The following is a 56,233-nucleotide window of genomic DNA, read 5'->3' on the forward strand; positions in this document are numbered from 1 at the left end:
CTCTACGAGGACAACGAGGAGGAACTGGAGGACGACGCAGAGGACGACGCCGGGTCCGGGGCCGGGTTCGGCGCGGAGGCGGACGGGGGACCCGCCGGTTCCTCCGTCGGGGACGGCGGGGACGGCGCGCGCAGGTCAGCGCTGGGACTCGTGGAGGTCGACGAAAACTGATCGGGCCCCGCGGTGAAGTAGTCTCTCACGTGTGAATTGGTTCGAAGCCGCTTTCCTGGGCCTGATACAGGGTCTGACCGAGTTCCTCCCGATCTCCTCCAGCGCGCACCTGCGCATCGTGGGAGAGATGCTGCCCAACGCGGCCGATCCCGGCGCGGCCTTCACCGCCATCACGCAGCTGGGGACGGAAACCGCGGTGATGGTGTTCTTTTGGCGCGACATCGTGCGCATCGTCCAGCGCTGGTTTGGGTCGCTGAGTGGCAAGGTGGACCGCAAGGACCCCGACGCGCGGATGGGCTGGTACATCATCCTCGGCTCGCTGCCGATCGTGGTGCTGGGACTGCTGTTCCAGGAGCAGATCGAGGGCGTGTTCCGCAGCCTGTGGCTGGTGGCCACCACACTGATCGCCTTTGGCCTGGTGCTGGCCGTTGCCGACGTGTACGGGCGCCAGCAGCGGGACCTGGCCGGCCTGGACGCCAAGCGCGGCATCATCTTCGGCTTTGCCCAGGCACTGGCGCTGATCCCTGGCGTGTCCCGCTCCGGCGGCACCATCACAGCGGGCCTGTTTATGGGGTTCACCCGCGAGGCCGCGGCCCGCTACTCCTTCCTGCTGGCGATCCCGGCTGTCTTCGGGTCCGGGCTGTACCAGCTGGCGAAGAGCTTCAACGAACCCGGCCCCTACAGCCTGGCCGAGACGGCGCTGGCCACGGTGATCGCGTTCGTGGTGGGGTACGTGATCGTGGGCTGGTTCCTCAAGTATGTCTCCAATAACGGCTACCGCCTGTTCGTGTGGTACCGGGTCCTGCTGGGCCTGGCCCTGTACCTGCTCCTCGGCTTCGGAGTCATCCAGCCCTAGCGCCGGCGTCCCCGCGCCGCCCGCAGCACCCTTCCCTTCCGGCACTCGCCCCCGTAACGAAAGGACCCCCATGCACGCCTGGTCCGCCCCCCGCGTCCCGACCCTTGACGGAACCCCTCCCGCGCTGCGGATCCACGATTCCGCCCGGCGCGGCCCCGCAGTGCCCGCCGCGGAAGGACCGGTGGGGCTCTACGTCTGCGGGATCACCCCCTACGACGCCACGCACATGGGGCACGCGGCGACCTACGTGGCGTTCGACCTGCTGCACCGGCAGTGGCTGGATGCCGGACGCGAGGTCACCTACGTGCAGAACGTCACCGACATCGACGACCCTCTCCTGGAGCGGGCCCGTGCCACCGGCGTGGACTGGCGGGCCCTGGCCACGGAGCAGACGGACCTGTTCCGCGCCGACATGGCCGCCCTGAACGTCCTCCCCCCGACCTTCTACGTCGGCGCCGTCGAATCGATCGAGTGGATCGTGCCGATCGTGGAGGACCTGCTGGCCCGCAACCTCGCCTACCGCGTCCCGGGCCGGCCCGGCGCTCCGGGTGAGGCGGCGGAACCGGATGGGGACGTCTACTTCGACGCGGCCGCGGCCGCCTCCGCGGCCTGGACCTTAGGGGACGTGAGCGGCTACGGCCGCGAGGCCATGCTCGAGTTCTTCGCCGAGCGCGGAGGGGACCCCGAGCGCCCGGGCAAGCGCGACGCGCTGGATCCGCTGCTGTGGCGGGTCGCCCGGGACGGCGAGCCCAATTGGGAAGGCGATTCCCTCGGTCCCGGCCGGCCCGGCTGGCACATCGAATGCTCCGTGATCGCGCGCCGCTTCCTGCCCGCCCCCTTCACCGTCCAGGGCGGGGGATCGGACCTGGTGTTCCCGCACCACGAGTTCTCCGCCGGCCACGCCGCCGCCTGCGACGGGCACCGCCTCGCCGAGCACTTCATGCACACCGGCATGGTGGGCCTGGACGGGGAAAAGATGAGCAAGTCCCGCGGCAACCTGGTGCTGGTCTCCCGGCTGCGCCATGCCGGGGAGGATCCCATGGCGGTGCGCACGGTCCTGCTGGGCCAGCACTACCGCACCGACTGGTTCTGGACGGCCGAGCTGCTGGACCAGGCACGACGCCGGCTGGCCTCCTGGCGGGCCCGCCTCGCCACCGCGACCCTGTCCGAAGGCGCGGGCCTGGTCGCTTCCCTGCGCGAACGCCTCGCGGACGACCTCGATGCCCCCGGAGCCCTCGCGGCGCTGGATGACTGGGCGGCCGGCGCGCCGGACCGGGACGGGGATGCGCCCGGGTCCGGGGCGCAGCTGGTCACCGCGGCGGCCGACGCCCTGCTGGGCCTGCGCCTGGCCTGAACCCCGGACCGGGCGGGCAGTCCAAACTGCGCGGGTAGACCAAACTGAGCGGGCAGCCCGGACTGCGCAGGCAACCGGGACTGCGCAGGCAACCGGGACTGCGCGGGGCCGGCCTAGGGCTCCCCGGGGCCCCGCTCGTGCCGGTTGCGGCGCTTGAGGTAGCGTTCGAATTCGCGGGCAATCGATTCCCCGCTGGCCTCCGGGAGCTCGGCCGCATCCTGGGCCTCCTCCAGCTGGTGCACGTAGGAGGCGACCTCGGGGTCCTCGGCGGCCAGTTCATTGACGCCGCGCTCCCACGCGTCGGCGTCCTCGGTGAGCTCGTGCACGTCCAGGTGCATGTTCAGCACTTCTTCGAGGCGCCTGACGATCGCGAGCATCGCCTTGGGCGAGGGCGGCTGGGCCACGTAGTGGGGAACCGCGCCCCAGATGGACGCCGTGGGCAGGCCCGCGGTCGTGGCGGCATCGGCCAGCACCCCCAGGATCCCGGTGGGCCCCTCATAGGTGGACGCCTCGGCGCCCAGCTCCCTGCGCAGCCGCTCGTTGTCGCTGGTCAGGGAGGCCGGCAGCGGCCGGGTGTGGGGGACATCCACCAGCAGCGCCCCCACCAGCAGCACCGCCACCACGTTTTCCCCGGCGGCGCGCGCGAGCAGTTCGGCCGTGAACGCCTTCCAGCGGTAGGTCGGTTCCACCCCGCGCACCAGCAGCACGTCGATGCCGGTGCCGGGGATCTCGGCCCGGGACAGGCGCGCCGAGGGCCAGCTGATGGAGCTGCGGCCCGTGGGGGTGCGCCGTACCGTCGGCCGGGAGAACTGGTAGTCGTAGTAGTCGTCCTCGCTCAGCCGGCCCACCTTGCGCGCACCCCAGGCTTTGGCCAGCATCCGCACAGCGCCGCTGGCGGCCTCGCCGGCGTCGTTCCAGCCCTCGAAGGCAGCCACCATGATGGCCGGGCGGACCCCCTCGGCGTCCGCGGCCTGCCCGGAGACGATCCCGGTCAGCGAATTGCGTTCCTTGTTTTCCTCTGCCACGTTGCCACCCTAGCGCCATCGCGGGCGGTTGGCTGGTCCGGGCCCCCGTAGAATTGCCACATGCCTTCCTCCCTGCCGCCCGCGAACGCCTTCGATGCCGTGGAGGGGCTGCAGGCTGTCCTCTGGGACATGGACGGCACCCTGGTGGACACCGAACCGTACTGGATCGCCGCCGAACGGGCCCTGGTCGAAGAGCACGGCGGACGCTGGACCGAGGCGGACGGCCTCCGCCTCGTCGGACAGGCCCTGCCCGCCAGCGCCCGCCTGCTGCAGGAAGCCGGCGTCCGGCTGGGGATACGGGAGATCATTGACACGCTCATCGCCGAGGTGCTGCGCGGGGTCGAACGCCACGTGCCGTGGCGCCCCGGGGCCCGGGAGCTGCTGGTTGATTTGGACCGCCACGGCGTCCCCTGCGCCATGGTGACCATGTCCGAGGGCCCGCTGGCCGGGCTCGTTGCGGCCGGGCTGCCTGCGGGCACCTTCCGCTTCTTGGTTACCGGGGACATGGTAAACGCCGGCAAGCCCGACCCCGAACCCTATCTGCTGGCGCTGTCCACCCTGCAGGACAGCATCGAATCGCTCTCCCCGCACCGCGTCGTCGCCCTCGAGGACTCCCTGCCCGGGGCCACCTCCGCCGCCGCGAGCGGCGCCGCGACCATCGCCGTCCCGCACCGCGGCCACGTCCCGCCGGCGGCGGGCTGGGAACTGTGGGACACCCTGGACGGCGTGGGCGCCCCCCACCTGGACGCCTTCGTCCGCCACCGCTCACCGGTGGCCGGAGGGTTGCGGTGAGCGCCGGACGCGGGCGCGCGGAAACCCGCGGGGAGGAACGCCGCGAGGGCATCCCGCTGGGCAGCGTCTTCGGCGTCCCCGTCTCGCTGGCCTGGTCCTGGTTCGTCGTCGCGGCGTTCATCGTCGCCGTCTTCTCCCCGGACGTCGCCGCCGCCCTGCCCGGCATCGGCATCCTGGGCGCCTGCCTGGTGGCGCTGGCCTACGCCGTCCTGCTGGCCCTTTCCGTCCTGGTCCACGAGCTCGCCCACGCGCTCAGCGCCAAGGCCTTCGGCTGGCCCGGAGCCCGGATCGTGCTGACCCTGTGGGGCGGGCACACCCAGTTCGGCAGCTTCAACGCCACCCCGGGCCGATCGCTGCTGGTGGCCATGGCCGGTCCGGCGGCGAACTTCATCCTGGCCGGAATCGGCTTCGCCGCGGACCTCATCTGGGCGCCCTCCGGCGTTGCCGGGCTGCTGCTGGGCATCCTGGTCTGGGCAAACTTCCTGGTTGCGCTGTTCAACGTGCTCCCGGGCCTTCCGCTGGACGGCGGCCGCCTGGTCGAATCCGCGGTGTGGCGCGGCACCGGATCCCAGGAGCGCGGCACCCTCGCCGCCGGCTGGGCCGGGCGGGCCATCGCGGTCGGCATCGCCGGCTACTTCCTGCTGCTGCCGGCCCTGCGCGGCCAGGAGCCGGACCTGCAGCTGATCGTCGTGGCGGTGCTGATCGCGGGGTTCCTGTGGTCCGGCGCCAGCGCCTCGATCGCCAATGCCCGCCTGCGCCTGCGCGTGCCCCACGTGGCCGTGCGGGACCTGATGCAGCCCGCCTCCGCCCTGCCCTCCGATGTGCACGTGGCGGACATCGACCGGCACCTGATGCGCCGCCCGCCCGGCCATGTGGTGCTGGTCTCCGCTGAGGGCGTGCCCGAGGCCGTGGTCGATGCCGGATCGCTGGGCGCAGTGCCGGCGCACCTGCGCGGCACCACCCCGGCCAGCACCGTCGCCCGGGCCCTGGCCCCGGGTGCCGTGGTGTCCGTGGACGAGGTCGGCAAGGAACTGATCGACCGCCTCGCGGGCATCGCCGGCAGCGAATACGCGGTCCTGGACGGCGGAACCGTCGTCGGACTGCTTTTCCAGGGGACGGTCGTCGACGCCGTCACCAAGCGCCGCTGACGCCCCCCGCACCGCCCCCACTTCCACCTTTCGCAGAACCACCGACCGGAATGAGCCCCAGCATGACACAGAGCCCGAACCCCTCCACCGCCCCGCACGGAGCCGACGTCCGCCGCGGTCCGTTCCGCGCCGGCGACCGGGTCCAGCTCACCGACCAGAAGCGCCGCATCAACACGATTACCCTCACCCCCGGCGGGTCCTTCCACACGCACAAGGGCGTACTGGCGCACGATTCCCTGATCGGGCAGCCCGAGGGCGTGGTGGTGGAGAACACCACGGGACACCGCTACCAGGCGCTGCGCCCGCTGCTGAAGGACTTTGTGCTCTCCATGCCCCGCGGTGCCGCCGTCGTCTATCCCAAGGACGCCGCGCAGATCGTCACCATGGGCGACATCTACCCCGGGGCCCGCGTGGTCGAGGCCGGCGTCGGCTCCGGGGCCCTCTCCATCTCCCTGCTGCGCGCCGTGGGCGAGCACGGCTACCTGCACAGCTACGAGCGCCGCGAGGAGTTCGCGGACATCGCCCGCGGCAACGTCGAAACCATCTTCGGCGGCCCGCACCCGGCCTGGCAGATCAGCATCGGCGACTTCCAGGACGAGGTCCTCAAGAAGGAGGAGCCCGGCTCCGTGGACCGGGTGGTGCTGGACATGCTGGCCCCGTGGGAGTGCGTGGACGCCGTGGCGACGGTGCTGGCCCCCGGCGGCGTGTGGGTCAACTACGTCGCCACCGTCACCCAACTCTCCCGCACCGCCGAAGCCATCCGTGCCGACGGCCGCTTTACCGAGCCCGAGGCCTGGGAGTCCATGGTGCGCGGCTGGCACCTGGATGGCCTGGCCGTGCGCCCGGACCACCGGATGGTCGCCCACACCGGGTTCCTGATGACCTGCCGCCGCCTGGCCGACGGGGCCGTGGGGATCCCCGGGCAGAAGCGGGTGAAGAACACCGAGTTCGCGCAGGAGGACCTCGACGCCTGGACGCAGGGACATGACGAGGAGGCGTGGCACGCCGCCGGACTGGGCGAGCGCGGGGTCTCCGACCGCAAGCTGCGCCGCGCCGCCAAAGACGCCGCCTCCACCGCCCAGCGCGGGGCCTTCCGTTCCGCCGATGCCGGCCAGTCCGTCACCGGGCAGGCGGCGGAGGCCGGGGAAGCGGAGGCCGGGCAGGAGCAGTAGTCCCGGCCCTGCTTTTCCGCAGGGCGCACGCGGGCCGGGCCTGGATTCGCCGGTCCCTGCCGTTCCGTCCCGCCCGTTACCCGCCGCCCGCCGCCCGCCGCGCGGCAGCGGGGCAGCGGGGCAGAACGGGTCGGGAGGATGAGGTGCGGGCCCCGAGTGCAGGACGGGTGGTGACAGGTTCCGTCCCCCGGAACGGCCCCTGCCGCAGCCGCCGGCGGGGGAGAACCCGCCGCCCCTAGGGGTTGGTCCCGGCGCGCCGCTGACTAGGATGGAATGAAGACCGTCCGGTCGGGGCGGTGAGCGACGAAGGGACAGGGACATGCCGACGGAGCACGGAGCGGGCGGCCCAGGCGTTCCGGAAGGAACCCCCAGGCCGACCGAACGCGAGTCACAACTGGAAAGCCGGCTTGGCGCCGCCGAACGCCAGGTCGCCGTGCTGCGGGACAAGGCGCGGAACCTGGACCGGCAGCTGGCCACGGCCGCGCAGAACAACAGCCGGCTGGTGGGGGTCCTCGAGCGCACCCGCGAGGAGATCCTCGCGCTCAAGGCCGCCTTGGAGAAGGACGGGGAAACCCCGTTCAGCTTCGGCACCGTCGTGGCGCCCAACCCGCGCGGCCAGGCCGAGGCCGGCCGCTCGATCGCCGCCGCGGCCGTGCAGAGCGCGGACATTGTCCAGGGCGGGCGCAAGCTGCGCGTGGCGGTCAGCCCGCTGCTGGACTTCGACGCGCTGGAGCCGGGCCAGGAGGTGCTGCTGAACGAGTCCCTCACGATCGTGGCGATCCTTGGCTTCGAGCGTGCCGGCGAACTGGTGGCCGTCAAGGAGGTCCTCGACGACGGGCGGGTGCTGGCCGTGGGCCGCGCCGATGACCAGAAGGTCATCAAGCTGGGCGGGGCACTGCTGCGCGAGACGGTGCGCGTCGGGGATTCCCTGGCCGTGGAGCCGAAGTCGGGGCTGGCAATCGAGCGCGTGCACCTGAGCGACATGCAGTCGCTGGTCCTGGAGGAGATCCCGGACATTGCCTACACGGACATCGGGGGCCTGGGACCGCAGATCGAACAGATCCGCGACGCCGTGGAGCTGCCGTTCCTGCACGCGGACCTCTACCGCGAACACGGCCTCAAGGCACCCAAGGGCATCCTGCTCTACGGCCCCCCGGGTTGCGGCAAGACGCTTATCGCCAAGGCGGTGGCCCACTCGCTGGCCGAACGCACCGCGGAGCTGCGCGGGACGCCCACCGCGCGCAGCTACTTCCTGAACATCAAGGGCCCGGAGCTGCTGGACAAGTACGTGGGCGAAACCGAGCGCCACATCCGGCTGATCTTCGCCCGCGCCCGCGAAAAAGCCACCGGAGGCAACCCGGTGGTGGTGTTCTTCGACGAGATGGACTCGCTCTTCCGCACCCGCGGCACCGGCGTCTCCTCCGATGTCGAGACCACGATCGTGCCCCAGCTGCTCTCCGAGATCGACGGCGTGGAGCAGCTGGACAACGTGATCGTGATTGGCGCGTCCAACCGCGAGGACATGATCGACCCGGCGATCCTGCGCCCGGGCCGCCTGGACGTGAAGATCAAGGTCAGGCGTCCCGACGCCGAGGGCGCGGCGGAGATCTTCGCCAAGTACCTGACCACCGACCTGCCGCTGCACGCGGCCGACCTGGCCGAGCACGGAGGCGATGCCGCCGCCACCGTGGAGGACATGATCCGGCGCACCGTCGAATCCATGTACGCCACCGGCAAGGAAAACGAGTTCCTGGAAGTCACCTACGCCAACGGCGAGACCGAGGTGCTCTACTTCAAGGACTTCAACTCCGGGGCCGTGATCCGCAACGTCGTGGACCGGGCCAAGAAATCGGCGATTAAGGCGTTCCTGCGCTCCGGCGAGCGCGGCCTGCGCATGGAGCACCTGCTGGAGGCGGTGGCCGAGGAGTTCCGCGAGCACGAGGACATGCCCAACACCACGAATCCGGACGACTGGGCGCGCATCTCCGGCAAGAAGGGGGAGCGGATCACCTACATCCGCACGATCGTGCAGGACAAGGACGGCACCGACGCCGGACGCAGCCTGGAGGCCGAGAACCCCCGCCCCTACTCGACGGGACAGTACCTGTGAGCGTGCACCGGGTGATGGGGCTGGAGACGGAGTACGGCGTCCTGGCCCCGTCCCAGCCGGGTGCGAACTCGACCCTGCTCTCGGCCCAGGTGGTCAACGCCTACGCCGCCACCGTCCGGGCCGGCTACGGCCACCTGGCCGGGACCCGGTGGGACTATGCCGACGAGCATCCGCTCGACGACGCCCGCGGCTGGACGGTACCGCGCTCGGCTGCCGACCCCAGCCAGCTCACCGACGAGCCGGCGGAACTCACCGCGGAGGAGATCGCCCTGGCCGGCGGGGACGCGCGGGCCGGGTCGACCCTGTATTCGGAGCGGGAGGCCGGCGGGCACGTGCTCATGAACATGGTGCTGGGCAATGGGGCGCGCCTGTACGTGGACCACGCCCACCCCGAGTACTCCTCCCCGGAGACGACCAACCCCCTCGATGTGGTCCGCTGGGACCAGGCCGGGGACCTGGTGGTGCTGGCCGCGGCCCGGCGCATCGCCCAGACCCCCGGGTTCGCGGAGGTGCTGCTGTACAAGAACAACACCGACAACAAGGGCGTCAGCTATGGCGCCCACGAGAACTACCTCATGCCGCGCAAGACCAGCTTCGATGCGATTGTTGCCGGGCTGCTGCCGTTCTTTGCCACCCGGCAGGTCATCTGCGGGTCCGGGCGCGTGGGCCTGGGTTCGGCCGGGCACGGGCCCGGCTTCCAGGTCAGCCAGCGAGCCGACTTCTTCGAGACGGAGGTGGGCCTGGAGACCACGATCCGCCGGCCGATGGTGAACACCCGCGACGAGCCGCACGCGGTGTGGGACAAGTACCGGCGCCTGCACGTCATCATCGGGGACGCCAACCTTGGCCAGGTCTCGACGTATCTGCGGGTCGGGACCACCGCGCTGGTGCTGTCCCTGATCGAGGCGGGCGAGGCGCCGGCGCTGCGGCTGCGCCACCCGGTGGCTGCCCTGCGGCAGGTCAGCCACGACCCGACGCTGCGCACCGCCGTCGAACTGGCCGACGGAAGGCGGATGACCGCGCTGGACATCCAGGAGGCCTACCTGGTGGCGGCCCGCGCCCACTGCGAACGCTCGGGAGCCGGGGACGCCCAGACCCGCGACGTGCTGGAGCGCTGGCAGCGCACGATCGATACGCTGCGCACCGACGTCCTTGCGGCCGCCTCCACGGTGGACTGGGTGGCCAAGTACCGGTTGATGGAGCAGTACCGCGACCGGCACGGGCTGGGCTGGGACGATCCGCGCATCGCCCTGATGGACCTGCAGTGGGCGGACATCCGTCCGGAGAAGGGCCTCTACCACCGGCTGGCCGCGCGCGGGCTGGTGGAGACCCTGCTGCCGGCGGAGTCGGTCGCGGCGGCGGTGGCGGCCCCTCCGGAGGACACGCGCGCCTACTTCCGCGGGCGGTGCCTGACCGATTTCCCGGAGGACGTCGTGGGCGCCAGCTGGGACGCGGTGATTTTCAGCGTTCCGGGCCGGGCCGGGCTGGAACGCGTGCAGACGCTGGAGCCCCTGCGCGGGACCCGTGCGCTGGTGGGCCCGCTGTTCGAGGCGGGCCTGGGGATTGCCGAGTTCGTGGATCAGGTCAGGTCCTGACATTTCATGCCTGACAAGGGGCACCGCAGCGCCAAGACAGTGACAAGATAGAGGCGGGAGGGCCGCACGGCCCGCCCGAAGAGAGCAGGAGGACGCCATGGCCCAGGAACAGTTCAAAGCCCAGCCCGCCCAGGGCGCGCAGGAGGAGGAGACCGAAGCTGCCGTTTCCGCCGGTCCCTCCGCCGCGGCCCAGGAACAGGTCCAGGCAGTGGACGACCTGCTGGACGAGATCGACGGGGTGCTGGAGCGCAACGCCGAGGAGTTCGTTCGCGGCTTCGTCCAGAAGGGTGGCCAGTAACGGTGGTGGAGTTGCCCGCGGGGCCGTCCTTCCTCGAATACCTGGTGCGCGAGCGTCCGGACCTGCTGCCGTCCGGGGCCCTTCCCGAAGGGGTCCCCGCCGGGGTCCCGCACGCGACCACGATCGTGTCCCTGGCCTTCGAGGGCGGGGTGGTGGTGGCGGGTGACCGCCGCGCCACCATCGGCAACGTGATTGCCAGCCGCCACATCGAGAAGGTCTTCCCGACCGACCGCTACTCGGTGGTGGGGATCGCCGGTTCCGCAGGCATCGCCATGGACATCGCCCGCCTCTTCCAGGTGGAGCTTGAGCACTACGAGAAGATCGAGGGCACGCTGCTGAGCCTGGACGGCAAGGCCAACCGGCTGGCGTCCATGGTGCGGGGCAACCTGGGCATGGCCATGCAGGGCATGGCCGCGGTGCCGCTGTTCGCCGGCTACGACGAACTGCGCGGGACCGGGCGCCTGTTCTCCTTCGACGTCACCGGCGGGCGCTACGAGGAACGGGAGCACCACAGCATCGGCTCCGGCTCCATGTTCGCGCGCGGGGCGCTCAAGAAGCTCTGGAAACCGGGGCTGGCCCGCGAAGACGGCGTGAGGGTGGCCGTGGAGGCGCTCTTCGACGCGGCCGACGACGACTCCGCCACCGGCGGGCCCGACCCGCTGCGCCAGTTGTGGCCGGTCGTGTACGCGGTCGACGCCGGCGGGGCCACGCGGGTGGATGACGGCGTGCTGGCGGAGATCTCCGCCGCGATCATCCGCCAGCGCTCCATCGCGGGACGGGAGGCCTAGATGTCCGCACAGTTCTACGTTTCGCCCGAGCAGCTGATGAAGGACCGGGCGGACTTCGCCCGCAAGGGCATCAGCCGGGGCCGGTCCGTGGTGGTGCTCAGCTGCCGCGACGGCATTGCCCTGGTCGCCGAGAACCCGTCCGGTTCGCTGCGCAAGATAGGGGAGCTGTACGACCGGATCGCGTTCGCGGCGGTCGGCAAATACAACGAGTTCGAATCGCTGCGCCAGGCCGGGGTGCGCTACGCCGACACCCGAGGCTACTCCTACGCCCGCGAGGACGTCACCGGGCGCGGCCTGGCCAGCGTCTACGCCCAGAGCCTCGGCGGGGTCTTCACGGCCGAGAGCAAGCCCTTCGAGGTGGAACTGGCGGTCGTGGAGGTCGGCGAGAGCCGGGTCTCGGACCACCTGTTCCGCCTCACCTTTGACGGATCCATCGCCGACGAGCCCGGCATGATCATCATGGGCGGCGACGCCGAGACCATCTCCGCCAGCCTGGCCGAGGCCTGGGGCGGGGCCGCAGGGGTGGAGCAGGGCTTCGGCGAGGCCATCCGGGCCGCGGCCGCGGCGCTGCCGGGCGTTCCCGAGGGGCCCGAGGGCGCGGCGATGCTGGAGGTGGCGGTCCTGGACCGCGACCCGCAGGCGCTGCGCGGGCAGCGGCGGTGCTTCCGCCGGCTGGACAAGAGCGAACTCGCCGTCATCCTGGCGGCCTGACCAAGGGGGTAGGACGTGGACCGCAGGATCTTCGGCATTGAGACCGAGTACGGCGTCACCTACTCGGCTCCGGGCGGGCGCCCTGTTTCGCCCGAGGACGTGGCCCGGTACCTGTTCCGCAGGGTGGTCGCCTGGGGGCGCAGCTCCAACGTGTTCCTGACCAACGGATCGCGGCTGTACCTCGATGTCGGTTCCCACCCGGAGTACGCGACCGCCGAGTGCGACGACGTCGCCCAGCTGATCGCGCACGACCGGGCCGGCGAACTGATCCTGAACGACCTGGTGACCAACGCCGAGGCCCGCATGCGCGAGGACGGGTACAGCGGGTCCATCTACCTGTTCAAGAACAACACGGACTCGGCGGGCAACTCCTACGGCTGCCACGAGAACTACCTGATCCCGCGCCGGCTCGAGTTCTCCCGGCTGGCCGAGATCCTGATCCCCTTCCTGGTCAGCCGCCAGCTCTTCAGCGGCGCCGGCAAGGTGGTCCCGGTGGACGGCGAGCACCGCTTTTCGTTCTCCCAGCGCGCGGACCACGTCTGGGAGGGGGTATCCTCGGCCACCACCCGGTCCCGGCCGATCATCAACACCCGCGACGAGCCGCACGCCGACGCCGAGCACTACCGGCGCCTGCATGTGATCGTGGGGGATTCGAACATGTCGGAGACCACCCAGCTGGTCAAGGTCGGCTCCACCGACCTGATGCTGCGCATGATCGAGGCCGGCACGATCATGGACGACTTCCGCCTGGAGAACCCGATCCGCAGCATCCGCGAAATCTCCCACGACCTCACCGGCCGGGCCCCGGTGCGCCTGGCCAGCGGGCGGGAGACGAGCGCGCTGGAGCTGCAGCGGCACTTCCTGGACAAGGCCACCGCTTTCGTGGACCGCGAGGGGGCCCACACCCCGCACGTGCCGCGGGTCCTGGACCTGTGGGGCCGGGCCCTGGACGCGGTGGGCTCGGGGGACCACTCCGGGATCGACACCGAGATTGACTGGGCCATCAAGCACAAGCTGATCGAGGGCTACCGGCAGCGCAGCGGGATGCGCCTGGATGCCCCGCGCATCGCCCAGCTGGACCTGACCTACCATGACATCTCGCCCACCCGGGGCCTGTTCAACGTGCTCCGCGCCCGCGGGCTGGCCGCTACCGTGGTCGGGGACGCCGACGTCGAGGCGGCGCGCACCGTACCGCCGCAGACCACCCGGGCCAAGCTGCGGGGGGACTTCGTGCGCGCGGCCAAGGACGCCGGGCGGGACTTCACCGTCGATTGGGTCCACCTCAAGCTCAACGACCACGCCGGGCACACCATCCTGTGCAAGGACCCGTTCGCGAATACGGACCCGCGCGTGGAGGAACTGATCTCCCTGATCTGACGCCTTTTTTCCGCAAGGCTTGGCGATCTCACAGTCAGACCCCCTAGGCTGGGTGTGGTCCGGCGCCAGCGTGCCCGGACCACACCCGGCCGTCCGACGAAAGTGAACACGTGCGCAAGCTCTTGGCCCTACTCCTCGCCTCCGCGATGCTTCTGCTCGCCGGCTGCAGCGCCTCCGGCGGCAAATCGGTCGGGGACGCGGCCCCGCTGGCCTCTGTGAAGATCACCCCCGCCGACAACGACACCACCGCCCCCGCGGTCACCTTCGACACCCCCCTGACGGCAACGGCCCCCGGAGCGAAGGTGGTCATCGAGGGCGACGGCGCCGAGATCGCCGCCGGACAGAACGTCACCTACAAGCTCGCCGGCTACAAGGCCAGCGACGGCACCGTCCTGGGCGACACCTTCGGCGCCGGCGACCAGACGCTCTCGCTCGTGGACGAGCTGAAGGAAGCGGACCCGGAGATCTACGGGATCCTGGTCGGCTCCACCGTGGGCTCCTGGATCGCCTACGTGCGTCCCTCCACCGAGGGGGCCGCCACCGAAAGCGAAGCCCCCGAAGGCGGCTCCGCCGAAAGCGAATCCGCCGCTCCGGCTACCGCGAGCGAGATCCTGATCCTGAAAGTCACCGGCGCCCAGGACGCCCCCCGCCTGCTGGGCCAGGACGAGGTCAAGCAGCTCGACGAGGCCGGAGCCCTGCCCGCCGTCAAGTTCGGCAAGGACGGCACCCCCACCATCTCCATCCCGGAGGGCAAGGAGCCGCCGAACGGGCTGGCCGTGAAGGTCCTGAAGGAGGGCGACGGCAAGGTCCTCGCCGCCGACTCGACCGTGACCGTCGACTACGTCGGGGTGCAGTGGGCCGACGGCCCCAACCACAAGGCCGGGGAGGCCTTCGACTCCAGCTACGAGACCGGCCAGCCGGCCACGTTCGGGCTGGGCCAGGTCATCGCCGGCTGGACGAAGGGCCTCACCGGCCAGAAGGTCGGCTCCACCGTCCTGCTGACCATCCCCGCCTCCATGGCCTACGGCGATGACGGCTCCAGCGGCGGCCCCACCGGCACGCTAGTGTTTGTGGTCGACATCAAGTCGGCCGAATAACCACAGGAAAGGACCCCATGTCTTTCGGTAAGCGCGAATACGACCGCACCAAGCCCGAGATCGAGTTCCCCGGCGATACCCCGCCGAGCGAGCTCGTCGTCGAGGACCTGATTGTCGGCGACGGCGCCGAGGCCGTCCCCGGCAGCACCGTTTCCACCCACTACGTCGGCGTCGCCTGGTCCACCGGCGAGGAGTTCGACTCCTCGTGGGGCCGCGGCGCGCCGCTGGACTTCCGGGTGGGCGTCGGACAGGTCATCCAGGGCTGGGACCAGGGCCTGCTGGGCATGAAGGTCGGCGGCCGCCGCCGCCTCGAGATTCCCTCCCACCTGGCCTACGGCGACCGCGGGGCCGGCGCCCTGATCGGCCCGGGCGAGACCCTGATCTTCGTCGTGGACCTGGTCGGCGTCCGCTAGGACACCGGACAGGAAACCCGCCGGCCGGAGCACCTTGCGGCACGGCCAAGGCCCGGGCGGGCCGGATGCGCCAGCGCGCGTCCGGCCCGCCCGGCGCATGAAGCCTTTCCCCGCCGGCGGACCCGGCGCGTAGTAACGTTGCCCCCGTGCCAGCCAAACGAATCGACGACGCCCCGTCACGGACCGAAAAGCTCGTCAGCCTGACGTACGCCCTGCTGTACCGCAAGCGCGGCTACTCGCGGGCGGAGCTGCGCGAGATCGTCGACGACTACCGCGGGCTGGGCGACGAGGCCTTCGAGCGCAAGTTCGAGCGCGACAAGGAGGACCTGCGCCAGCTGGGGATCCCCGTGGAAACCCTCACCGAGGAAGGCTTCTTCGACGGGGACCGGCAGCTGACCCGCTACCGCATCCTGCCCGAGAAGTACCGCCTGCCCCCCGTCTCCTTCGACCCCGCCGAGGCCGCGGCACTGGCCCTGGCCTCCAAGGTCTGGAAGGACCCGGTCCTGGGCACGGCCGCTTCCCGCGCCGCCAGCCGGATGCTGCTGGCGGGCCTGCTCGACGCCGGCGCCGCCTTCCAGGGCCATGCGGCGCGGCTGCACGCCGGCGACGCGGTCTTCACCGATGTCCTGCGCGCCGCCTGGGAGGAGGCGCCGATCCGCTTCACCTACCGGGCCGTCGACGGCACCGAATCCCACCGCCGCGTTGAGCCCTGGGGTGTTGGCAGCCGGTTCGGCAACTGGTACCTGGTCGGACTGGACCGGGACCGCGGGGAGGAACGCATGTTCCGCCTTTCCCGCATCACCAGCGGCATCGCCCGCCTCGGCGGCACCATGAAGCGGCCCGAGGGGTTCCGCATCGCCGCGCACCTGGACCGGCTGGACCCGGCCTCCGCCATGACGCCCGCGGCCGTGGAGCTGCTCCCGGGCCGGGGCCTGGCCCTGCGCATCGCCGCCGCCGACGACGCCGGCCCTGACGGCAGCGGCCGGGAAGGCGGCGCCGGGTCCGGCACGGTCACCCCCGACGGCCGCGACCGCGTCGCCTTCCGCTACCACGACGCGGAGGCGGCCGCCGCCGAACTGGCCGAACTCGGCCCCGCGGCCCGGGTCGCCGGCCCGCCGGAGCTGCGCGACGCCGTCGTGCAGCGGCTGCGCGCGGCGCTGGCTGCCCAACGCGCGCCCCGGCCGTCCTACCAGCTCAAGCCCTCCCGCCCGAGCGGCCGCCCGGCCGCGACCAAGGTGGTGGCCCGGGCCCTGGACATCGTGGCCTACGTGGTCCGCCACGGCGCGCCCACGGTGGAGGAGACCGCCGCGCATTTTGGCCTGAGCAAGGCCGCGCTCCTGGAGGACCTGGCCATGATTCGCATGTGCGGGGTTCCCAACGGGCTGCCGGACGAGCTGATCGAGGTCGAATGGGAGACCGGGGTGGTCACCGTGGGCAACGCCGAGGGCCTGGCCGACCCGGTCCGGCTGAATCTGCTGGAGGCGTTCTCGCTGACCGTGGGCCTGCAGGCGATCCTGGATTTGCCGCACGCGGGCGAGCGCGCCGCCGTCGCCTCTGCGCTGGCCAAGCTCACCGAGGCGGCGGGGGAGTTCGGGCAGCTGGGCCGGATCGTCTCCACGCGCCTGGCCTCGGCCGAGGACGCGGACCGGACCGCGGTGCTGGCCCAGGCCGTCCACGCCCGCAGCGTGCTGCGCCTGGAGTACCACAATCGGGTGCGCGAGGAGATCACCGTGCGCGAGGTGGAGCCGGTGCGACTGCTTGAGGACGGCGGGCGCACCTACCTGCAGGCCTGGTGCCGCCACGCCGGCGCCCCGCGCAACTTCCGCGCCGACCGGATCCTGGACGCCACGCCCTCGGGAGAGACCTTCGAACCCGGCGCGCGCCACGCCGGCGTCGGGGAGGAGCTGTACACGGCGGCCGACACGGACGCGGTGGTTGTGCTGGGCTTCTCCGCACGCCTGGGCCGGCTCGTGGAGGACTACGCGCCCACCCGCACGGCCGCCCTGGCGGGGGGCGGGACGGCCGCCGAGGTGCGCATCGCGGCCCCCGGCCACCTGCCCGGGCTGGTGGCCCGCCACGGCGGCGAGGTCGCCGTGCTGGAGCCTGCCGGGCAGGCGGCCGCCGTGGCCGAATGGCTGGAATCGGCGCTGTCGCTTTACGGAAAGGAGGGCCTGTGATGCCCTGGTGGTCCTGGACCCTGCTGTGGATGTTCCTGGCCGTGGCCGCGGCCCTGTTCGTGGTGCTGTGCGGCATCCGGCTCTTCCGCGGCTTCATGCGGCTGCTCGACGACGCCGGGGAGGCGATGGACCGGCTGCGGCCCGGCGCCCCGCGGGAATCCGCCCGGGGCGACGCCGGCCGCGCACCCGCCGGCGTCCCCGTGGGGGTGGAGGCGCTCTTCCAGGATCCGGGCGAGGCGCGCCGGCACTACCGGGACGGCAGGCGGGACCGGCGCGAGGCCAGGCGGGAGCGCCGGATCGCGCGCAAGCGCAGTGCCGGACAGCCGCAGCGCTGGCGGGACCTTTACCCACTCTGACGTAGACTTGAATGGACGAAAGGAAGTTCCCATGTTTGCTGGCCTCCAGGGATGGCATCTGGTCATCATCATCGTGCTCGCCCTCCTGCTTTTTGGGGCCCCGAAGCTTCCGGGCCTTGCCCGCTCCATCGGCCAGTCGCTGCGCATCTTCAAGTCCGAGGTGCGCCAGATGAAGGACGAGGATCCAAAGGCCGGCGCCCCCGGCGAAACCGTCGAGGGCAAGGTCGTCGAACCCGACCAGCGTGACCGCAACGCCTAGCAGAACGTGACGACGAAGGCAGCGGGGCGCAAGTCCAACCCCGAAGGGCGGATGGCGCTCAAAGAGCATCTGATCGAGCTCCGCAACCGGCTTCTTGTGGCGCTCGTGGCGCTTTTCCTTGCCACCATCGGCGGGTTCTTCCTGTACTACCCCGCCCTTGAGCTGCTGATGCAGCCGCTGGTGGCCATCGGCGGCACGCCCAACTTCGGAACCGCCGTTTCGCCCTTCGACATGATGATCAAGGTCTCGGTGTTCCTGGGCCTGATCATCGCCAGCCCGGTGATCCTCTACGAACTGTGGGCGTTCATCGTCCCGGGCCTGAAAAAGAAGGAAAAGCGCACCGCGCTGGCCTTCATCGCCGCCGCCGTGCCGCTGTTCCTGGGCGGCATCTGGCTGGGCTACTGGGTCCTGCCGCACGCGCTGGGCTTCTTCATCTCGCTGACCCCGGCCAACGCCGAAAACTTCATCCTGGCCAACGAATACCTGGCCTTCGTCCTGCGCCTGCTGCTCGCCTTCGGCATCGCCATGCTCATCCCGGTGCTGATGGTGGGCCTGAACCTGGTCGGCATCCTCCCCGGGAAGCTGATTGTCAAAAACTGGCGCATCACCGTCTTCCTGATCGCCCTGGTCTCCGCCATGGCGGCTCCGGGCGGCGACGCGATGACCATGTTCGTGCTGGCCGGTCCGCTGCTGGTGCTGTTCGCCGCCGCGACGGTCGTGTGCCTGTCCAACGACAGGCGCCGCGCCAGGCGCCTGGCGGCGCTGGAGGCGGAGAACGCCGCGGCCGCCGGCGGAGCCACCGGCCCGCTCGGCGGGGCGGGCGGAATCGACGCCCCGAAGGACCTCGAAAACATCTAGGGCCGCCCGGGGATCGCCTCCCGGAGGCGCCGTCCCGGGGCCGGCCCACCGACCCCCGAAAGGCAGGCACCATGAGCTCCCCGGCCGAACGCTACGCGGCATCGCGCGAGAGGGCCGCCGAGGCCAAGACCCGGCTGTACGCCTTCCGGCAGACCCTTGACTTCGAACTGGACCCGTTCCAGGTGGACGCCTGCCGGGCGGTGGAGTCCGGCAAGGGCGTCCTGGTGGCGGCCCCGACCGGGGCCGGCAAGACCGTGGTGGGGGAGTTCGCCGTCTACATGGCCCTGCAGCGGGGGCTGAAGGCGTTCTACACCACCCCCATCAAGGCCCTGAGCAACCAGAAGTATGCCGACCTCGCCGACCGTTACGGGGCCGAGCGGGTGGGGCTGCTCACCGGGGACACCACTATCAACGGCGACGCCGACGTGGTGGTGATGACCACCGAGGTGCTGCGCAACATGCTCTACGCCGACTCGGACACCCTCTCCGGCCTGGCCTACGTGGTGATGGACGAGGTCCACTACCTCGCCGATAAGTTCCGGGGCGCCGTGTGGGAGGAAGTGATCATCCACCTTCCCGCCGAGGTGCAGGTGGTCTCCCTCAGCGCCACGGTCTCCAACGCCGAGGAGTTCGGCGGCTGGCTGGACACGGTGCGCGGGGATACCGAGATCGTGGTCACCGAACACCGCCCGATCCCGCTGTGGCAGCACGTCATGGTCGGCGGGCGGCTGGTGGACCTGTTTGCCGGGGAGGTCTCCTTCGACGAGGCGGCGGCGGAAGGAACCACCGGCGCCGAACAGCGCATCGCGGTGAACCCCGAACTGACCAAGCTCGCCCAGCGCGACATGCGCAGCGGCTTCCGCTCCGGCGGGGCCCGGGGCCGCGGCCCCGGGCGCGGACGGGGGCCTGCCCGGCCCCAGCAGGCCCCGGTGGACCGGTACAAGATCACCCGCCCGGAGATGGTCCTGTCCCTGGACCGGGCCGGACTGCTGCCGGCGATCGTGTTCATTTTCTCCCGCAAGGGCTGCGACGCGGCGGTCGCCCAGTGCGTGCGCTCGGGGCTGGCCCTGACCACGGAGGCCGAGGCGCAGCGGATTGAGCAGGCCATTGACCTGGCCGCCTACGAACTGCCCCCGGATGACCTGGAGGTGCTCGGCTTCTGGGCCTGGCGCGAGGGCCTGCTGCGCGGCTTCGCCGCCCACCACGCCGGCCTGCTCCCGATCTTCAAGGAGGTCGTGGAGAAGCTCTTTGCCCAAGGGCTGGTCAAGGCCGTCTTCGCCACCGAGACCCTGGCCCTGGGCGTGAACATGCCCGCCCGGTCCGTGATCCTGGAGAAGCTGGAGAAATTCAACGGGGAGCAGCACGTCTCCATCACCGCCGGCGAGTACACCCAGCTCACCGGCCGGGCCGGCCGCCGCGGCATCGACGTGGAGGGGCACGCGGCCGTGCTCTGGCAGCCGGGCACCGATCCGGCGGCCGTGGCCGGCCTCGCCTCCCGGCGCACCTACCCGCTGAACTCCAGCTTCCGGCCCACCTACAACATGAGCCTGAACCTGACCGCCCAGTTTGGGCGGGAGCGGGCCCGCAGGATCCTGGAGTCCTCCTTTGCCCAGTTCCAGGCGGACCGCTCCGTGGTGGGGTTGGCGCGCCAGGTGCGCAGCCGGGAGGATTCGCTGGCCGGCTATGCCCGGGCGATGACGTGCCATCTGGGCGACTTTTCCGAGTACGCCAAGCTGCGCCAGGAGCTGGAGGCTGCCGAGCAGGACGCCTCCCGCACGGCCCACCGGGCCCGCCGCAGCGCGGCCGCCGAGTCACTGGAACAGCTGGTGCCCGGGGACGTCATCGACATTCCAGGCCCCCGCCACCTGGGCCGGGCCGTGGTGATTGCGCTGTCCGATTCGCTGCGCGACCCGCGCCCCACCGTGCTCACCGAGGACCGGCAGATCCGGCGCATCGGCCCGCATGATTTGAACGGACCGCTGGAGGTGATTTCGCGTATCCGCATCCCCAAGGCGTTCACCGGCAAGTCGCCGAAGGAGCGCCGGGACCTGGCCGCCGCGATGCGCAACGCCCTGCACGAACACCGTCCCCCGCGCCGCGGGTCCGCCGGGTTCGATTTCGCCGGCAGCGACCGGCAGGAGGCGCGCATTGCCGACCTGCGCCGCCGGCTCAAGCGCCACCCCTGCCACGGCTGCTCCGAGCTGGAGGACCACCTGCGCTGGGCGGACCGGTGGGTGAAGCTTCGCCAGGAGACGGACCGCCTTGCCGCGCAGATCAGCGGCCGCACCAACACCATCGCCAAGACCTTTGACCGTGTCTGCGCGGTGCTGGCCCACTACGGCTACCTCCCGGCCGGGTCCGATCGGCAGGAGGACGGGGATGCCCCGGCTCCGGCGTTCCCGCCGGCCGGGAACCGGTTGCGCCGGATCTACGGGGAACGGGACCTGCTGACCTCGCTGGTGCTCGAATCCGGCGTGCTGGAGGGGATGAACGCCGCCGAACTGGCCGGATTCGTCAGCACGCTGGTCTACCAGGCCAAGCGCGAGGAGGGCGGCGTGGGCCCGAAGATGCCCACCGCGGCCATCGAAAAGGCGTGGGAAACGGCCGTGCGGGCGTGGTCGGAGCTGACCGACCTGGAGGAGGCCAACCGGCTGCCGCAGACCGCCGAACCCGAATCCGGGCTGGTCTGGCCCATGTACCTTTGGGCCCGCGGCAAGGACCTGAAGCAGTGCCTGCTCAGCACCGACCTGGCCGCCGGGGACTTCGTGCGCTGGGCCAAGCAGGTGATCGACACCCTGGACCAGCTGGCCAAGGTCCCGGACCTGCCGCGGCCGCTGGCCCGGCAGTGTGTTGCGGCAGTCGAGTCCATCCGCCGCGGCGTCGTCGCCTACTCGAGCGTCGCCGAATAGCCTCCGGGCGTTGCCCGGCACCCCCTTGGAAAGGAACACCCCCATGTCTTCGCTGGTCCTGTACCGCAACGGTTCCATCTACACCGCGGCGGACCCCTTCGCCACCGCCATGCTGGTGGAGGGCGGGACCGTCGCGTGGGTCGGGTCCGAATCCGCGGCATCGGCGCTGCTGGATTCGCGCATGGAGGTCGTGGACCTCGAGGGCGCCCTGGTGGCCCCGGCATTCTTCGACTCGCACGTGCACTTGACCGAAACCGGGCTGGCACTGACCGCCCTGGACCTGCGCGGGGCCGGTTCGCTGGCGCAGGCCCTCGATGCCGTCGCCGGACACGCCGCCGCCGGGCCCGGCCCGGTGCTCGGTTCCGGATGGGACGAGACCGCGTGGCCGGAAGGCCGCGGCCCTTCGGCCGAGGAGCTGGAGCGCGCCGCCGGCGGCCGCGACGTCTACCTGGCCCGGGTGGACCTGCACTCGGCGGCCGTCAGCACCGGCCTGGCCGTGCGCGCCGGGCTCGCCGCGCACGAGGGCTGGGACGGCGCGGGGGGAGTGCGCGGGCCGGCCCACGCGGCCATCCGTGCCGCCGTCCTGGACCTGGACGGCACCACCCGCGCCGGGCTCCAGCGCCGCGGGCTGGAACACCTTGCGTCCAACGGCTACGCCGCGGCCGCCGAAATGGCCGCCCCGCACATCGCCGGGCGCGCCGATTTGGAGGCCCTGTTCCACCTGCTGGACGCCGAGGGCGAGGCCCTGCCCCGCATCTACGCGTACTGGGGCGAAGCCGTGGGGACCGCGGAGCAGGCCCGTTCCCTGGCCGGATCCTTCGGCGGACCCCTGGCGGGGCTGGGCGGGGACCTGTGCGTGGACGGGTCGATCGGCTCGCGCACGGCCCGGCTGCGCGCCCCCTACACAGATGCCCCTGAAACCCGCGGCACCCTCCACCTCGACGCCGCCGCCATCGCGTCCCATGTCGCGGCCTGCTCGGCCGCCGGCATCCAGGCCGGCTTCCATGCGATCGGCGACGCCGCGATTGACGAAACCGTCGCCGGGCTCGGCCTGGCCGCCGAACGCGTGGGCCTGGCGGCGGTGCAGGCCGGGCGCCACCGGATCGAGCACGCGGAAATGGCGGACGACGCCGCGATCGAAGCGCTGCTCGGGTTCGGCGTGACGGCCTCTCTCCAGCCGCTGTTCGACGCCGCCTGGGGCGGGGCCGAGGGGCTCTATGCCAGGCGCCTGGGCGCCGGGCGGGCCGCAGGCATGAACGAGGTCGGCCGGTTCCTGGCCGCCGGAGTCCCGGTGGCCCTGGGCTCGGACAGCCCGGTGGTTCCGGCCAGCCCCTGGCTGGCGGTAAAGGCCTGCCTGGAACTGACCTCCGAGCGGGCCAGAATCTCGGCCCGTGCGGCATTCCTGGCCCACACCCGTGCCGGGTACCGGGCCGTGGGGGAGCCGTCACCGCTGGCCGGACAGCTGGGCCCGGGCACGGAGGCCACCTTCGCCGTGTGGCAGGCCTCCGAACTGGCCGTGCAGACCCCGGACCTTAGGGTGTCCTCCTGGAGCACCGATGCCCGCGCCGGCACTCCCATGCTGCCGGTACTGGACGAAGGGGCTCCGCGGTGCCTGCGCACGGTGCGCAACGGGCGCGTGATTTTCGACGCCACAAAGTAACCGGCACCCCCGTACGCCGGGGCTCCTACCCGCCGCTGACGTGGGGTGACGTTGGTCGTCACTGGTCAGGAATCGGTTGACAGGGGGCACCTTCCGGATACGCTGGAGCTGCAACGGCGAACCCCTCCCACGCGGCTTAGGTCCCACGCGGCTTAGGTCCCACGTGGCTTGGGCGGGTTCGGCGCGCCGGGAATCCGGCGGCGGCACAGGGCAAGGCCCCGGGAACAGTAGAAAACAGGCATCCCTGCCACAGTCGTCTTTTCGGGGGATCCTGGTCCGAAGTTCCCGGGGTCTTTTCGCGCCCTTCCCGCCCGCCCTTCCCGCCCGGCTTTCCCGCCCGGACTGCCCGCCGGCAGGGCGCCGGAACCACTGCGGGGGCGGGGATATACTGGCACTTTGGTTTCCCGGCGTGCGCCGCATGGAGCGTCCATGCGTGCGGCCGGGAAAGGGGCCCGCGGTGCCGCGGGCCGGTTCGTCGGGCCCGCGGGCCCGTCCACGTGTGCAGAAGGGTACAAACCGCGTGCGGGTAGTCACCATCATTCCCACCTACAACGAGCTCGAGTCGCTGCCGCTGACCGTCGGACGGCTGCGGGCAGCCGTCCCGGACTCCGACGTGCTGGTTGTCGATGACAACAGCCCCGACGGGACCGGGCGCCTGGCCGACGAGATGGCGGCGGCGGATTCCAGCATCCATGTGCTCCACCGGACGGGCAAGGGCGGCCTCGGCGCCGCTTACATTGCCGGGTTCCGCTGGGCGCTGGAGCGCGGCTACGACGTGCTCGTCGAACTCGACGCCGACGGCTCCCACCAGCCCGAGCAGCTGCCCAGCCTGCTGGCGGAGATCCCGCGCGGGGCGGACCTGGTCATCGGCTCGCGCTGGGTCAAGGGCGGAAGCGTCGTCAACTGGCCGCTGCGCCGCAAGCTGCTTTCCCGTGCCGGCAGCCTGTACTCACGTATCATGCTCGGCATCGGCGTGCGGGACATCACCGCGGGCTTCCGGGCCTTCCGCCGCGAAACCCTTGAGGCCCTGGACCTCTCCGCGGTCGAATCGGTGGGATACGGATTCCAGGTGGACATGACCTTCCGGGTGGCCAAGCTGGGCAAGCGCATCGTCGAGGTGCCCATCACCTTCGTCGAGCGCGAGCTGGGCGTTTCCAAGATGAGCGGAAATATCGTGGTCGAGGCCATGCTCAACGTGACCAAGTGGGGACTGGCAGCCCGCTGGCGCAAGCTCGCCGGCCGGCAGGCCTAGCAGGGCACGGCCCGGGAACCGTCCCGGTATATGGAAGGGGTCCACACCGTTCAACGGTGCGGACCCCTTCCATATACCGGCCCGGGACGGCGGATGGCCTGCCTTAGGCGTCGACCTTTTCGCCGCGGGCGGCGCGGAGCTTGTCCAGGCGGTCCTTGAGGATCTGCTCGAGCTCTTCGACGGAACGGCGCTCCAGCAGCATGTCCCAGTGGGTGCGGACGGGCTTCTCGTTGCTGTCCACCGGCTTTTCGCCGTTGACCAACGTCGCTTCCTTGCCGGTCTTGGAGATCCAGGTCGGCGGGATTTCGGCCTCGGAGGAGAAGGTCACGAAGACCTGCTCGCCATCCTCGCAGCGGTACTCGACCCGCTGGCGCGGGGCCGGCTCGACGCCCGCCTCGGTTTCCATGCTCTGTGCGCCCAAGCGCATGCCGCGCAAACTGCGATCGCTCATGATTACTCCCTACTGCGTTCGAGAAGACGAAGGCTACTTGGATTCAACGTCTCCGGCGGGAATCACATTCCCGCCGGGACGGAAGACTCGAAGAAACCAGTATATCGTGCGGACAAGGCCCCTTCCGCGCCCCGGTCCATGCCTTCCCGGGCTACGGCGCCGGGGGCCGGGGGGCTTCCCTGTCCTCCGGCACCAGGTTTCCCAGGGCGCCGCCGATGCCCTTGAGCGCCTCCCCAACCTCGCTGGGGATGATCCAGAGCTTGTTGGAGGAGCCCTCGGCCAGCTTGGGAAGGGTCTGCAGGTACTGGTAGGCGAGCAGCTTCTGGTCCGGATTGCCGGCGTGGATGGCGTCGAAGACCTTCTGGATGGCCTGGGCCTCGCCGTCGGCGCGCAGGATGGCGGCCTTCGCGTCGCCCTCTGCCTTGAGGATCGCCGCCTGGCGGTGCCCCTCGGCCGTGAGGATGTCCGCCTGCTTGGTGCCCTCGGCGGTGAGGATCGCGGCGCGGCGGTCGCGTTCGGCGCGCATCTGCTTCTCCATGGAGTCCTGGATGGACAGTGGCGGGTCGATCGCCTTGAGTTCGACCCGTGACACGCGGATGCCCCACTTGCCGGTCGCCTCGTCCAGGACCCCGCGCAGTTGGCCGTTGATCTGGTCGCGGCTGGTCAGCGCCTCCTCCAGGTTCAGCCCACCCACCACGTTGCGCAGGGTGGTGGTGGTCAACTGCTCGACGGCCTGGATGTAGTTGGCAATCTCGTAGGTTGCCGCGCGCGGCTCGGTGATCTGGTAGTAGACCACGGTGTCGATGGAGACCACCAGGTTGTCCTCGGTGATCACCGGCTGCGGCGGGAAGCTCACCACCTGTTCACGCAGGTCCAGCAGCGGCAGCAGCCGGTCCACGAAGGGAATGAGCAGCGTCAGGCCCGGGTTGAGGGTCCGGTTGTACTTGCCCAGCCGCTCCACGATGCCCGCCCGGGCCTGCGGGATGATCCGCACCGCCCGGACCACGACGATGATGACGAAGACCGCCAGCACCGCCAGGACGATTGCGACGCCTGTGCCTGGAGAATCGAACATGCTACCCCCTTGTGTGGTGCACCGTGCGGCGCACCGTGTCGTGTACCCCTGCATGCGCCCGGCCGAAGGTCCGGGCCTGAAAATCTGCCGTGGCGGACGCCGCACGCGGTCCGGCACGCAACGGCTCAGCTGCCGGCGGCCCCGGCGGTGGAGGTCCGCCCCCGAACGGTGATGTAGGCGGTGGCCCCCTCGATACGGATCACGGTTCCGTAGGTGCCCGGCTCCAGCGGGGCCTCGTCCTCGCTGCGGGCGCTCCAGGTCTCGCCGCCGATCTTGGCGCTGCCGGCGATGCGGCTGGTTGGCTCCAGCACCAGCGCGTCCTCGCCGATCAGGCGGTCCACGTTGGTGCGCAGTCCGGGCGGACCCTTATGCAGGTGCCTGAGGGCGAGCGGGCGCAGGAACAGGACCATGGCCAGGGCCAGGACGCAGAACACCAGCGCCTGGAGCCAGAACGGCCCGCCGGCGAGCGCGACGAACACGGCTCCCAGGGCGCCGCCGGCGAGCATGATGAAGTACAGGTCCAGGGACATCATTTCCACGATGGCCAGGATCAGGAACAGCGCCAGCCAGAAGACCCAGCCGTTGGTCACGATCCATTCGAGCATGTTGTCCTCGCCGACCTTCCCGGGAGGGCCCGGCAGGCCCTCGCTTCCCTCCATCTTGCCCGATGCCCGGGCCCTCCCTCATCAGCCTTCAGGCGTATCTGGGCCCGTCCGCCCCGCGGGCGGATCGGCCAACAAGCCAATCAGCTAGCGGCGGGTGAACGCCTGGACGCGGAACGCCGCGGTGATCACCGGGGGCACGCCCCCGCGCTGCAGGCGCGCACGCAGCGCGGCGGCGTCCAGGTGGTGTCCGGCCGGGCCCATGACGGCCAGCCGCACGGCGTCGTCCACGTCCAGGCGCAGTTCGGTGCGGACTTCGCGCACGGGCCCGGCCGCGAAGCCGGGCCCCAGCGCGGCAGCCACCGTGGCCTCCTTGTCCGGGGCGATGGAGAGCAGGCCCAGGGATTCGGCGGCCTCGCCCAGGTGCCCGGGCAGGGGAGTGGCCACCACGGCGGCGCCCCCGGGGACGAGCACCCGGGCGAATTCGTCACCGTTGCGCGGGGCAAACACGTTCAGCACCACGTCCACCGCGGCGTCCCCCAGCGGCAGCGGGCGCCACAGGTCCCACACCACGGCGGTGGTTGCGGGCACCTTGGCGGCCCGGCGCATCGCGTACCGGGAGATGTCCAGTGCGACGGCGGAGGCGGGGCCGCCGGTGGCGGCGCGGAAGCTGTCCATCACCGCACCAAGGTAGTACCCGGTGCCGGCGCCGGCGTCGAGCACGCGAAGGTCCGCCGCCGCACCCGGAAGCGAGTCCAGCACGGCGGCCGCGACGGCCTCGGCCAGCGGAGCGTAGTGGCCGGCCCCCAGGAACTCGGCACGGGCGGCGACCATGGCCGCGGTGTCCTCGCGGAACGGGGTCCCCCGGCCGGTGAGCAGGTTGAAATACCCCTGCCTGGCGGCGTCGAAGCGGTGCCCCGCGGCGCAGAGCAGGGTGCGGGGCAGCCGTTCGAGTTCCTCCCCGCACACGGGGCACAACAGGGTGACGGGGCGGGTGGGAAGCGGCACGGCTCTGGTTCCTTCAACATCTATTTCAGGTATGTGCCCGCTGCGGCGGCGGAGCCGCGGGGGTTTCGGACCACTGTATCCGCGCCCGGGGCCGCGGCGCCTCCCCGGGACCGGGCGCGGGACTAGAAGCCCAGTCCGGCGCGGGCGCCCTCGATGCCGGGGGACGCCCAGCGTTGCAGGTAGTTGGCGTTGGTGGTGAGGCTGCGGGTCAGGGCCCGGTCGATGTACACGATCCCGTCGAGGTGGTCGGTCTCGTGCTGGAAGATGCGCGCCTGCCACCCGGAGAAGGCCTCCTGCCTGACAGCTCCACCGGGCTCCTCCCAGCGTGCGTCGATGTCCGCGGGGCGGTCGACGACGCCCTGGAACCCCGCGAAGGACAGGCAGCCCTCGTAGAAGGCGGCCCGGCGCGTCCCGCGGGGCGCATATGTGGGGTTCAGCGCGGCGAAGAAGTCCAGCGGACGGCGTTCGCGCACGTCGGCGGTTTCCGGGGAGACCTGGAACTGGTCCTCCAGCACGGCCATCCGCAGGGGGACGCCCAGCTGCGGGGCGGCCAGTCCGACGCCGGGCGCGGCGTGCATTACGGCGCGCATCAGGCGCAGGAAGCCATCCAGCAGCCCGTCGTCGAGCTGTCCGTCCACCTCCGCCGCGCGCATCCGCAGCGCCGGATGCCCCAGCTGCACGATGGGCGGCAGTTCGCCGGTGGTGCCGTGGCGTTCCACCATGGACCCGACGGTTTCGCGCAGCCACGCCGCGGAGGCCATGGTGGCGGGGGACGGATCGCTGGGGGAGCCCGTGGGGTGGCGGTCAGGCATTGCGTGGTTCCTTCGGGACAGGCGGGGTGGGCAGCGGGCATGGCTCCGGGCGGCCCCGGCCGAACCTCGACGCCCCGTGCCGAACAGAGCATAGTGGACCCATGGCCGACGATGCTGAGGTGACGCTGTCCGCCGTGGTCCTCGGAACCCCCGAGCCTGGCGCGCTGGCGCGGTTCTATGCGGCCCTGCTGGGTTGGGAACTGCTGCTTGAGGAGCGCGGCTGGGTCTCGATCGGCCCACCGGACGGCGGCGTGGGGCTGTCCTTCCAGGAGGAGGCGGAGCATGTTCCCCCCACGTGGCCGGCGGCCGCGGGGGAGCCGCAGATGCAACTGCATCTCGATTTCAGGGTGCGGGACCTGGAGGCCGCCAGCGCGAGGGCGGCCCGCCTGGGCGCCAGGCCGTCGGGCCACCAGCCCGAGCCGGGCGTCAGGGTCTTCGTGGATCCGGCCGGGCACCCGTTTTGCCTGTTCGAGGGCTAGGTCCCTTCAGGGCCAGGTTCCCTCAGGGCCAGGTTCCCTCAAGCCAGGGCCAGGGCCGCGGCCTGTTTCGGCGCAGGATCAATTCCGGTGCAGCGTCGGTTCCGGTGCAGGATCAGTTCCGGTGCAGGATCAGTTCCGCCGAAGGGCTGCGAGCCGGCTGGCCAGCCGTGAGGCGTCCACCGGGTGGCCAAGGGCCCTGGCCGGTTCGATGTCCCCGGCCCCGATGAGGTCAAGCCGCACGTCCTGGTCGTAGAGGACGTCGACCAGGTTGGCAAACCGCCTCCAGCCGCTGGGAGAAGCGTCCTTTAGGGCGGGGATGGAGCCGAGGACCCAGTGCCGGTGGGCCGCGGCAAGGGCCAGGTAGTCGGAGGTCGCCGAGGGGGCCTCACACAGGTCGGCGAACCGGAACCAAAGCTGCCCGCCGGTGGCCCGCCGGGCGGTGAAGGCGTGTGTTGTGGGCTTGACGAGGGCCTCCTCAGAGGGCGCGGGTTCCTCCAGGCCCGCGGAGGCCAGCTGCCCGGCAGTGCCGGGGACCAACAGGTGGCCGGCGGCGTAACCGGCCACCGGGTTGGACGGCCGCAGCGTGCGGTAGTCCACGGGGCCGGCGAGTTCCAGGACGGACATGCGCTCGGTGATCAAGCCGATCGCCGGCTCGAAGAGGTGGTGGAACATCGGGTCCGGAAGCAGGTCCTGCGGGGCGTAGTTGGAGGTGACCACCAACAGGATCCCGCGGGCAAAGATCTCGCGCAGCGCACGGGTCACCAGCATACCGTCGCCGGGATCGTGCACGTGGAACTCGTCGAAGAAGAGGATGCGTGCTCCTCCCAGCATTCCGTCAAGGGCCTCGGCGATGGCTGCGCCCTGGGCGCCGGCCGCAGAACCCGACGCCGACGCCGGCGTCTGGGCCGCCGGCCCGGCCTGCCGCTGCGTTCTGGCGGACTCCGGCGCTCCGACGGCAGGTGGCACTCCGGTGGCGTGGGCAGCGGTGGCGTGCCGCCGGGCTGCGATGCGGTCCTGCGAGGCCCGATGGGTGCGTGCATGGAGTTCGCGGAAGAAGCCGTGGAAGTGCACCCTGCGCACGGGCGCCCCGGCCAGGGAGTTGCACACGGAGTCCATGAGCCAGCTCTTGCCCCGCCCCGGCGGGCCCCAGACGTAGAGGTGCTCGCCCGGTGCCGCCGCTGGGGTGCGCCGGGCCAGCGCCCGCGCGGCGGAACCGGCCAGCGCGCCGGCGACGTGCAGCTGGCCGGCGTCGAGCACCAGGCCCTGGGCTGCCGCGGCCTCCTGCACCGCCTCCAGCAGCCGGGCCGGACGGTTCCTGCCCCTGCCGGTCCTCAGGGGGCCGATCCCGGCAGGGCCCTGCCGGGGGGCGGAAGCGAATGCGGGGGGCGGAGCGGAACTCATGGCTACGAGTGTGGCCCAGCGCACCGGTGCCAGGCAAAACGCGGCAGGCGGCTGCACGGGCCGTCGTTGGACGCTTGCACAACGGCGGGGCAGGGGGCGCATAGTTATGTCAACCAAGCGTTATCGGTCAACGAGCCGTGCGCTGGGGGCGCGGGGACCGGCCGCATTGGCCCGAGGCTCAGAGTGCACTCCGGCGATTTTGGAGTTTTTGGAGTTGGCGTCCACGCCGCGCGGGACGGAACCGGCGTGGACGGGTGCCGCCGACGCGGGATTCGGGCGGGCCGACTGAAGGGAAACGAGCGAAATTCAGGCCAAATTGGGGGATGTGGATCCAGGGGGAGAAAGGTCCGGATTTACGCCCGAACCCCTTCCGGAGACCCCCCAACAAAACGCCGATAATCTACATTATGTCAACTTATGCGCAGGAGGGCACCAGGGCGGCACCGGGAAGGCTCCCCCAACCGATTGTTGTCGGTCAAAAGGGCAGCCCGCCCCCATACTGCACCCCTTGGGCGTTGCGTCACCCGGTCCCGGCGGCCATCTCGCCATCCGAAGGTATCGCGGCGCCTTGGGCGGGACATTTTCGCATTGCATGACGCCGCGCTTGTGATCCCGGGGCCGAACACGTGCACCCATGTTGCGCGGGTAGCGCCCCTGGCCCGATACGGCGCCTCCCGGCCGGGGCGGAAGCCTGTCCAAAAGTGCCGGTCAGGCCCATGGCAGGAATGCCGCCCATGCGGAAGGGTGGAAACATGAAAGAAATCACCATGCGCGCCGTTCGCCAGGATGAGCTGGGCGGACCCGAGGTCCTGAAGATCGTTGATGTCCCCCGCCCCCAGGTTCGCGCCAATGAAATCCTTGTACGCGTCCACGCCGCTGGCCTTAACCCCACGGACTGGAAGCACCGCGCCACCGGCGGCTTCCTCGGGGAGCCACCCTTCACCCTGGGCTGGGACCTGTCCGGCGTGGTGGAGGAGACGGGAGTCGGGGTCGCCCGCTTCCGGGTCGGCGACGAGGTCATGGGCATGCTCTCGTACCCTTTCGGCCACGGTTCCCACGCGGAGTACGTCACCGCACCGGCCCGCTGGTTCGTGCGCAAGCCCCACAGCATCGACCACGTGGAGGCCGCGGCCCTGCCGCTTGTGTCGCTGACCGCCTGGCAGGCCCTCGTCGAGAATGCCGGCCTTCAGGCCGGCCAGCGCGTCCTCATCCATGCCGCCGCCGGCGGCGTGGGCCACGTCGCCGCGCAGATCGCCAAGGCCCGGGGAGCCCATGTCACCGGCACGGCGAGCAAGGGTAAACACGAATTCCTGCGCAGCATCGGTGTCGATGAAGCAATCGACTACCGCACCACCGACTTCGCCGAAGCTGTGGCGAACGCGGATGTCGTACTCGACACCCTTGGCGGGGATCACTCGATCCGGTCCTTGCATGTGGTCCGTCCCGGCGGGGCCGTGGTGTCCATCGTGCCTGTCGGGACGGAGGAGTTCTACGAGGAAGGGAAACGGCTGGGAGTTCGCGCGATCCGGATGCTGGTCGACTCTTCCCATGCCCACCTGGACGCGATCACCGAACTTGTCGAGGCTGGGCAGCTGCGCGCCACGATCGCCGCGGCCTTCCCGCTCGCTGAGGCCGCCGAAGCCCACCGGCTGGGCGAGACCAACCGAACGAGCGGCAAGATCGTCCTCACGATGCCCTAGCCGAAACGTCCCCCACGCACTGGCGGGCTGCCCTCGGTGCGGGGGCCTGCCCGCGGCCAACCCCGCACCGCGGGCAGGCCCGCGCACAAGCCATTCACACTTGGCCGTGCTCCGCGGCCGGACGGCGTGTCCCAGTGCGGCGGACCCATGTTTCGACCTGCAGATCACCACTACGCCTGTCACGCATCCCCGGAGCAGTCGGAGGGAACACTCACGGCGGGATGCGCCCGGGCGGCCGGGGGAAATCCGGGCACCCGGGCCATGCCCTTGAAGGGGTGGTAAACATCAACTTGATGACAAGGGCCCACTCCCCCGCGCTCCGCTGCCATGTATCCCGTCCTTCCCGGTCCGGCGGTCATTTCGCCCCTCAGAGGTGAGTATTTACCGAAGTCCCCGGGCGGATTCGGGGTCGGGACGCTGCGGCTATCGGGCTTCACGGCGTGGTGTGGATGGATGTCACCGCCATGCACTAAAGGCACATCATTCCCTGTACCCTCCGGGACCGCGACGCCATCCGTGCGAGTTGATGAGTGCTTCCCGGCACGGTCTTGCAACGGGAAGGATGTAAGACGAGTCGGCCAGGCAGGATGCCAGTCCCTGGGAAGGGCCATCCAGGGCGGCTGCCGATCTCTTGGCGGACGCCGATTTGAGCGATCCCTCGGTGGAGTGTGGACTGGACGGTGCCAGGTCCCGATCGAGGCAGGCGGGGGTGCGCCGGCGCCCATGGGGCCGTGGGTGGTGGTGATTTGGCTGGTGGCGACACGCTGCCGGAGGTCCGGCGTTTGGCCGTGCCGGAGGGATTAGGGTTCAGTGGCGGAGGCGAGGATTGCCTGGGGCGCAGCCCCTAGTCAGGTGCCGGGTTTCTTGGCCGTGTCACGTTTCGGTCCCCTGCGGTGTCCTATGTTCAAACGTTCGTCCAGCGATAGGAGTCTGCAGTGTCAGCACGTTGTCGGGTGGTTATCATCGGTGCCGGATATGCCGGGGTCATGGCCGCGAACAGGCTTGCCGGAAGCCGGCAGTTGTCTGATTCCATCAGCATTACTGTCCTCAACCCGGTTGCCGAGTTCGTGGAAAGAATCCGTCTTCACGAGGTCGCGGCCGGAAGCCGGGAATCAGCCTCAGTACCGATGAGCTCTCTTCTGCATGAGGGTGCGAAGGTGGTCGAAGGCACCGCTTCGCGTATCGATCCTGAACGCCGCAAAGTGTACTTATCAGACGCCAGTGCCCCGCTCGACTACGATGTCCTGCTGTACGCCGTGGGGAGCACCCAGGCATCGAGCAGGATCCCGGCCGGAGCGTACGGGCTGAAGGATGCCGGGGACGCACGCCGTGTGCAGGCGAGGCTGTCCCAGTTGGATCCGGGCGCGACCGTCAGCATCATCGGAGCCGGCCTGACCGGCATCGAGGTTACTGCCGAAATTGCGGAAAAATATCCGCAGCTGCAGGTGCGTCTCATTTCCCGCGGAGCCATCGCGGAGAACCTCTCCGGATCCGGCCGGCAGGCGATCATGACACGGCTTTCAGCCATTGGTGTCGACTTGGTGGAGAACACCGAAGTGCAACGCTGCGATGATTTTTCGGTCATGACTTCCGGCGGTGACACCCTGCAATCTGACTGCACGATCTGGACCGCCGGATTCACCGCACCGGACCTGGCACGGGACAGCGGGCTGCCAACGGACTCCTTGGGGCGCCTGATGGTCAACGAATCGCTTTCGTGTCCGCAATACCCCGACATTTTCGGTGCAGGCGATGCCATACGCGCCCCCCAGACGGTCGGCGGTCACCTGCGCATGAGCTGCGCGACGGCCCTGCCACTTGGTGCCCACGCGGCCGACAGCATCATCGCCCGCCTCGAAAAACGAACTCCAACCCCGCTTTCGGCCGGATACATGCTCAGGTGTATCAGCCTGGGCCGCCGCTCGGGGCTTGTTCAAACCGTGCGTGCCGACGACCGGCCGCGCCGTTTCGTTCTTCGGGGCCGCCTCGCTGGATTGGCGAAAGCGCAGATGTGCCAAATGACGCTTTCATGGATCAGGGGCGAGCGTCGCCGGAGTGGTTCGTACACCTGGCCCAAGGGCCCCCGGCCGGTGGAAGCCAGGTAAGGCTGTGGAAAGCGCCGGAGTGTTCGAGGAACACCGTTCCCTGCTTTTCACCATTGCCTACGAAATCACCGGGACCGCGACCGATGCCGAGGACGTCGTTCAGGACAGCTTTCTGAGATGGTCCCAGGTTGATGCGAAAACTGTCCAAAATCCGCGCGCCTATCTCGCCAAAACGGTCACGCGTCAAGCGCTGAATTCCCTCAGGGCAGCCCAACGACGCCGGGAAGACTACATCGGTCCGTGGCTCCCGGAGCCTGTGGTCACGGCCCCGGACGTCGCTGAGCATGCCGTACTGAGTGAAGCGCTGTCTTTTGCGATGCTCGTGGTGCTTGAGACACTCTCCCCCGATGAGCGCGCCGTTTTCGTCCTTCGCGAGGTTTTCGATTTTCCCTACGCGGAGATCGCCGAAGCCACGGACAAGTCGCTCGCGGCCGTCCGTCAGATGGCAAGCCGGGCAAAGGCGCACGTCCGCGCACGGCAACCGCGCTTCGAGGTGGATGCACAGCGGCAACGGGCGGTTGCCGACCGGTTCCTCGAGGCTCTGCTGGGAGGCGACATGCAGTCCCTGATGGATACCCTCGCCCCGGGCGCCGTCCTGCTCTCCGATGGCGGAGGAAAAGTCACAGCGGCCCGCAAACCCGTTATCGGCGCAGACAACATCACCCGCTTCCTTGCCGGAATCGCTAAAACCCCGGTGCCCCAGATGCGGGTGGAACTGTCATCCCTCAATGGAATGCCGGCCCTCGTCGTATACAGCGGAGACAGGGTCGACGTTGTGGCACTTGTTGAATCAAACAACGAGTACGTTACCGGCATCTACCTCGTACGGAATCCGGACAAACTCGGCGCGACCACCGAGGCCCGCGCCTTCCACTACGTCATCACCGCCGGAAAGTGAGTTTTGCAACGGCCCTTTGAAATCGCCGGAGGGATGCACGACGGTTGTGTCGAGACATAAGGTCCCCGGATTCAGGTTTCAGCCCCGGCCGGCCTTCCTCCCTATTCGGAGCCTTGCGCGGCAGGGGCTCCCCGTAACGATGTGCGGGGAGCCCCACCACGCCCGAGCCGGCGCGGTGCAGCAGGTCAGCGTCCGCCGATCACGCCCTTTTCGACCGCCTTGGTGACCGCGTCGGCCTCCTGCTGCGTCAGGGTTCCGTCCCCGACCGCCGTATCCAGCCTGGACTTGAGCTTGGCCGCACGCTCGCTCTGCCGCGCCTCACGAATCTCTTCCAGGGCCGCAGTGACCTTGTTTTCCTCAACGTCGAGCGATTCGGCCAGAGATACTGCCAGCGCCGAGTCCCTGGCCGAACGGTCCGGCTTGGTGGCGCCGCCGGCGTTCTCGACGGTCCGGTTCGCTTCCCTGAACGCTTCCAAGGCCTCGGCCACTTTGGCTTCCTCGACGCCGAGCCTGGTGGCCAGGTCCGCCGCCAGTTCTCCCCGGTCACCGTGGTGCCCGCCCCTGCCCTGCATGGAGTTGCTCTCCTCCCCGGCCGCGCTGGAGGTGGTCTCCGACGTGGAGGCCGGCAGCTCGGATGCCGACGCGGCCCCCGCAAGGCCCAGCCCTGCGGCCAGCGCCAGCGCAGCGGCGGAAGTTCCCAGCGTGATGGTTTTTCTCGTTGCCATATTCGTTTCCCTCCATGGGCCGCCACAGGCGGTGCCGTCGGTTGGCCGGCGGGGTTTCACCGGCCACCCTCCACCCTCCTCAAGCCGGTTGAAACGGACCTGTCATGGGGCTATCAACGGGCTGTGCGCTTCCGGCCCGCATGCCTGCCGAAGGGAAGCTGAAGGCCGATTGCTTTGCCCGGTGCACTCCGCTTGCCACGCAGCCCGCGGTCAACGCGCGTCACTTTCCAGCGGCGGACAGCCTGCCGCCTTATGCTCTGAATATGCCTACCATGCGCCTCATCCCCAAACTCCACGCCCAGCCTTCCGCCGGCAAACGGTTCAGGGGCAACCTGTGAGCGGCGGTCTCGTCGCGCTGCTGGACGACATCGCCGCCCTGGCCCGCATAGCGGCCGCTTCGGTGGACGACGTCGCTGCCGGGGCCACCAAGGCGGGGGCCAAGGCCGCCGGCGTGGTGATTGACGACGCCGCCGTCACCCCGCAGTACGTATCCGGGGCGGATCCGTCCCGCGAACTGCCGATGATCAAGCGCATCTTCTGGGGCTCGCTCCGGAACAAACTGCTGATCATCCTGCCGGCCCTGCTGCTCATCAGCGCCTTCATCCCGGGGGTCGTTCCCTTCATCCTCATGCTGGGTGGCACCTACCTCTGCTACGAGGGCGCCGAGAAGGTCTGGCATAAGCTGCGCGGCCACCACGCGGGGGAAACGGCGCCGGCGGTCCAACAGGGCCCGGAGGCGGAGGCCAAGGTCACAAAGGGGGCCATCACCACCGATTTCATCCTGTCCTGCGAGATCATGGTCATCTCAATGAACGAGGTGGCCGATGAGCCCCTGTGGGTCCGGGCGGTCATCCTGGTCGTCGTGGCGCTCGCGATCACCGTGATTGTGTACGGCGCCGTCGCACTCATCGTCAAGATGGACGACATGGGCCTGCACCTGGCCGGCAGGAAATCTCCGGGCTCCCGGCGCCTCGGTGAACTGCTTGTCAAGGGAATGCCCGCCGTACTGGCCGCGATCACCTTTATCGGGACGATCGCCATGCTCTGGGTTGGCGGTCACATCATGCTCCAGGGTGCCTATGACCTCGGCTGGCACGGGCCGTATGACCTGGTCCACGCCCTTGAGGGCCCTGTCGCCGGAATCCCGGTGGCCGGCAGCGCCCTGGCCTGGCTCGTGAACACCCTGTGCTCGGCCGTCCTGGGACTGGCCTGGGGCCTCGCCGTCATGGCCATCGTGCACCCGCTGCTCAAAGTGCTCCCGTTCGGCAGGAAGGGCGGGCACGAAGAGGGAGACCTCCGTGCCGCCGCCGCCGGCTACCGCCCGGGCGAACGCGACGCCACTCCCTAGCCCTGGCGCTTGGTTTAGCCGTGGCGCTTGGCGTAGTCGGCGTAGCCCTGCCAGTCCAGGACCACGCACGGCTCATTGCCGATGACCCATGCGTCGTGGCCCGCGGGGATGGACAGGTAGTCGCCGGCGGTGAACTCGTTTTCCTCGCCGTCGTCCATGACTACCTTGATCCGCCCGGACAGCACGTAGCCGACGTGGGGCGCCTGGCAGCTGTCCGTCTGGACAATCGGCTTGACGTGCTTGGACCACTGCCAGCCGGGCTCGAAAACGGCCCGGCCGACCACGCCCGCCTCCAGATTGACCAGGTCCACCCTGCCTTTGCCGTCCTCGAAGGGCCGGGTTTCCTCGGGTTCGTCCAGACTCTTGCGGATCATGCCTGCCATGGGGACCTCCTGTGAACCACGACTTTGGATCAGATCGCGACAGCTTCCAGTATGGAAACCTCCCGGGGAGCCGGTCAATGGATCGGCCGGTCGCCGTGGAGGCAGCCAGGTTGGCCCCAGGCTGGACACAGCCCGGACATGAAATCGCCAGGGTAGGTGTACCGTCTTCGCGACAGCACACCCGCCCTGGCGGGGACTTACTCGTCGTGACCCTGGTCAGCGCTCATCTGGTCCTCGGCCGGCGGAGTCTCTCCCGGGGGAACACCGCCGCCGGGTTCAAGCCCCGTGATCCTCTGGGCCAGCGGATCCGGGTTCGCCGAGGCTGCCTGGTCCGTGGAGGCGCGCTTCCCGCCTCCATCCTCAAAGGGTTCGTCCTGCCGGCTTCTATCCATTGCCACCACTCCCCTTGCTGGCCTTGGCCCCATAACTGGCCTTGGCCCGCCGGCTGTTACAGGCCGGCGGTTGGCCCGCCGGGCGCCGTTCCGCCCTCACCGGCCTGGTCCCCCTCGTCGGCCGAGGCGGGAACAGACAGGTCATTGGCTCCGGCTTGGGTGTCCCGATCCAGCCCGGTGTGGCCGCCGTACCCCTGGTCGATGTCTGCCGCGGATCCCTGGCTGGCCTCCGCCGCGGATCCCTGGCTGGCCTCCGCCTGCCCGCGGCGGGAGGGCTGGATCTTCTCTTTGACGGTGGAGGCGGCACCGGCCACTGCGTGCCCGACTTCGGGCGCCTTGGCCTTGACCGTTTCCTCCACATGGTGGACGGCTTCCTGGGTCTTGGGATTCCTCCAGAAATCCTGCGCACTGGCCACGATCCGGTCGTAGGTTTCCCGGCCGGACCGGGAGCCGAGCAGGAACCCCACGGAGGCTCCGACGATAAAAGTCAATGGCCGCATGTCTTCTCCTCAGGGCTGTGGGGCCGTCCAGGCGCTTGGCCGGCGCTACCGGCGGAACGCTTGGACAGCGGTGATGCTCAGCATCCTTGTGGGGATCCAGGGGCACGTCAAGACCTGGGACCGCGGCTGCCGTCGGAGGTGGAGATTCGCGGGGGTGCCGCAGGGGATCCCGTGCCACCCTCCGGCCGCCCCGCCTGGCCGGAAGCAGCCGGCGTGGCTCCGTCCGAACGGCTAGCGGAGCAGCATCCCGACGCCCGTGCAGGCGCAGGCCCACAGCACGCTGGCAAAGGTTCCCAGGATGAACCGCTCGGCCGCCCCGTCCTTGTCCAGTTCCGAGTACCGCCCCAGTCCCTTGACGGCAAGGACCACGGCGAGGCCTTCGGGCCACCCGGCCCACAAGGTCGCGGCGATCCCCGTCCGTTCGAGCAGGCCGATCCACGTTCCCCCCCGCAGCGCTGCGGCCCCTGAGGCGGCCGCCAGGGCGCCCGCGGCGGCGCCGGCACCCTCGGGGGTGCCCGCACCGGCTTCCGCCTCCTCCAGGTCGGCCCGCCGGGACAGCCGCAGGACCGCCACTGTGAGGGGCCCTCCACCCAGCGTGGCAGCCGCCACGGAAAAGGCCACCGCCACCGGCGCCGCCGGTCCCGCCGAACCGTCGGAGGCAAGGGCCACCACCGCGGAGGTACCCAGCAGCACCGACTGGACCACGGCGAACCCGTACAGCGCCCGGTATCCCCGGCCGCGGAAGCGGGCAAAGTACTGGGGCAGGCCCACGATTCCCGACATCACCAGCAACACCAGGGCCAGGGCGCTCATGCCACTCCCCCGCTGCGCTCGCCGGCCGCGTCGGCGGAGTCGGACAGCCGTCCCAAGGCGGCCCCGGCCTCGCGAAGCAGCGCACGCGTGGGCTGCCACAGGCCCGCGGCCAGCCGCGCCGACACCGCCTGCTGGGTGATGCCCAGCCGCTCCGCGGCTTCCCGCTGGGAGAACCCCTGTTCGATCAGCAGCCCCGCCTCGGCCGCAGCCGGGCTGCGGCGCGCCTCCAGTTCGGCCACCAATTGCAGTTCAGCCTCCAGCCGGGGTCCCTCCGGCTCCGGACCCACGACGGCCAGCGAGGCCGGAGAATGCTTGGCCCGTTCGACGGCGGCGCGTGCGTTCTCGAACGCGGGACCCGCTCCGGCGCGGGTCTGCGCGGGCAGCGGCAGGCGCACCGCTCCAACCCCCACCCCGATGCTCCAGGCCCGGGTTGCGGCCACCTCGAGGGCCAGGGCGGCGGCGGCAGGACCGTCGTCGAGCACGCCCTGCAGCTCGTCTCCGGCCGTGCGCTCGAAGGGACGCACCAAGGGATATCCGGTGTTCAGCCGGTCGATCAGCTGGTCCACAAGGTCGGCACGGCGGCGCGAGGCCCGCTGGTCAATGGTGGCGACAATCACTCCACAAGGCTATCGGCTTGTAGGTCAAACTACAAGGCTCAGGGCTTGTGGGCTCGGTGCTTGTGGGCTCAGCCCGGACTCCGGTCCTGCCCGGCAGCGCGCCTAATATTAAAGGTATGGACCGCCGCAGCCCCTGGATTCCTTTGTTCCTCCTGGACGCCCTGCTGGTGGTGCTTTTCGCCGCCCTGGGCCGCCAGTCCCACGAGCACGGGCTGACCCCACTGGGCATCCTGCAGACGGCGGCCCCGTTCCTGGCCGCGCTGGCCCTCTTCACCTGGGCCACACGGCCGCGTGCGACCATCTCCCGGACGTGGCCCGCCGGGGTCATCGTCTGGGCCGGCACCGTCGTGCTGGGCCTGGCGCTGCGCGTAGGCACCGGCGCCACCGCCGCCGTGCCCTTCGTCGTCGTCACCGCCGTGACCCTCGGGGTGTTCCTGCTGGGCCGCCGCGCCGCCGTCGGGCTGGCCGCCCGCCGCAAGGTGCGCGCCGGGCGCGCGGTGAACTAGGCTCGGAGGCAGTGCCGCCGGTCCGCCCGCGGCGACAGCAAAAAGTGGAGGCAAAGAGCGTGGTTACCGCATTTGTGATGATTCAGACCAAGTCAGACCGCATCCCGGAGTGCGCCCAGGAAATCTCGGAGATCGACGGCATCAGCGAGGTCTACTCCGTTGCCGGCGACTGGGACCTGATCGCCGTGGTCCGCGTCCGCCAGCACGAGCAGCTGGCGGAAGTCATCGCCAACCGGCTCTCCAAGGTGGAGGGCGTGCTGGAGACCTCCACCCACATCGCGTTCCGCGCCTACTCCCGGCACGACCTCGACGCCGCCTTCTCCCTCGGGCTCGAGTAGCGGCGGGTCCCGGGAAGCCGTGCCCGGGGCAGCCACTGCCGGGCACGGAAAAAAGGGGGGGCACCGGCCGGCGGCCGGTGCCCCCCCTTTTTTTCCGTGCGGCACCTTTTTCCGTGCGGCACCGCGTCGAGACTGTTGCCTTTCCGGGCCAGTGGCCGGCCGGAGGTCGGGTTCGAACTGTGCAGTTCTGGCGCAGTTCCGGCGCAGGCCGGGGCAGGCCGGGGGCATGCCGGGCGCCCGGCAGGCTCAGGCGGAGGAGGAGGCGGCCACCCACCGCTCCAGCGCGGCGGCCGCCCGGCCCGAGTCAATGGCCTCCTCCGCGCGGACCTTCGCCGCGGCGAGCCGCTCGTGCAGCGGGCCGTCCGCCGTTGCCGCGTAGGCCACCAGCGCGGCGGCGGCATTGAGCACGACGGCGTCGCGTACCGGGCCCCGCTCCCCGCCCAGGACGCGCCGGACCACAGCGGCATTTTCCGGAGCCAGCCCCCCACGCAGGTCCTCCAGCGTGGCCCGCGCAATGCCGAGGTCGCGCGCGTCGAGCGTACTCTCGGTGATCCTGCCCTCACGGACCTCCCACACGCGGTTGGACGAGGTCGTGGTCAACTCGTCAAGGCCGTCGTCGCCGCGGAACACCAGGGCGCGGCTGCCGCGGACCGCCAGCGCGCCGGCCATCAGCGGGGCCATTCGCGCATCCGCGCAGCCGATCGCCGAGGCACTGGGGTTGGCCGGGTTGATCAACGGTCCCAGGAAGTTGAACACAGTCGCCACGCCCAACTCACGGCGGGGCACGGCGGCGAAGCGCATGGACGGGTGGAAGACCTGCGCGAAGCAAAAGGTGATGCCCGCGGCGTCCAGCACGGATTCAAGACCCTCCGGCGGCACCTCAAGGCGGACACCCAGGGCTTCAAGCACGTCCGCCGACCCGGACGAGGAAGACGAGGCCCGGTTGCCGTGCTTGACGATCCGGGCACCGGCACCGGCGCACACCAGGGAGGCCATGGTGGAGATGTTGACGGTGTTCTGGCGGTCGCCTCCGGTTCCGACGATGTCCAGCTTCTCGCCCGGAATGTGCAGCGGCCGCGCATTGGCGACCATCGCATCGACGAATCCGGTGAGCTCCTCCACGGTTTCGCCCTTGGCGCGCAGTGCCACCAGGAAACCGGCGATCTGCACATCGCTGGCGTTTCCGGCCATGATCTCCCCCATGGACCATGCGGCGTCCCCGCGGGAAATGTCTTGGCCACCAATCAAAGTGGTCAACACCGAGGGCCAGTTAGGGAACTTCTTCGGGGCTGGAATCGTTGGCACCAGACAAGGTTATCTACGTTTTGTAGAAAGTGCGGAATTGTTAATCCCTTGTGATTCCGGGGATCCAGGGGCTGAGCAGCTCCCAGAGCCGCCACTCCGGGCCTGTTGCATTGGTGTGCCCGGCACTTTTATAGACATAATGGCTCTGTGACAACTGCGACTCATGCCATAAATGCCCCGGCGCACGCTGCGCCGAACCGTCCCAACATGGTGTCGGTGGGAACTGTCGTCTGGCTTTCCAGCGAGCTGATGTTCTTTGCCGCGCTCTTCGCCATGTACTTCACGCTGCGTGCCGCGGCCCCCGAGATGTGGGCTACGGAGAGCGCTAAGCTGAACGTGCCGTTCGCCCTGATCAACACGATCATCCTGGTGTCCAGCTCCTTCTCCTGCCAGATGGGCGTCTTCCGCGCCGAAGACCTGAAGCCCCGCCGCACCGGCGGCCTCTTCAACTTCAAGGAATGGGGCATGGTCGAATGGTTCATCCTGACCTTCATCCTCGGTGCCATCTTCGTCTCCGTCCAGGCGTACGAGTACACCGAGCTGGTCCACCACGGCGTCGCGCTTAACTCCAACGCCTACGGATCCGCCTTCTACATGACCACCGGGTTCCACGGCCTCCACGTGGCGGGCGGCCTGATCGCCTTCCTGCTAGTCATTGGACGCGCCTACATCGCGCGCAACTTCGGCCACTTCGAGGCGACCTCGGCCATCGTGACGTCGTACTACTGGCACTTCGTCGACGTCGTCTGGATCGCCCTGTTCGCGATCATCTACTTCCTGAAGTAGCACCGGCCAAACCCGGCCCCCGGCATTACAAGACCCAAGAAACTCTAGTGAGGAACCAGCAAGTGAAGGCTCTTTCGCAAAGGCGCCGCCATCCGCTCGCCGCCGCAGCCCTGCTCCTGATCGGACTGGTCGCCACCGGCGGCCTGTACACGGCTGCCGGCAGTGTCAACGAGGCCAAGGCCTCGACTGTCTACACCGCGAGCGATGTCGAAGAAGGCAACAAGCTCTTCGTCGCCAACTGCGCCACCTGCCATGGCCTCAATGCCGAGGGCACGCCGAACGGCCCCTCCCTGGTTGGCGTCGGAGCTGCCTCCGTCGACTTCCAGGTGGGTACCGGCCGCATGCCGATGCAGATGCAGGGCCCCCAGGCCCAGGCCAAGCCGGTGCAGTTCTCCGACGAGCAGATTGTCCAGCTCTCCGCATTCGTTGCCTCCCTCGGTGCCGGTCCCGCAGTGCCGCACGAGGAATGGCTCGACACCTCCCTGGGCAACTCGGCCAACGGTGGGGCGGTCTTCCGCACCAACTGCGCCATGTGCCACAACGCAGCCGCCGCAGGCGGTGCCCTGACCCGCGGAAAGTTCGCCCCGTCCCTGGACGGCGTGTCCGAGGCCCACATCTACGAGGCCATGGTCACCGGCCCGCAGAACATGCCGGTGTTCAACGACTCCAACATCTCCCCCGAGGAGAAGCGCGACGTCATCACCTTCCTGAAGGAAATCGAGTCGCAGGGTTCCCCGGGCGGTGCCGCCCTTGGTTCGCTGGGGCCGGTCTCCGAGGGCCTGTTCATCTGGACGGCGGGACTGGGAATCATCATCGCCTTCACTATCTGGCTGACCTCCCGCTCCTCCTAAAGGCCTGCCGGCGGCCCGCAACGGCCGGTTCACTACGTACCTAGATATTTGAGAGAAGGATGAGAGACAACATGGGCGACCATAGTCACGGCGGTCCGAACGACACGGGCACCGTTGCTAAGGCTGGCCCGGGGCCGCTGGACACGTTCCAGGACCCCGGCCTCCCGCCGCACCGGAAACGCCTCGCGGACACCGATCCGCGGGCAGAGAAGCGGGCAGAGCGTCAGGTGGCGTGGCTGTTCGTCATCTCGATCATCGGAACGCTGTCGTTCTTCATTGCCTACTTCGTCATAGGCAGGACCGACTCGATCAGCGCCCTTCGAACCCAGAACATGCTGCTGGGCCTGGGCACCGCCTTCGCGATGCTCGGCATCGGGGTGGGCATCGTCCACTGGGCCAAGACCCTGATGCCGGACCACGAGGTGTCCGAATCGCGCCACGAGATCCGCACCGAGGCCGACCGCCAGGACGCGGCGAAGATCATCGGTGACGTGATCGAGGAAACGGGCATCAAGCGCCGTCCCCTGATCCGCAACACCATCATCGGCGCCATTGCCCTGGCTCCGATCCCGGCGATCTTCATGTTCCGCGACCTGGACCGCACCGGCGCCACCGCCGGCCAGATTGTGGACCGCCTGCGCTACACCATGTGGGACAAGGGCGTGAAGCTGGTCCGCGACCCGTCCGGCACCCCGATCAAGGCGTCCGACGTTCAGATCGGCTCCACGTTCCACGTGATCCCGGAGGGCCTCAGCGAAACCGAGCACCCGCTGAACGAGAAGGCCAAGGCCGTCGTTCTGCTGATGCGCCTGGACCCGGGCAAGATGAACATCTCCCCCGGGCGCGAGGACTGGCACTACAACGGCATCGTTGCCTACTCCAAGATCTGCACGCACGTGGGTTGCCCGGTCGCGCTGTACGAGCAGCAGACGCACCACCTGCTGTGCCCGTGCCACCAGTCGACGTTCGACCTCACGCAGGAATGCAAGGTCATCTTCGGCCCGGCCGGCCACGCGCTTCCGCAGCTGCCGATCACCGTGGACTCCGAGGGCTTCCTGGTGGCGCAAAGCGACTTCACCGAACCCGTCGGTCCGAGCTACTGGGAGCGTGGCTAATCCATGAGCACTGCAACTGAGTTCCAGGCCAAGACCCGGACCGGACGCATCGCGGACTTCGTCGACCAGCGCGTCGGCGGCTCCACGATGGTCAAGGAGTTCGGGCGAAAGATCTTCCCGGACCACTGGTCCTTCATGTTCGGCGAAGTGGCCCTGTACACGTTCGTGATCCTGCTGATCTCCGGCACGTTCCTGACGTTCTTCTTCGACCCCTCGATGGCGGAGACCCACTACGCCGGCTCCTACAACCCGCTGCGCGGGGTGGAAATGTCGGTGGCCTACGCCTCCAGCCTGGACATCTCCTTCGATGTCCGCGGCGGCCTGTTCATGCGCCAGGTCCACCACTGGTCCGCGCTGCTGTTCGTGGCCTCCGTGTCCGTGCACATGCTGCGCGTGTTCTTCACCGGCGCGTTCCGCAAGCCGCGCGAGCTGAACTGGGTGGTCGGCGGCGTGCTGCTGATCCTGTCCCTGGCTGCCGGCTTCACCGGCTACTCGCTCCCCGACGACCTGCTCTCCGGCAACGGCCTGCGGATCATCGACGGCGTCGTCAAGGCCCTCCCGCTCGTGGGCACCTACATCTCCGCCTTCCTCTTCGGCGGCGAGTTCCCGGGCACCGCCATCATCGGCCGCCTGTACATGCTGCACATCATGCTGGTTCCGGCGCTTATCCTCCTGATGGTCGCCATGCACCTGTTCATGGTGGTCGTGCACAAGCACACCCAGTACCCCGGCCCGGGCCGCACCGAGGACAACGTCGTCGGCTTCCCGGTCGGACCGGTGTACGCCGCCAAGGCCGGTGGCTTCTTCTTCATCGTCTTCGGCGTCGTTGCCCTGATCTCCGGCTTCTTCACGATCAACCCGATCTGGAACTACGGCCCGTACGACCCCTCCCCCGTGTCCGCCGGCACCCAGCCGGACTGGTACATCGGCTGGGTCGACGGCGCGCTGCGCCTGATGCCGGGCATGCTGGGCAACTTCAGCTTCGAGTGGATCATCCCGTTCCCCTGGGGCGCCAACACCCTGGTGCTGAACGTGCTGCTCCCGGCGCTGGTTCCGGCCATCGTCCTCCTGGGCCTGATGTTCGCCTGGCCGTGGATCGAGCGCTGGGTCACCCGCGACGACCGCGAGCACCACATCCTCGACCGCCCGCGCAACGCTCCGTTCCGCACGGCCGTTGGTGTCGCCGGCGTGGTCTTCTACAGCGTGATGTGGGCCGCAGCCAGCTCCGACCTGGTGGCGACGCACTTCCTGGTGTCCCTGAACGACGTCACCTACTGGCTGCGCGCACTGTTCTTCCTGGGCCCGGTCATCGGCTTCATCGTCACCCGCCGCATCTGCCTGGCCCTGCAGCGCAAGGACCGCGACATCGTGCTCCACGGCCGTGAGGCCGGCATCATCGAGATGTCGCCCGAAGGCGGCTTCTCCGAGCGCCACGAGCCGCTCGACGAGTACAAGCGCTACCGCCTGGTGGCCTTCGACTCGCCGGACGTCGTCCCGGCCCAGCCGGACGCCGTCGGCCACATCTCCCGCGCGGAGAAGCGCCGTGGCGCCCTTTCGAGGCTCTTCTTCGAGGACCGGGTCGCCCCGGTTACCCCGGAGGAACTCGCCGAGGCGCACGCCCACCACGGCCACGCGGCCGTCGAGGGCGGCGAGAAGGCCCAGATCGGCCACTAGGTTCCGGCCTGGCCCGGCGGGCACATGAAAGGGGCCCCATCCATTTGGATGGGGCCCCTTTCATGTGCCCGGGAATCTCCCCACTCCCCCGCCGCGGCGGCCCCCTGGGATTAGAAGTCGTCCTCGTCGTAGGCGCGCGGGGGGCGGGCGCCCGGGCGCTGCAGCGGCACCCACAGCTTGTAGCGGTCGGCACGGTACAGCGAGATGGAGTAGTCCACCAGGTTTTGGCGGACGTAGGCGTGCCGCTGGATGCGCAGCAGGGGGCTTCCGGCGTCGACGCCCAGGTGCTGGGCGTCCGCCGGCGACGCCGCGGACGCCTCGATCTGGTCCTCGCCCCATTCCATGACCAGCCCGTAGCGTTCGTTCAGGCAGCTGTAGAGGGACGTGGGTGCGGGCTCGTCCAGGAACCCCGGCACCCGCGCCGAGGGCAGGTAGTTCTCGTCCAGGCTCATCGGCTGCCCGTCGGCGAGCAGCAGGCGGCGGAACCGGATCACGGGGGTCCCCTCATCCAGTTCCATTTCGCGGGCAACCGCTACGGTTGCCGGTACCTCCTCGAAGCGCAGGACGCGGGCGGCGGGAACCATGCCGCGGCGCTGCATCTCCTCCGTGTAGGAGGTCAGCTTTACCTGCAGGTCCATCTTGGGGCGGGCAATGAACGTGCCGACTCCCACGACGCGCTCCAGTACCCCCTCTTCGACCAGGGTGTCGATCGCGTGCCGCAGCGTCATCCGGGCCACCCCGAAGTGCGTGGTAAGGTCGCGTTCGGAGGGAATGGGCTGGCCGGGGCGTCCGTGGGAGTCAATCTCCTGCTTGAGGGCGGATTTGACCTGCAGGTACTTGGAACCGTTGGAAGACGGGTCAAGGGCGGCCCGGACGACGAGCGGACGGCTGTGGGGCATGCAGGGACTCCTGAGCTGGCGGAAGGGTGCTACCCCCATGGTATAGCCCCCGGTGCCGGGGCCCTCTCCGGCCGGAGACCAGAAACGCCGGTGGCGGCATCCCCTTCGTGGGGATGCCGCCACCGGCGTTTGCTGCTGCGGTTACCGCCCTAGTGGGCGTGGTCGCCGCGGCTGTACTCGTACACCCAGCCGATGATGCCGATCACGGCCAGGCCCACACCCAGGTACAGGATCCAGTACCCGATGGCCAGGCCCAGGAAGCCGACGGCTGCGGCGGAGGCCAGCATCAGCGGCCACCAGCTCCACGGGGCAAACTTGCCGATCACGCCGGCGTTCTCGTGGATCTCGCCGTCGAGACGGTCCTCGGGACGGGGACCGACGCGCTTGGCCGTGTAGTACAGGTAGAACCCGATCATGCCGGCCATGCCTGCCACCATGAACAGCGCCGGGAAGCCGACCCACTCGTTCCACTCGGTCATGACGCCGTAAACGATGCCTACCGGGATGAAGAAAAAGATTCCCCCGAGGAAGAGCCAGGACTCAATCTTCATGTTTACAGGTCCTTCTGGTCGGCGGGGCCAAAGATCTTGGCAACGGCGGTGTCCGGCGTGTGGCGCGCGCTCAGCTCCGGGTGGTGGAGGTCAAGGGCCGGGCGCTCCGAACGGATGCGGGGGATGGAGTGGAAGTTGTGGCGCGGGGGCGGGCAGGAGGTTGCCCACTCCAGGGAGCCGCCAAAGCCCCACGGGTCGTCCACGGCGACCTTCTTGCCGTGGCGGGCGGTGACCCACACGTTCCAGAAGAACGGGATCATCGACATGCCCAGCAGGAAGGCGAACACGGTGGAGAACTGGTTCATCCCGGTGAATCCGTCTTCCGGCATGTAGTCGGCGTAGCGGCGCGGCATGCCCATGACACCCAGCCAGTGCTGGATCAGGAAGGTGCCGTGGAAGCCGATGAACAGCATCCAGAAGTGGATCTGGCCCAGGCGCTCGTTGAGCATCTTGCCCGTCCACTTCGGCCACCAGTAGTAGAAGCCCGCGAACATCGCGAACACCACGGTGCCGAAGACGACGTAGTGGAAGTGGGCGACGACGAAGTAGGTGTCGGAGACGTGGAAGTCCAGCGGCGGGGCCGACAGGATGATGCCGGTGAGGCCACCGAAGAGGAAGGTGGCCATGAAGCCCAGGCTCCACAGCATCGGCGTCTCGAACGTAACCGATCCACGCCAGAGGGTGCCGATCCAGTTGAAGAACTTCACGCCGGTGGGGACCGCGATCAGCATCGTCATGAAGCCGAAGAACGGCAGCAGGACGGCGCCGGTGACATACATGTGGTGGGCCCACACGGCCACGGACAGAGCGGCGATGGCGATCGTGGCGAAGATCAGGCCCTTGTAGCCGAAGATCGGCTTGCGGCTGAAGACCGGGAAGATCTCCGAGACGATGCCGAAGAACGGCAGGGCGATGATGTACACCTCGGGGTGGCCGAAGAACCAGAAGAGGTGCTGCCACAGGATGGGGCCGCCGGCCTCCGGGTCGAAGATGTGCGCCCCGAAGCGGCGGTCCGCGCCGAGGGCGAACAGTGCGGCGGCCAGCGGCGGGAACGCCATCAGGACCAGGATCGAGGTGATCAGCGTGTTCCAGGAGAACACCGACATGCGCCACATGGTCATGCCGGGGGCGCGCAGGCAGATGATCGTGGTGATGAAGTTCACCGCACCCAGGATGGTGCCGAAGCCGGAGAGGGCCAGGCCGAAGACCCAGAGGTCACCGCCGGCTCCGGGGCTGAAGGTGCTGTTGGACAGCGGCGCGTAGGCGAACCAGCCGAAGGAGGCGGCACCCTGCGGGGTGATGTAGCCGGAGACCGCGATGGTGGATCCGAAGAGGAAGAACCAGAACGCCAGCGCGTTCAGGCGCGGGAAGGCCACGTCGGGGGCACCGATCTGCAGGGGCATCATGACGTTGGCGAAGCCGGCGAACAGCGGCGTGGCGAACATCAGCAGCATGATGGTCCCGTGCATGGTGAACAGCTGGTTGTACTGTTCCTTGGTCTGCAGGATCTGCATGCCCGGTTCGAACAGCTCGGCACGGATGAGCAGGGCCATCACGCCGCCAAGGCAGAAGAACAGGAAGGACGCGATCAGGTACATGTACCCGATGGTCTTGTGGTCGGTGGTGGTGATCCAGTTGACGACGATGCGTCCCTTGGAGACCGGCACGACGCGTGGGGCGATCGCCTTGGCGTCTTCGGTCGCGTATTCGTAGGTGGTCATTGCTGACTACTCTCCTTCGCCGTGGGACGTGTTGGCGGAAGAATTGACGGTCCCGGGGATGCGGTCGTACTCCGCGCCGAGGTGGCCGTCCTCGAGCGTGGCGAGGTGCGCCTCAAACTCGGCTTCGGAAACGACCTTCACGTTGAAGAGCATTTCGGAGTGGTATTCGCCGCAAAGCTCCGCGCACTTGCCGTCGAACGTGCCCTCGACCTGCGGGGTCAGGTAGATGTGGTTGGTCCGGCCCGGGAACATGTCCAGCTTCTGCAGGAATGCGGGAATCCAGAACGAGTGGATGACGTCGCGGCTGTTCAGCTCGAAGTGGACGGAGCGGTTGACAGGCAGGTACAGCGTCGGCAGGGTCTCCTCGACGCCCTCGGTGCCGTCAAGCTGCGCCTGGACGCCGGCAAAGTGCTTCTCCTGGCCCTCCCAGGTGTAGTTGAAGTCCCAGGACCACTGCTTGCCGCGCACGTCGACAGTCAGGTCGGAGTTCTCCACCGGGTTCGCGATGCTGCGCTCGGTGTCGTCCGAGAAGCCGAAAAGGGTCAGGACCAGCATCAGCGGAACGGCCGTGTAGAAGATCTCAAGCGGCAGGTTGTAGCTGAGCTGGCGCGGGTAGCCGGTGTCGCCCTTGCGGCGGCGGTAGGCCACCATGCACCAGATGATCAGCCCCCACGTGAGCAGGCCGATCAACAGCGCGGCGATCCAGGAATTGACCCAAAGGTCCTGGATCATACCGGTGTGGTTGGTGGTATCCCGGTTCTCGTTGGGGAGCCAGCCACGCTGGACCTGCTCCGAACAACCCGTCAACAACAGCGCGCCTGCGGCGGCGACGGCCAAGACCTTGGCCCCGCCCCCGCGCCTGCTGCTGGTTCGGTCTTGCGAACTCACAGACGGCCCTTCCTCTTTGATAGTGCTGAATGATGCTTCAGCCCACCGCCGACCGGCATCTTTTGCTGGGAAGCAGCCGTGGCATGGCTAAAGAAATCCATAGTTTTACTACTCATCGTAGAGCTTACCCCTTTGGGGCCCCCAAACGTGACAGAAACTCCGCCCCTCCCGCTGGTTTACCCACGGGTGCGGGCGGAGTTTCCGGCCATCGGCTCCTTAGTGGAAGGAGTCGCCGCAGGCGCACGAGCCGCCTGCGTTCGGGTTGTCGATGGTGAATCCCTGCTTCGAGATGGTGTCCTCGAAATCGATGGATGCGCCGTTGAGGTACGGCACGCTCATCTTGTCGACAACGACCTCGACGCCGTCGAAGTCGCGCACTGCGTCACCGTCGAGGAGCCGCTCGTCGAAGTAAAGCTGGTAGATCAGGCCCGAGCAGCCGCCCGGCTGGACGGCCACGCGCAGGCGCAGGTCGGTGCGGCCTTCCTGCTCAAGGAGGCTGCGGACCTTGCCGGCGGCGACCTCGGACAGCTGGACCTCGTGGGTCGGCAGTTCGGTCGAGTCGGCGGTGGTGTCGTTGGTGGCGGCTGTCATGGTTGTCCTCCGTTGCTGCTCATGGCGGGCCTCCGGGACCAGGCCGGTCCCGCCCTTGTATCAATGGTACGTCGGCTGGGATGCTTACGCCTCTTGCCCGTCCAGCTGCGCCAGAAGCAGGGCCTCGGCGAGGATGGCGTTGCGGAAGTCCCCCAGGTGCAGCGATTCGTTCGGCCCGTGCGCGCGCGAGTCCGGGTCCTCCACCCCGGTGACGAGGATGCGGGCCTGCGGGAAGATTTCGGCCAGGTCGGCGATGAACGGGATGGAACCGCCCACCCCGATCTCCACGGCGGGCACCCCCCAGGCCTGTTCCAGCGCCCACAGGCAGGCCCGGGCGGCCGGGGCCAAGGTGTCCGTGGTGAAGGCGTGTCCCGCCTCCACGGGCTCGAAGCGGACCTGCGCGCCAAACAGGTCCTGCGCCAGCACGTGCCGTTCCAGCGCCGCCAGCGCGGCCTGGGGGTCCTGGCCGGGGGCCAGGCGGAGGCTGACCTTGAACCGGGCTGCCGGGACCAGCGCGTTCGAGGACAGGGCCACGGACGGGGCATCGAAGCCGATCACGGACAGCGCGGGCTTGTTCCAGAGCCGGTCGGCGAGGCTGCCGCTGCCGGCCAGCCGGTAGCCCTCCACGACGGCGGCGTCGGCGCGGAACGCGTCCTCCGGGTAGTCCACCGCCGCCCCTTCCCGGGCGTGGAGCCCTTCGACGGCCACGTTCCCTTCGGCGTCATGGAAGCTGGCGATCAGCCGGGCGGCCAGGGTCGGGGCATCCAGCACCGGGCCGCCATACATGCCCGAGTGCACCGCGTGTTCCAGCACGCGCACCTCCACCACGGCCGCGGCCAGTCCGCGCAGGCTGGTGGTCAGCGCCGGGACGCCAACCTTCCAGTTCATGGAGTCGGCCACCACGATCACGTCGGCGGCCAGCAGGTCCCGGTGTTCCTCGAGGAAGCGGCGGAAGGTGGGCGAGCCGGCCTCCTCTTCCCCCTCGATGAACAGGACCACGCCGAGCCCGAAGTCCGCGGTGGTCTCCAGCACGGCGCGCAGCGCCGCGACGTGGACCATGATCCCGGCCTTGTCATCCGCCGCCCCGCGTCCGTACAGGCGGCCGTCGATTTCCGTGGCGGTGAACGGTGGCGTGTTCCACAGGGCCTCGTCGCCCGGGGGCTGCACGTCGTGGTGGGCGTAGAGGAGGATGGTGGGCTTGCCCGCGGCGGCGGGCCGGCGGACGACGACGGCGGGTCCGCCGGGCAGGCCTCCCGGGGCCTGCGTGCGCAGGATGCGCACCTCCCCGAGCCCGAGGCCGCCCACGAGGCCGGCTACGGCCTCGGCGCTGTGCTGGAGTTGCTCCGGGTCGAAGGAGTCCCAGGCGATGCCCGGGACCGCCACCAGATCCTTCAGCTCCGCGAGGGTTCGCGGCAGGGCGGCGTCCACCGCCGCCGCCAGAGCGGTGCCCGGCGCCGCGGCGTGACCGTGATATGCCGTGTCAGGGGTAGTCATGTGGCACAGCCTACCGCCGGTCCGGGCTAGACTTGGCGGGTGTTTGGACGCAAGAAGGACGAAGCCGCCGCCCAGCCGGCCGCCGCAGAGGAACTGACCGAGACCCCCACCCAGGGCAAGGGCGCCCCGACCCCGAAGCGCAGTGCCCAAGTGGCCAGCCGTAAGCGGCCGCTGGTGCACACTGACCGCAAGGCTGCGCGCAATGCCGCGCGCGCCGAGCGCCTGGCCGCCCAGGAGCGCCTGCGGATCGCCAACGAGACCGGCGACGACCGTTACATGATGGCCCGCGACAAGGGACCGCAGAAGCGTTTCGCACGCAACTTCGTCGATGCCCGCTTCATGGCGGGCGAGTTCCTGATGTTCGCCATCTTCGCCTTCCTGATCTTCTCGCTGGTGATGCCCTCCAGCGCCGAAATACAGGTCGGCATCACCTTCGCCCTGTGGGGGGTGCTGGGCATCACCGTCCTGGACGCCTTCATCATGACCCGCCAGCTCAAGAAGCGCCTGGCGGCGAAGTTCGGCCAGGTGGAACGGGGCGTGCTCTGGTACGCCGCCATGCGCGGGCTCCAGTTCCGCAAGCTGCGCGTGCCCAAGCCGCTGGTCAAGCGCGGCCAGGACGTCGGCTGACCGCACGGCCCTACACAGCCGGCAGAGACAGAAGCGGCCCTGCAGAGACAGAAGCGGCAGGGTGCAGTATCAGGGGCAGGGGCGCTACCGGCGCCCCTGCCCCTGCCGTTGGGGCCCGCCGCGCGCCAGTGGCGCCCGGACCCCCTCCCGGCCACACGTCATTGGAGCCGTTCCCTTGGCGCCCCCGTTTTTCGCCCGTACGCCCCCAAGACATCCGGGTGGACCCGGCGCGGGTCCCCTGCGCAGGCGCCGGTTTGACCCTACGGGCGGTCCGGGCGGGGCGCACGGGTGGAGGGGTACCCGATTCCGGCATGCGGCTACGTGGAACCGCCCGCCCCGGCTTCCCGGGCCCGCCCGGTGTTGCGCGGGAGCGCCGGCGGCCGGGCACGGGGAAAGGCTGTAAATACTACGCAGGGGAGGCTTCCGTGCTGGAAGCCTCCCCTGCGTTGTGCTGGAAGGAAAAGGTCAGCCGCGGGCCAGCGCCTTCCGCAAGCCGCGGTTGATGCGTGCGGCCCAGAAGGGACCCTCGTAGAGGAACGCGGTGTAGCCCTGGACCAGGTCTGCCCCCGCGTCCAGGCGCTCGAGCACGTCCTGGGCGGTTTCGACGCCGCCGACGGACACCACCGCGGTCTCCGGGCCCAGGCGCCCGCGCAGGCGCCGCAGCACCTCCAGCGAGCGGGCCTTGAGCGGGGCCCCGGAAAGCCCGCCCGCGCCGATCTCCTCGATGCGGGCCGCAGGCGTGGCCAGTCCCTGCCGGGCGATGGTGGTGTTGGTGGCGATCACCCCGTCCAGCCCCAGGTCCCTGGCGAGGTCGGCGACGTCGTCGATGTCCTCGTCAGCCAGGTCGGGGGCGATCTTCACCAGCAGCGGCACGTGGCGTCCGGCCACGCGGTCCGCTTCCGCCCCCACCGCGGAGAGCAGCGGGCGCAGCGACGCGATGTCCTGCAGCAGGCGCAGGCCCGGGGTGTTCGGGGAGCTGACATTCACTACCAGGTAGTCCGCGTGCGGGGCCAGCAGCCGGGTGCCGGCCAGGTAGTCCTCCACGGCGTCCTCGAGTTCGACCACCTTGGTCTTGCCGATGTTCACGCCCAGCACCGGACGGGCCGCGGGGAAGCGGCGGGCCAGCACCGGTCGGGCGGCCCGCACGCGCGGGGCCACCGAGGCGGCGCCGTCGTTGTTGAAGCCCATGCGGTTGATCACCGCGCGGTCCTCCACCAGGCGGAACAGGCGCGGCTTGGGATTGCCCGGCTGGGCTTGGCCGGTAATGGTCCCGACCTCCACGTGCCCGAAGCCGAGGTCGGCCAGCGCCGCGACGCCGTGGCCCTCCTTGTCGAAGCCGGCGGCCAGCCCGAACGGGGACGGGAAGTCGATGCCCATGACGGTCCGGCGCAGCGAGGGGTGCGGCCGGGTGATCCTGCGCAGCAGCGCCGACGCCTTGGTCTCCTCCGTAAGCCGGATCAGCCGGAAGCCGATGTGATGGGCCTTTTCCGGGTCCATGCCGGAGAAGACGAGGCGGAAGAAGGTCGGGTAAATGCGCATGGGTTCCAGTTTTCCGTGTGGGTGCACGGGCGGCAACTTGGGGGTGGTTATGCTCATCACATGGTGATGGACACGGAAGCGTGGGCAGCCGACACGCCGCCGGGGTACGCGACGGACACCCTGCCCGGCCAGTGGGTCCCCGACCTGCTGGGGCGGGGTTTCGAATACACCACGCTGCATGCCGGGGAGGACGAGGACGGGCCGTTGTGCGCCACGCTGGTGCGCTACGTGCCGGAAGGTCCCGCCAGCCCCGCCGAGCACGGCCCGCGCCTGCGCGGAAGGGTGGCGGGGCTGGTGGGGCGTGCCGGGGCGCGCCACCCCGGGCCCGGTGCGCCGGTGCCGGCGGTGCTGGCCCTGCACGGCTGGACCGACTACTTCTACAACGTGGAACTGGCCCGCTACTGGACCCGCCGGGGCTACCGCTTCTATGCCCTGGACCTGCGCCGCTACGGGCGCAGCCTCCGCGCGTGGTCCACGCCGGGTTTCACCACCGACCTGTCCGAGTACGACGCCGACCTCGAGGCCGCGTTCGCGGCGATAGCGGCGGATGTGGGCAGGCTGGGCGACGTGGTGTGCGTGGCCCACTCCACGGGCGGGCTGATCGCCAGCCTGTGGGCGGACCGGAACCCGGGACGGTTTTCCGCGCTGGTGCTCAACAGCCCGTGGCTGGAAACGCAGGGCAGCTGGCTGGTGCGCAACGCCGCCGCCGGCCTGCTGGACCCGGTGGCGCGGCGGCGGCCCAAGACCCGTTTGAAGCTGCCGGAGGTGGAGTCATACTGGCAGTCCATGAGCCGCGAGGGGCACGGGCACTGGGACCTGCATCCGCTGTGGCGCCCGCGACACGCCTTCCCGGTCACCGTGGGGTGGCTCACCGCGGTGATGGCCGGGCACGCGGCCGTGGCCCGGGGGCTGGACATCCACGAGCCGATCCTGGTCCTGACCGCCAGCCGGACCCGCTTTGGTACCGTCTACGACCCGGAAATGCTGCGGGCGGACAGCGTCATCGAGGTGGACACGGTGCGCCAGCGCGCCGTGGGCCTGGGGCGGGAGGTGTCGGTGGTGCGGGTCCACGGAGCCATGCACGACGTCTTCGCCTCGTCGCTTCCGGCGCGCCGCGCCGCCTACGCCGCGCTGTCGCGTTGGGCGGGGGGCTACCTTCCCGCCCCGGAGGAGCCCGGCCGGGCCTGACCGGACCTCACCTGACCGGACCTGCCCGGAGGGGGTGGAGCGGGCCGGGTGCGGCTAGGGCGCGGCCTTGTCCACGGCGCCGCCGTAGCGGCGGTCCCGGCGCGCGTAGATCTCCACGGCCTCCCACAGGGTGCGGCGGTCGACGTCGGGCCAGAGCACGTCCATGAAGACCATCTCGGCGTAGGCGGACTGCCACAGCATGAAGTTGGAGGTGCGCTGTTCGCCGGAGGTGCGCAGGAACAGGTCCACGTCCGGAAGGTCCGGCTCGTCCAGGTACCGCGCCACGGTCTTTTCGGAGACCGCGGAGGCCTTGAGCCTGCCGGCGGCGACATCGCGGGCGATCGCCGCGGCGGCGTCGGCGATCTCCGCCCGTCCGCCGTAGTTCACGCACATGGTGAGCCGGCACAGGCTGTTGTGTTTGGTCTCCTCCTCCGCGTCGCGCAGTTCGTTGACCACGGATTTCCACAGCCGCG

The 56,233-nt window shown here is 69.8% G+C and carries 55 protein-coding genes and 1 pseudogene (2 of these 56 cut by a window edge); 34 read left to right on the forward strand and 22 right to left on the reverse strand.

The window, feature by feature from the left end; all coding sequences use genetic code 11:
• The 3 genes and pseudogenes from NCCP_RS15505 to mshC all read left to right on the forward strand — a co-directional run.
• Positions 1-48 (forward strand): annotated as a pseudogene (locus tag NCCP_RS15505) (hypothetical protein); its annotated part reaches 189 nt to the left of the window's first position; the annotation flags it as partial.
• Between the two features lie 154 nt (positions 49-202).
• Positions 203-1,027: an undecaprenyl-diphosphate phosphatase gene (locus NCCP_RS02900; protein ID WP_149955627.1), complete on the forward strand. Its 825-nt coding sequence runs from the start codon at positions 203-205 to the stop codon at positions 1,025-1,027.
• A 70-nt stretch (positions 1,028-1,097) separates the two neighbouring features.
• Complete coding sequence (mshC, locus tag NCCP_RS02905; protein WP_149955629.1) at positions 1,098-2,381, forward strand: cysteine--1-D-myo-inosityl 2-amino-2-deoxy-alpha-D-glucopyranoside ligase; 1,284 nt, start codon at positions 1,098-1,100, stop codon at positions 2,379-2,381.
• 113 nt (positions 2,382-2,494) lie between these two features.
• Here the strand turns inward: mshC and NCCP_RS02910 are convergent, their stop codons facing one another.
• Positions 2,495-3,376, reverse strand: coding sequence for a PAC2 family protein (locus tag NCCP_RS02910; RefSeq protein ID WP_225873657.1), 882 nt, complete (start codon positions 3,374-3,376; stop codon positions 2,495-2,497).
• A 90-nt stretch (positions 3,377-3,466) separates the two neighbouring features.
• Between NCCP_RS02910 and NCCP_RS02915 the strand changes: the two genes are divergently transcribed.
• The 18 genes from NCCP_RS02915 (at position 3,467) to NCCP_RS03000 (ending at position 24,378) form a co-directional block, all read left to right on the forward strand.
• Positions 3,467-4,198 carry an HAD family hydrolase gene (locus NCCP_RS02915; protein ID WP_149955631.1) on the forward strand — a complete coding sequence of 244 codons (732 nt, stop codon included), beginning with the start codon at positions 3,467-3,469 and terminating at the stop codon, positions 4,196-4,198.
• Positions 4,195-5,346, forward strand: a complete 1,152-nt coding sequence (locus NCCP_RS02920) for a site-2 protease family protein (protein WP_149955633.1) — start codon at positions 4,195-4,197, stop codon at positions 5,344-5,346. Before NCCP_RS02915 ends, NCCP_RS02920 begins: the two co-directional genes overlap by 4 nt.
• A gap of 62 nt (positions 5,347-5,408) precedes the next feature.
• Positions 5,409-6,518, forward strand: coding sequence for a tRNA (adenine-N1)-methyltransferase (locus tag NCCP_RS02925; protein WP_172627270.1), 1,110 nt, complete (start codon positions 5,409-5,411; stop codon positions 6,516-6,518).
• A gap of 319 nt (positions 6,519-6,837) precedes the next feature.
• Complete coding sequence (gene arc, locus NCCP_RS02930) at positions 6,838-8,628, forward strand: proteasome ATPase (protein ID WP_149955638.1); 1,791 nt, start codon at positions 6,838-6,840, stop codon at positions 8,626-8,628.
• A gap of 14 nt (positions 8,629-8,642) precedes the next feature.
• On the forward strand, positions 8,643-10,223 hold the full coding sequence (dop, locus tag NCCP_RS02935; protein WP_149955904.1) for a depupylase/deamidase Dop: 1,581 nt from the start codon (positions 8,643-8,645) through the stop codon (positions 10,221-10,223).
• A gap of 97 nt (positions 10,224-10,320) precedes the next feature.
• Positions 10,321-10,521: a ubiquitin-like protein Pup gene (locus tag NCCP_RS02940; protein WP_149955640.1), complete on the forward strand. Its 201-nt coding sequence runs from the start codon at positions 10,321-10,323 to the stop codon at positions 10,519-10,521.
• A gap of 2 nt (positions 10,522-10,523) precedes the next feature.
• Complete coding sequence (prcB, locus tag NCCP_RS02945) at positions 10,524-11,309, forward strand: proteasome subunit beta (RefSeq protein WP_149955643.1); 786 nt, start codon at positions 10,524-10,526, stop codon at positions 11,307-11,309.
• Positions 11,310-12,020: a proteasome subunit alpha gene (prcA, locus tag NCCP_RS02950; protein WP_149955646.1), complete on the forward strand. Its 711-nt coding sequence runs from the start codon at positions 11,310-11,312 to the stop codon at positions 12,018-12,020.
• A 15-nt stretch (positions 12,021-12,035) separates the two neighbouring features.
• Positions 12,036-13,397, forward strand: coding sequence for a Pup--protein ligase (pafA, locus tag NCCP_RS02955; protein WP_149955648.1), 1,362 nt, complete (start codon positions 12,036-12,038; stop codon positions 13,395-13,397).
• A 110-nt stretch (positions 13,398-13,507) separates the two neighbouring features.
• Entirely contained in the window at positions 13,508-14,494 is a 987-nt protein-coding gene (locus NCCP_RS02960; RefSeq protein WP_149955650.1) for an FKBP-type peptidyl-prolyl cis-trans isomerase, read from the forward strand.
• A 17-nt stretch (positions 14,495-14,511) separates the two neighbouring features.
• The gene (locus NCCP_RS02965) at positions 14,512-14,907 is read left to right on the forward strand and encodes an FKBP-type peptidyl-prolyl cis-trans isomerase (RefSeq protein ID WP_149955652.1); all 396 of its coding nucleotides are present in this window, start codon (positions 14,512-14,514) and stop codon (positions 14,905-14,907) included.
• Positions 14,908-15,053: 146 nt separating this feature from the next.
• Entirely contained in the window at positions 15,054-17,084 is a 2,031-nt protein-coding gene (locus tag NCCP_RS02970) for a helix-turn-helix transcriptional regulator (RefSeq protein ID WP_149955654.1), read from the forward strand.
• Positions 17,084-17,440: a hypothetical protein gene (locus tag NCCP_RS02975; RefSeq protein ID WP_149955656.1), complete on the forward strand. Its 357-nt coding sequence runs from the start codon at positions 17,084-17,086 to the stop codon at positions 17,438-17,440. The genes NCCP_RS02970 and NCCP_RS02975 overlap by 1 nt, the downstream gene beginning before the upstream one ends.
• A 31-nt stretch (positions 17,441-17,471) precedes the next feature.
• Positions 17,472-17,699: a Sec-independent protein translocase subunit TatA gene (gene tatA, locus NCCP_RS02980; protein ID WP_149955659.1), complete on the forward strand. Its 228-nt coding sequence runs from the start codon at positions 17,472-17,474 to the stop codon at positions 17,697-17,699.
• A gap of 51 nt (positions 17,700-17,750) precedes the next feature.
• Entirely contained in the window at positions 17,751-18,557 is an 807-nt protein-coding gene (gene tatC, locus NCCP_RS02985) for a twin-arginine translocase subunit TatC (protein WP_149955905.1), read from the forward strand.
• A gap of 71 nt (positions 18,558-18,628) precedes the next feature.
• Positions 18,629-21,466 (forward strand): DEAD/DEAH box helicase, encoded by a 2,838-nt coding sequence (locus tag NCCP_RS02990; protein ID WP_149955661.1) that lies wholly within the window; start codon positions 18,629-18,631, stop codon positions 21,464-21,466.
• A 43-nt stretch (positions 21,467-21,509) separates the two neighbouring features.
• Positions 21,510-23,126, forward strand: a complete 1,617-nt coding sequence (locus NCCP_RS02995) for an amidohydrolase (RefSeq protein WP_149955663.1) — start codon at positions 21,510-21,512, stop codon at positions 23,124-23,126.
• 520 nt (positions 23,127-23,646) lie between these two features.
• Complete coding sequence (locus NCCP_RS03000) at positions 23,647-24,378, forward strand: polyprenol monophosphomannose synthase (protein WP_149955666.1); 732 nt, start codon at positions 23,647-23,649, stop codon at positions 24,376-24,378.
• A 103-nt stretch (positions 24,379-24,481) separates the two neighbouring features.
• Here the strand turns inward: NCCP_RS03000 and NCCP_RS03005 are convergent, their stop codons facing one another.
• The 5 genes from NCCP_RS03005 to NCCP_RS03025 form a co-directional block, all read right to left on the reverse strand.
• Entirely contained in the window at positions 24,482-24,829 is a 348-nt protein-coding gene (locus tag NCCP_RS03005; RefSeq protein WP_149955668.1) for an RNA polymerase-binding protein RbpA, read from the reverse strand.
• Positions 24,830-24,980: 151 nt separating this feature from the next.
• On the reverse strand, positions 24,981-25,904 hold the full coding sequence (locus tag NCCP_RS03010) for an SPFH domain-containing protein (RefSeq protein WP_149955670.1): 924 nt from the start codon (positions 25,902-25,904) through the stop codon (positions 24,981-24,983).
• A 125-nt stretch (positions 25,905-26,029) separates the two neighbouring features.
• Positions 26,030-26,563, reverse strand: a complete 534-nt coding sequence (locus NCCP_RS03015) for an NfeD family protein (RefSeq protein WP_225873645.1) — start codon at positions 26,561-26,563, stop codon at positions 26,030-26,032.
• Positions 26,564-26,653: 90 nt separating this feature from the next.
• Positions 26,654-27,514, reverse strand: coding sequence for a putative RNA methyltransferase (locus NCCP_RS03020; protein ID WP_149955672.1), 861 nt, complete (start codon positions 27,512-27,514; stop codon positions 26,654-26,656).
• Between the two features lie 122 nt (positions 27,515-27,636).
• Positions 27,637-28,326, reverse strand: coding sequence for a peptide deformylase (locus tag NCCP_RS03025; RefSeq protein ID WP_149955675.1), 690 nt, complete (start codon positions 28,324-28,326; stop codon positions 27,637-27,639).
• A 101-nt stretch (positions 28,327-28,427) separates the two neighbouring features.
• On the opposite strand from NCCP_RS03025, the gene NCCP_RS03030 reads away from it, so the two are divergent.
• A complete protein-coding gene (locus NCCP_RS03030) occupies positions 28,428-28,805 on the forward strand; it encodes a VOC family protein (RefSeq protein WP_172627271.1) in 378 nt (125 codons plus the stop codon).
• 129 nt (positions 28,806-28,934) lie between these two features.
• Here the strand turns inward: NCCP_RS03030 and zapE are convergent, their stop codons facing one another.
• Positions 28,935-30,206, reverse strand: coding sequence for a cell division protein ZapE (zapE, locus tag NCCP_RS03035; protein ID WP_172627272.1), 1,272 nt, complete (start codon positions 30,204-30,206; stop codon positions 28,935-28,937).
• A gap of 752 nt (positions 30,207-30,958) precedes the next feature.
• Here zapE and NCCP_RS03040 point away from each other — a divergent pair.
• The 3 genes from NCCP_RS03040 to NCCP_RS03050 all read left to right on the forward strand — a co-directional run bounded on the left by NCCP_RS03040 (position 30,959) and on the right by NCCP_RS03050 (position 34,909).
• Positions 30,959-31,906 (forward strand): NADP-dependent oxidoreductase, encoded by a 948-nt coding sequence (locus tag NCCP_RS03040; protein ID WP_149955679.1) that lies wholly within the window; start codon positions 30,959-30,961, stop codon positions 31,904-31,906.
• Between the two features lie 953 nt (positions 31,907-32,859).
• A complete protein-coding gene (locus tag NCCP_RS03045) occupies positions 32,860-34,011 on the forward strand; it encodes an NAD(P)/FAD-dependent oxidoreductase (protein WP_225873646.1) in 1,152 nt (383 codons plus the stop codon).
• A gap of 19 nt (positions 34,012-34,030) precedes the next feature.
• Entirely contained in the window at positions 34,031-34,909 is an 879-nt protein-coding gene (locus NCCP_RS03050) for an RNA polymerase sigma-70 factor (RefSeq protein WP_263970117.1), read from the forward strand.
• Between the two features lie 185 nt (positions 34,910-35,094).
• On the opposite strand, the gene NCCP_RS03055 is transcribed toward NCCP_RS03050, so the two are convergent.
• A complete protein-coding gene (locus tag NCCP_RS03055) occupies positions 35,095-35,634 on the reverse strand; it encodes a hypothetical protein (RefSeq protein ID WP_149955683.1) in 540 nt (179 codons plus the stop codon).
• A gap of 334 nt (positions 35,635-35,968) precedes the next feature.
• Between NCCP_RS03055 and NCCP_RS03060 the strand changes: the two genes are divergently transcribed.
• Entirely contained in the window at positions 35,969-36,982 is a 1,014-nt protein-coding gene (locus tag NCCP_RS03060) for a DUF808 domain-containing protein (protein ID WP_149955685.1), read from the forward strand.
• 14 nt (positions 36,983-36,996) lie between these two features.
• On the opposite strand, the gene NCCP_RS03065 is transcribed toward NCCP_RS03060, so the two are convergent.
• From NCCP_RS03065 to NCCP_RS03085, 5 genes are all read right to left on the reverse strand, one after another.
• Positions 36,997-37,365, reverse strand: coding sequence for a cupin domain-containing protein (locus NCCP_RS03065; protein WP_149955687.1), 369 nt, complete (start codon positions 37,363-37,365; stop codon positions 36,997-36,999).
• Positions 37,366-37,562: 197 nt separating this feature from the next.
• Positions 37,563-37,757, reverse strand: coding sequence for a DUF6480 family protein (locus NCCP_RS03070; RefSeq protein WP_149955689.1), 195 nt, complete (start codon positions 37,755-37,757; stop codon positions 37,563-37,565).
• Positions 37,758-37,813: 56 nt separating this feature from the next.
• Positions 37,814-38,257: a YtxH domain-containing protein gene (locus NCCP_RS03075; protein WP_149955691.1), complete on the reverse strand. Its 444-nt coding sequence runs from the start codon at positions 38,255-38,257 to the stop codon at positions 37,814-37,816.
• A gap of 231 nt (positions 38,258-38,488) precedes the next feature.
• A complete protein-coding gene (locus NCCP_RS03080; RefSeq protein ID WP_149955693.1) occupies positions 38,489-39,070 on the reverse strand; it encodes a hypothetical protein in 582 nt (193 codons plus the stop codon).
• Positions 39,067-39,687: a hypothetical protein gene (locus NCCP_RS03085; protein ID WP_149955695.1), complete on the reverse strand. Its 621-nt coding sequence runs from the start codon at positions 39,685-39,687 to the stop codon at positions 39,067-39,069. The genes NCCP_RS03080 and NCCP_RS03085 overlap by 4 nt, the downstream gene beginning before the upstream one ends.
• Before the next feature lie 116 nt (positions 39,688-39,803).
• On the opposite strand from NCCP_RS03085, the gene NCCP_RS03090 reads away from it, so the two are divergent.
• Both NCCP_RS03090 and NCCP_RS03095 read left to right on the forward strand, forming a co-directional pair.
• Positions 39,804-40,193 carry a DUF3054 domain-containing protein gene (locus NCCP_RS03090; RefSeq protein WP_149955697.1) on the forward strand — a complete coding sequence of 130 codons (390 nt, stop codon included), beginning with the start codon at positions 39,804-39,806 and terminating at the stop codon, positions 40,191-40,193.
• A 59-nt stretch (positions 40,194-40,252) separates the two neighbouring features.
• The gene (locus tag NCCP_RS03095) at positions 40,253-40,531 is read left to right on the forward strand and encodes an Lrp/AsnC family transcriptional regulator (RefSeq protein ID WP_149955700.1); all 279 of its coding nucleotides are present in this window, start codon (positions 40,253-40,255) and stop codon (positions 40,529-40,531) included.
• Between the two features lie 246 nt (positions 40,532-40,777).
• On the opposite strand, the gene trpD is transcribed toward NCCP_RS03095, so the two are convergent.
• Entirely contained in the window at positions 40,778-41,839 is a 1,062-nt protein-coding gene (gene trpD, locus NCCP_RS03100) for an anthranilate phosphoribosyltransferase (protein ID WP_414727697.1), read from the reverse strand.
• 144 nt (positions 41,840-41,983) lie between these two features.
• Between trpD and ctaE the strand changes: the two genes are divergently transcribed.
• From ctaE to qcrB, 4 genes are all read left to right on the forward strand, one after another.
• Entirely contained in the window at positions 41,984-42,622 is a 639-nt protein-coding gene (gene ctaE / locus NCCP_RS03105) for an aa3-type cytochrome oxidase subunit III (protein ID WP_149955702.1), read from the forward strand.
• Positions 42,623-42,684: 62 nt separating this feature from the next.
• A complete protein-coding gene (gene qcrC / locus NCCP_RS03110) occupies positions 42,685-43,473 on the forward strand; it encodes a cytochrome bc1 complex diheme cytochrome c subunit (RefSeq protein ID WP_149955704.1) in 789 nt (262 codons plus the stop codon).
• Between the two features lie 71 nt (positions 43,474-43,544).
• Entirely contained in the window at positions 43,545-44,588 is a 1,044-nt protein-coding gene (gene qcrA / locus NCCP_RS03115) for a cytochrome bc1 complex Rieske iron-sulfur subunit (RefSeq protein ID WP_149955706.1), read from the forward strand.
• A gap of 3 nt (positions 44,589-44,591) precedes the next feature.
• A complete protein-coding gene (gene qcrB, locus NCCP_RS03120) occupies positions 44,592-46,262 on the forward strand; it encodes a cytochrome bc1 complex cytochrome b subunit (RefSeq protein ID WP_149955708.1) in 1,671 nt (556 codons plus the stop codon).
• A 110-nt stretch (positions 46,263-46,372) separates the two neighbouring features.
• Here the strand turns inward: qcrB and NCCP_RS03125 are convergent, their stop codons facing one another.
• The 6 genes from NCCP_RS03125 to NCCP_RS03150 form a co-directional block, all read right to left on the reverse strand.
• Positions 46,373-47,161 carry a GntR family transcriptional regulator gene (locus NCCP_RS03125; protein ID WP_149955710.1) on the reverse strand — a complete coding sequence of 263 codons (789 nt, stop codon included), beginning with the start codon at positions 47,159-47,161 and terminating at the stop codon, positions 46,373-46,375.
• A 149-nt stretch (positions 47,162-47,310) separates the two neighbouring features.
• Positions 47,311-47,712: a cytochrome c oxidase subunit 4 gene (locus tag NCCP_RS03130; protein ID WP_149955712.1), complete on the reverse strand. Its 402-nt coding sequence runs from the start codon at positions 47,710-47,712 to the stop codon at positions 47,311-47,313.
• A gap of 2 nt (positions 47,713-47,714) precedes the next feature.
• On the reverse strand, positions 47,715-49,433 hold the full coding sequence (gene ctaD / locus NCCP_RS03135) for an aa3-type cytochrome oxidase subunit I (RefSeq protein ID WP_149955714.1): 1,719 nt from the start codon (positions 49,431-49,433) through the stop codon (positions 47,715-47,717).
• A gap of 6 nt (positions 49,434-49,439) precedes the next feature.
• The gene (ctaC, locus tag NCCP_RS03140; protein WP_149955716.1) at positions 49,440-50,321 is read right to left on the reverse strand and encodes an aa3-type cytochrome oxidase subunit II; all 882 of its coding nucleotides are present in this window, start codon (positions 50,319-50,321) and stop codon (positions 49,440-49,442) included.
• Positions 50,322-50,537: 216 nt separating this feature from the next.
• Complete coding sequence (locus tag NCCP_RS03145; RefSeq protein WP_149955718.1) at positions 50,538-50,912, reverse strand: HesB/IscA family protein; 375 nt, start codon at positions 50,910-50,912, stop codon at positions 50,538-50,540.
• A gap of 84 nt (positions 50,913-50,996) precedes the next feature.
• Entirely contained in the window at positions 50,997-52,406 is a 1,410-nt protein-coding gene (locus NCCP_RS03150; protein ID WP_149955720.1) for a dipeptidase, read from the reverse strand.
• A gap of 39 nt (positions 52,407-52,445) precedes the next feature.
• On the opposite strand from NCCP_RS03150, the gene NCCP_RS03155 reads away from it, so the two are divergent.
• Complete coding sequence (locus NCCP_RS03155; protein WP_149955722.1) at positions 52,446-53,033, forward strand: DUF3043 domain-containing protein; 588 nt, start codon at positions 52,446-52,448, stop codon at positions 53,031-53,033.
• Between the two features lie 465 nt (positions 53,034-53,498).
• Here the strand turns inward: NCCP_RS03155 and NCCP_RS03160 are convergent, their stop codons facing one another.
• Positions 53,499-54,572 carry a quinone-dependent dihydroorotate dehydrogenase gene (locus NCCP_RS03160; RefSeq protein WP_149955724.1) on the reverse strand — a complete coding sequence of 358 codons (1,074 nt, stop codon included), beginning with the start codon at positions 54,570-54,572 and terminating at the stop codon, positions 53,499-53,501.
• Positions 54,573-54,632: 60 nt separating this feature from the next.
• Between NCCP_RS03160 and NCCP_RS03165 the strand changes: the two genes are divergently transcribed.
• Entirely contained in the window at positions 54,633-55,760 is a 1,128-nt protein-coding gene (locus tag NCCP_RS03165; RefSeq protein ID WP_225873648.1) for an alpha/beta hydrolase, read from the forward strand.
• A gap of 54 nt (positions 55,761-55,814) precedes the next feature.
• On the opposite strand, the gene NCCP_RS03170 is transcribed toward NCCP_RS03165, so the two are convergent.
• Positions 55,815-56,233: the 3' portion of an isoprenyl transferase gene (locus NCCP_RS03170; RefSeq protein WP_149955726.1), read on the reverse strand. Its footprint extends 394 nt past the window's final position; only the last 419 of its 813 coding nucleotides appear in the window; its start codon lies beyond the right edge, outside the window; it ends in the stop codon at positions 55,815-55,817.

Origin of the sequence: Zafaria cholistanensis (genome assembly GCF_008580665.1) — a bacterium.
GTDB lineage: Bacteria > Actinomycetota > Actinomycetes > Actinomycetales > Micrococcaceae > Zafaria > Zafaria cholistanensis.

Bases quoted from the DNA above. Each gene is read 5' to 3' on its own strand.
- mshC (WP_149955629.1), top strand. From the start codon at position 1,098: ATGCACGCCTGGTCCGCCCCCCGCGTCCCGACCCTTGACGGAACCCCT.
- NCCP_RS02915 (WP_149955631.1), top strand. From the start codon at position 3,467: ATGCCTTCCTCCCTGCCGCCCGCGAACGCCTTCGATGCCGTGGAGGGG.
- NCCP_RS02925 (WP_172627270.1), top strand. From the start codon at position 5,409: ATGACACAGAGCCCGAACCCCTCCACCGCCCCGCACGGAGCCGACGTC.
- arc (WP_149955638.1), top strand. From the start codon at position 6,838: ATGCCGACGGAGCACGGAGCGGGCGGCCCAGGCGTTCCGGAAGGAACC.
- dop (WP_149955904.1), top strand. From the start codon at position 8,643: ATGGGGCTGGAGACGGAGTACGGCGTCCTGGCCCCGTCCCAGCCGGGT.
- NCCP_RS02940 (WP_149955640.1), top strand. From the start codon at position 10,321: ATGGCCCAGGAACAGTTCAAAGCCCAGCCCGCCCAGGGCGCGCAGGAG.
- prcA (WP_149955646.1), top strand. From the start codon at position 11,310: ATGTCCGCACAGTTCTACGTTTCGCCCGAGCAGCTGATGAAGGACCGG.
- NCCP_RS02965 (WP_149955652.1), top strand. From the start codon at position 14,512: ATGTCTTTCGGTAAGCGCGAATACGACCGCACCAAGCCCGAGATCGAG.
- NCCP_RS02975 (WP_149955656.1), top strand. From the start codon at position 17,084: ATGCCCTGGTGGTCCTGGACCCTGCTGTGGATGTTCCTGGCCGTGGCC.
- tatA (WP_149955659.1), top strand. From the start codon at position 17,472: ATGTTTGCTGGCCTCCAGGGATGGCATCTGGTCATCATCATCGTGCTC.
- tatC (WP_149955905.1), top strand. From the start codon at position 17,751: ATGGCGCTCAAAGAGCATCTGATCGAGCTCCGCAACCGGCTTCTTGTG.
- NCCP_RS02990 (WP_149955661.1), top strand. From the start codon at position 18,629: ATGAGCTCCCCGGCCGAACGCTACGCGGCATCGCGCGAGAGGGCCGCC.
- NCCP_RS02995 (WP_149955663.1), top strand. From the start codon at position 21,510: ATGTCTTCGCTGGTCCTGTACCGCAACGGTTCCATCTACACCGCGGCG.
- NCCP_RS03005 (WP_149955668.1), bottom strand. From the start codon at position 24,829: ATGAGCGATCGCAGTTTGCGCGGCATGCGCTTGGGCGCACAGAGCATG.
- NCCP_RS03010 (WP_149955670.1), bottom strand. From the start codon at position 25,904: ATGTTCGATTCTCCAGGCACAGGCGTCGCAATCGTCCTGGCGGTGCTG.
- NCCP_RS03015 (WP_225873645.1), bottom strand. From the start codon at position 26,563: ATGGAGGGAAGCGAGGGCCTGCCGGGCCCTCCCGGGAAGGTCGGCGAG.
- NCCP_RS03025 (WP_149955675.1), bottom strand. From the start codon at position 28,326: ATGCCTGACCGCCACCCCACGGGCTCCCCCAGCGATCCGTCCCCCGCC.
- NCCP_RS03030 (WP_172627271.1), top strand. From the start codon at position 28,428: ATGGCCGACGATGCTGAGGTGACGCTGTCCGCCGTGGTCCTCGGAACC.
- zapE (WP_172627272.1), bottom strand. From the start codon at position 30,206: ATGAGTTCCGCTCCGCCCCCCGCATTCGCTTCCGCCCCCCGGCAGGGC.
- NCCP_RS03040 (WP_149955679.1), top strand. From the start codon at position 30,959: ATGAAAGAAATCACCATGCGCGCCGTTCGCCAGGATGAGCTGGGCGGA.
- NCCP_RS03055 (WP_149955683.1), bottom strand. From the start codon at position 35,634: ATGGCAACGAGAAAAACCATCACGCTGGGAACTTCCGCCGCTGCGCTG.
- NCCP_RS03065 (WP_149955687.1), bottom strand. From the start codon at position 37,365: ATGGCAGGCATGATCCGCAAGAGTCTGGACGAACCCGAGGAAACCCGG.
- NCCP_RS03070 (WP_149955689.1), bottom strand. From the start codon at position 37,757: ATGGATAGAAGCCGGCAGGACGAACCCTTTGAGGATGGAGGCGGGAAG.
- NCCP_RS03075 (WP_149955691.1), bottom strand. From the start codon at position 38,257: ATGCGGCCATTGACTTTTATCGTCGGAGCCTCCGTGGGGTTCCTGCTC.
- NCCP_RS03080 (WP_149955693.1), bottom strand. From the start codon at position 39,070: ATGAGCGCCCTGGCCCTGGTGTTGCTGGTGATGTCGGGAATCGTGGGC.
- NCCP_RS03090 (WP_149955697.1), top strand. From the start codon at position 39,804: ATGGACCGCCGCAGCCCCTGGATTCCTTTGTTCCTCCTGGACGCCCTG.
- qcrA (WP_149955706.1), top strand. From the start codon at position 43,545: ATGGGCGACCATAGTCACGGCGGTCCGAACGACACGGGCACCGTTGCT.
- qcrB (WP_149955708.1), top strand. From the start codon at position 44,592: ATGAGCACTGCAACTGAGTTCCAGGCCAAGACCCGGACCGGACGCATC.
- NCCP_RS03125 (WP_149955710.1), bottom strand. From the start codon at position 47,161: ATGCCCCACAGCCGTCCGCTCGTCGTCCGGGCCGCCCTTGACCCGTCT.
- NCCP_RS03130 (WP_149955712.1), bottom strand. From the start codon at position 47,712: ATGAAGATTGAGTCCTGGCTCTTCCTCGGGGGAATCTTTTTCTTCATC.
- ctaD (WP_149955714.1), bottom strand. From the start codon at position 49,433: ATGACCACCTACGAATACGCGACCGAAGACGCCAAGGCGATCGCCCCA.
- NCCP_RS03145 (WP_149955718.1), bottom strand. From the start codon at position 50,912: ATGACAGCCGCCACCAACGACACCACCGCCGACTCGACCGAACTGCCG.
- NCCP_RS03150 (WP_149955720.1), bottom strand. From the start codon at position 52,406: ATGACTACCCCTGACACGGCATATCACGGTCACGCCGCGGCGCCGGGC.
- NCCP_RS03160 (WP_149955724.1), bottom strand. From the start codon at position 54,572: ATGCGCATTTACCCGACCTTCTTCCGCCTCGTCTTCTCCGGCATGGAC.
- NCCP_RS03165 (WP_225873648.1), top strand. From the start codon at position 54,633: ATGGTGATGGACACGGAAGCGTGGGCAGCCGACACGCCGCCGGGGTAC.